The 40,891-nt window shown below is 48.4% G+C and carries 33 protein-coding genes (1 of these 33 running past the window's edge); 15 read left to right on the forward strand and 18 right to left on the reverse strand.

Features of this window, described 5'->3' with window-relative positions:
* Positions 1-1,972: the 3' portion of a filamentous hemagglutinin N-terminal domain-containing protein gene (locus H6F67_RS01710; RefSeq protein WP_190762672.1), read on the forward strand. Its footprint begins 1,136 nt before the window's first position; the window shows 1,972 of its 3,108 coding nt (coding positions 1,137-3,108); the start codon falls outside the window, past its left edge; its stop codon occupies positions 1,970-1,972.
* 14 nt (positions 1,973-1,986) lie between these two features.
* Entirely contained in the window at positions 1,987-4,674 is a 2,688-nt protein-coding gene (locus tag H6F67_RS01715; protein ID WP_190762674.1) for a CHAT domain-containing protein, read from the forward strand.
* Here H6F67_RS01715 and H6F67_RS01720 read toward each other — a convergent pair.
* The 14 genes from H6F67_RS01720 to H6F67_RS01785 all read right to left on the reverse strand — a co-directional run bounded on the left by H6F67_RS01720 (position 4,654) and on the right by H6F67_RS01785 (position 22,750).
* Positions 4,654-5,427 carry a DUF928 domain-containing protein gene (locus H6F67_RS01720; protein ID WP_190762676.1) on the reverse strand — a complete coding sequence of 258 codons (774 nt, stop codon included), beginning with the start codon at positions 5,425-5,427 and terminating at the stop codon, positions 4,654-4,656. The two genes, H6F67_RS01715 and H6F67_RS01720, sit on opposite strands and share 21 nt — an antisense overlap.
* Positions 5,408-7,741 carry a CHASE2 domain-containing protein gene (locus H6F67_RS01725; protein ID WP_199304192.1) on the reverse strand — a complete coding sequence of 778 codons (2,334 nt, stop codon included), beginning with the start codon at positions 7,739-7,741 and terminating at the stop codon, positions 5,408-5,410. The genes H6F67_RS01720 and H6F67_RS01725 overlap by 20 nt, the downstream gene beginning before the upstream one ends.
* A gap of 39 nt (positions 7,742-7,780) precedes the next feature.
* Complete coding sequence (locus tag H6F67_RS01730; RefSeq protein WP_190762678.1) at positions 7,781-8,656, reverse strand: DUF1822 family protein; 876 nt, start codon at positions 8,654-8,656, stop codon at positions 7,781-7,783.
* A gap of 68 nt (positions 8,657-8,724) precedes the next feature.
* Positions 8,725-9,402 carry a sigma-70 region 4 domain-containing protein gene (locus H6F67_RS01735; protein ID WP_190762680.1) on the reverse strand — a complete coding sequence of 226 codons (678 nt, stop codon included), beginning with the start codon at positions 9,400-9,402 and terminating at the stop codon, positions 8,725-8,727.
* A gap of 182 nt (positions 9,403-9,584) precedes the next feature.
* Positions 9,585-11,630, reverse strand: a complete 2,046-nt coding sequence (locus H6F67_RS01740; RefSeq protein ID WP_190762682.1) for an FHA domain-containing protein — start codon at positions 11,628-11,630, stop codon at positions 9,585-9,587.
* A gap of 26 nt (positions 11,631-11,656) precedes the next feature.
* The gene (locus H6F67_RS01745; protein WP_190762684.1) at positions 11,657-13,813 is read right to left on the reverse strand and encodes a serine/threonine-protein kinase; all 2,157 of its coding nucleotides are present in this window, start codon (positions 13,811-13,813) and stop codon (positions 11,657-11,659) included.
* Positions 13,813-15,909: an AAA family ATPase gene (locus H6F67_RS01750; protein ID WP_190762686.1), complete on the reverse strand. Its 2,097-nt coding sequence runs from the start codon at positions 15,907-15,909 to the stop codon at positions 13,813-13,815. The genes H6F67_RS01745 and H6F67_RS01750 overlap by 1 nt, the downstream gene beginning before the upstream one ends.
* 79 nt (positions 15,910-15,988) lie before the next feature.
* Positions 15,989-17,143 (reverse strand): polysaccharide biosynthesis/export family protein, encoded by a 1,155-nt coding sequence (locus tag H6F67_RS01755; RefSeq protein ID WP_190762688.1) that lies wholly within the window; start codon positions 17,141-17,143, stop codon positions 15,989-15,991.
* A 77-nt stretch (positions 17,144-17,220) separates the two neighbouring features.
* The gene (locus H6F67_RS01760) at positions 17,221-18,111 is read right to left on the reverse strand and encodes a hypothetical protein (RefSeq protein ID WP_190762690.1); all 891 of its coding nucleotides are present in this window, start codon (positions 18,109-18,111) and stop codon (positions 17,221-17,223) included.
* A 30-nt stretch (positions 18,112-18,141) separates the two neighbouring features.
* Positions 18,142-19,059 (reverse strand): hypothetical protein, encoded by a 918-nt coding sequence (locus H6F67_RS01765; RefSeq protein WP_190762692.1) that lies wholly within the window; start codon positions 19,057-19,059, stop codon positions 18,142-18,144.
* Between the two features lie 35 nt (positions 19,060-19,094).
* Complete coding sequence (locus tag H6F67_RS01770) at positions 19,095-19,835, reverse strand: hypothetical protein (protein ID WP_190762694.1); 741 nt, start codon at positions 19,833-19,835, stop codon at positions 19,095-19,097.
* Positions 19,836-19,922: 87 nt separating this feature from the next.
* Entirely contained in the window at positions 19,923-20,807 is an 885-nt protein-coding gene (locus H6F67_RS01775) for a cysteine peptidase family C39 domain-containing protein (RefSeq protein ID WP_190762696.1), read from the reverse strand.
* Positions 20,808-20,849: 42 nt separating this feature from the next.
* A complete protein-coding gene (locus H6F67_RS01780) occupies positions 20,850-21,833 on the reverse strand; it encodes a hypothetical protein (protein WP_190762697.1) in 984 nt (327 codons plus the stop codon).
* Positions 21,834-21,862: 29 nt separating this feature from the next.
* Entirely contained in the window at positions 21,863-22,750 is an 888-nt protein-coding gene (locus H6F67_RS01785) for a hypothetical protein (RefSeq protein WP_190762699.1), read from the reverse strand.
* Between H6F67_RS01785 and H6F67_RS01790 the strand changes: the two genes are divergently transcribed.
* The 3 genes from H6F67_RS01790 (at position 22,740) to H6F67_RS01800 (ending at position 24,904) form a co-directional block, all read left to right on the forward strand.
* Positions 22,740-22,910 (forward strand): hypothetical protein, encoded by a 171-nt coding sequence (locus H6F67_RS01790; protein ID WP_190762701.1) that lies wholly within the window; start codon positions 22,740-22,742, stop codon positions 22,908-22,910. The genes H6F67_RS01785 and H6F67_RS01790 overlap by 11 nt on opposite strands.
* Before the next feature lie 259 nt (positions 22,911-23,169).
* Positions 23,170-23,475 (forward strand): hypothetical protein, encoded by a 306-nt coding sequence (locus tag H6F67_RS01795; RefSeq protein WP_190762703.1) that lies wholly within the window; start codon positions 23,170-23,172, stop codon positions 23,473-23,475.
* 64 nt (positions 23,476-23,539) lie between these two features.
* Positions 23,540-24,904, forward strand: a complete 1,365-nt coding sequence (locus H6F67_RS01800; protein WP_190762705.1) for a CHAT domain-containing protein — start codon at positions 23,540-23,542, stop codon at positions 24,902-24,904.
* Between the two features lie 37 nt (positions 24,905-24,941).
* Here the strand turns inward: H6F67_RS01800 and H6F67_RS01805 are convergent, their stop codons facing one another.
* A complete protein-coding gene (locus H6F67_RS01805) occupies positions 24,942-25,934 on the reverse strand; it encodes a hypothetical protein (protein ID WP_190762707.1) in 993 nt (330 codons plus the stop codon).
* Between the two features lie 261 nt (positions 25,935-26,195).
* Between H6F67_RS01805 and H6F67_RS01810 the strand changes: the two genes are divergently transcribed.
* The 6 genes from H6F67_RS01810 to nikC all read left to right on the forward strand — a co-directional run bounded on the left by H6F67_RS01810 (position 26,196) and on the right by nikC (position 36,552).
* Positions 26,196-26,579: a glycosyltransferase gene (locus tag H6F67_RS01810; protein ID WP_190762709.1), complete on the forward strand. Its 384-nt coding sequence runs from the start codon at positions 26,196-26,198 to the stop codon at positions 26,577-26,579.
* A gap of 358 nt (positions 26,580-26,937) precedes the next feature.
* The gene (locus tag H6F67_RS01815) at positions 26,938-28,821 is read left to right on the forward strand and encodes an ABC transporter substrate-binding protein (RefSeq protein WP_190762711.1); all 1,884 of its coding nucleotides are present in this window, start codon (positions 26,938-26,940) and stop codon (positions 28,819-28,821) included.
* Positions 28,822-28,988: 167 nt separating this feature from the next.
* Positions 28,989-32,702, forward strand: coding sequence for a hydantoinase B/oxoprolinase family protein (locus tag H6F67_RS01820; protein WP_190762713.1), 3,714 nt, complete (start codon positions 28,989-28,991; stop codon positions 32,700-32,702).
* A gap of 342 nt (positions 32,703-33,044) precedes the next feature.
* Positions 33,045-34,682, forward strand: coding sequence for an ABC transporter substrate-binding protein (locus H6F67_RS01825; RefSeq protein ID WP_190762715.1), 1,638 nt, complete (start codon positions 33,045-33,047; stop codon positions 34,680-34,682).
* A 62-nt stretch (positions 34,683-34,744) separates the two neighbouring features.
* Positions 34,745-35,668 carry an ABC transporter permease gene (locus H6F67_RS01830; protein ID WP_190762717.1) on the forward strand — a complete coding sequence of 308 codons (924 nt, stop codon included), beginning with the start codon at positions 34,745-34,747 and terminating at the stop codon, positions 35,666-35,668.
* Complete coding sequence (nikC, locus tag H6F67_RS01835) at positions 35,665-36,552, forward strand: nickel transporter permease (protein ID WP_190762719.1); 888 nt, start codon at positions 35,665-35,667, stop codon at positions 36,550-36,552. The genes H6F67_RS01830 and nikC overlap by 4 nt, the downstream gene beginning before the upstream one ends.
* A 46-nt stretch (positions 36,553-36,598) precedes the next feature.
* Here nikC and H6F67_RS01840 read toward each other — a convergent pair whose 3' ends face one another.
* Positions 36,599-36,742 carry a hypothetical protein gene (locus H6F67_RS01840; RefSeq protein WP_190762721.1) on the reverse strand — a complete coding sequence of 48 codons (144 nt, stop codon included), beginning with the start codon at positions 36,740-36,742 and terminating at the stop codon, positions 36,599-36,601.
* Positions 36,743-36,857: 115 nt separating this feature from the next.
* Here H6F67_RS01840 and H6F67_RS01845 point away from each other — a divergent pair, with 115 nt between their 5' ends.
* The 4 genes from H6F67_RS01845 to H6F67_RS01860 all read left to right on the forward strand — a co-directional run bounded on the left by H6F67_RS01845 (position 36,858) and on the right by H6F67_RS01860 (position 40,092).
* Complete coding sequence (locus tag H6F67_RS01845) at positions 36,858-37,046, forward strand: hypothetical protein (protein WP_190762723.1); 189 nt, start codon at positions 36,858-36,860, stop codon at positions 37,044-37,046.
* Positions 37,047-37,667: 621 nt separating this feature from the next.
* On the forward strand, positions 37,668-38,585 hold the full coding sequence (locus H6F67_RS01850; protein WP_206753878.1) for a transglutaminase domain-containing protein: 918 nt from the start codon (positions 37,668-37,670) through the stop codon (positions 38,583-38,585).
* A gap of 98 nt (positions 38,586-38,683) precedes the next feature.
* Positions 38,684-39,715 (forward strand): 4-hydroxythreonine-4-phosphate dehydrogenase PdxA, encoded by a 1,032-nt coding sequence (gene pdxA / locus H6F67_RS01855; RefSeq protein ID WP_190762727.1) that lies wholly within the window; start codon positions 38,684-38,686, stop codon positions 39,713-39,715.
* 107 nt (positions 39,716-39,822) lie between these two features.
* The gene (locus H6F67_RS01860; protein ID WP_190762729.1) at positions 39,823-40,092 is read left to right on the forward strand and encodes a photosystem I reaction center subunit X; all 270 of its coding nucleotides are present in this window, start codon (positions 39,823-39,825) and stop codon (positions 40,090-40,092) included.
* A gap of 140 nt (positions 40,093-40,232) precedes the next feature.
* On the opposite strand, the gene H6F67_RS01865 is transcribed toward H6F67_RS01860, so the two are convergent.
* Both H6F67_RS01865 and H6F67_RS01870 read right to left on the reverse strand, forming a co-directional pair.
* Entirely contained in the window at positions 40,233-40,442 is a 210-nt protein-coding gene (locus H6F67_RS01865) for a BrnA antitoxin family protein (protein WP_190762731.1), read from the reverse strand.
* Between the two features lie 100 nt (positions 40,443-40,542).
* A complete protein-coding gene (locus H6F67_RS01870) occupies positions 40,543-40,758 on the reverse strand; it encodes a BrnT family toxin (RefSeq protein ID WP_313926747.1) in 216 nt (71 codons plus the stop codon).
* Between the last annotated feature and the right edge of the window lie 133 nt (positions 40,759-40,891).

Here is a 40,891-nt window from a genome sequence, read left to right on the forward strand (position 1 = left end):
ATTAATTCCGGTCAGCCAACTTCAAAGGCTCCTTCCTGATGGCTCTCCTGAAAGATTTGCTAGTGCAATCAATACTTCACTGTTTCCGGGCGGTGAAGGTCAAGGCGGCAACATTGAAATTACAGCACCCCAAATTGTAGTTGATGGAGGAGCCGCTTTGGTTGCCAGCACTTTTGGTGAAGGTGGGGCAGGCAACCTCACAATTACTGCTCCCGATCAAGTGCTTTTGGAGGGCGAAGACAGCTTTGGATTTGCGAGTACGGCTTCAAGTCGTGTTGAATCCGGGGCTAGAGGCGACGGTGGCAATATTTTCGTCAATACCGATCGTTTGCGAATGATTGAAGGTGCTGAAATGACGGTGACAACAACTAGCAATGGCAACGCGGGCAGTATCTTCTTGAATGTGCAAGATAGCATTCGACTTAGCGGCATCGGTAGTAATGGATTTCCGACTAGCCTGAATAGTCAGGTTCTCAATAATGGTGTGGGTCGTGGTGGCAGAATTGTAGTTCTCGATCGATCAAACACAAGGCTGGTTGAACTCACAGACGGTGCTGCAATTCAAACAAGGACGCTGGAAAGAGGAGGAGGAAGAGGAGGAGACATTGAAATTAATACTGACCGATTGATTGTGCAGAGTGGTTCAAGAATTACGACTGCAACAAGCGGTCGTTTTCGAGCAGGTAATCTAGTTGTCAATGCGAGCGATCGAGTTGAAGTGAGCGGTCAAAACGGCAGTGAACCAAGCCAGCTCAATTTTAGTACTTCTAATGCAGGCAATGCTGGTGTTTTAAGAGTCAATACACCGCGATTATTGATCAATAGTGGCGGGCAGATTATTGGGAATACAAGTGGAGGTGGAAGAGGTGGATTTATCTTTGTGGATGCCCCGCTTTTTGTGTCCGTGCAAGGAGCTGGAAGTCAGTTAGATTTCAACTCTGACAGTGAAGGGAATGCAAGAGGAGTTGAAATTCAAACTGGGCGATTAATCGTTCAAGATGGAGCCTCTGTTTCTGCAAGTGCTTCTGCAACTGGAGATGGCGGAATTCTACGAGTAGATGCTGATGAATCAGTTACAGTTGCAGGACAAGATAGTCGCTTGGCGTTCGACACCAGCGGCGAAGGCAATGCGAGAGGCATCAACATTGAAACTGGACAGTTGATCGCTCAAGACGGAGGATTGATCACCGTCAGCAGTGGTGACACCGGAAACGGCAATCCCGGAAACTTAGTCGTTACAGCAGACTCAATTTTTCTGCAAAACGCAGGAAGTCTCACTGCTGAAACGCGATCGAATCAGGGCGGCAACATTCGTCTGAATGTTGAAGAATCAGTGCTGATGCGTGATAGCAGCTTGATCTCAGCTTCGGCACGGCAAGACGCAAACGGCGGCAACGTTACGATTGTGACTCCTGATGGCTTCGTGCTAGCGGTGCTGTCGGAGAACAGCGATATTTTGGCGGTGGCGGAGGACGGCGATGGCGGCAGAGCAACTGCCAGAGCAGCAGGGGTATTTGGCTTTCGAGAACTCTTGCGCGGCGATCCGACGCCAGAGAGCGATTTTACGGCTGATTCAGAGTCGGGTAGACCCGGAGTTGTCGTTATCGAGACGCAAGAACAAGACTTGCAGGATGTGCCTGTTGATTTTTTGCGGACTGAAATTGCCCAAGGCTGCGAGGCAAGGGGCGACGAGTCGCAAAGTGAATTTGTCGTGACGGGCAGTGCCGGATTGCCCGCCTCAGATCCATCGGAGAGCGGCGATCTATGGGAAGATTTGCGTCCGCCAGATGCCAATGCCAGCTCGATCGATTCCGCCTCCAATTCCGCGCCTGTGCCTGCCCCTGTGGAGTCGATCGTGGAGTCGCAAGGCTGGGTGATCGGTGAGAATGGCGAAGTGCTGCTCGTGGCTCAAGCGCCCGCACCCACACCACAGTCGCCCGCACCCGTGCCGATCGCCTGCCCAACGCCATAAGTTAGGAGAAAGCGGTGATTCGATTGATGCGCTGGCGATGCGATTTTCGTTGGGTTGTGCTGTTTTTGCTGGGCTTGATCTGGGCGATCGGCCTCAGTTCGATTTCGATTGCTGCATTTGCCTCGACACCAGCCGATCGGCTGACTGAGCAGGGCAGAACTTTTTACAGCGATCGACAGTTTGATCAGGCGGTGAATCGCTGGCAGCAGGCCGAACAAACCTATGAGCAGCAAGGCGATCGCCTCGCCCAAGCGCAGACGTTGGCGTATCTCTCACTCGCCTATCAGCAGCTTGGACAGTGGCCGCAAGCACAAGCGGCGATCGATCACTGTTTTGATCTTCTAGAAAACACTGACAGTCAAGATGAGCGATCGCAAATTCTGGCGCAGGCGCTCAACATTCGCGGACGCTTGGAGTTTTCGTTAGGACAATCAGAGACGGCGCTGGCAACTTGGCAGCAGGCCACCGCAGTTTATCAGCAGCGCAGCGATCGCGTTGGCGTAACGGGCAGCTTGATCAATCAGGCGCAAGCACTAGAGGCAATCGGTTTGTCGCGTCGTGCCTGTGTCACTTTGCTGGAGGCTTTGGAGATTTCCAGCAGTTGCGATCGCGCTGACTTTGCAAACCTCGAATTCATCTTAAATCGGTTGCAAGCTCAGCCTGACTTGCAAGTGCAAGCGTTGGGCTTTCGCAATTTGGGAAATGTGCTGCGACTGGTCGGATATTTCGAGCAGTCCAAGCAGGTTTTAGAGCGCAGTTTGAGCCTGCAAGTAAACGCTGCAACGCTGCTGAGCTTAGGAGAAACCGATCGATCGCTGTACGAGCAGGCCAAAAATGAAGCCGATCGATTTCGATCGAATGAAAATCGCAATGCGGTTAAAGCGCGTGCAGAACAAGCGTTGAGCTACTATCAGCAGGCGATCGATGCTGCTCAAACTGAGCTACAGCAAATTCAGGTGCAACTGCGGCAGCTTAGTTTGCTGCTGGACTTGCAGCAGTGGTATCGATCGATCGATGCGGCCTCGGATGCAGAAACGCTACAGCTTCAAATTCAACCGCTGCTGAATGCTTTGTACGGCGGCGATGCGCTCAATCAGCTTCCCGTCAGTCAAGCGGCGATCGCGGCGCGACTTCAGATAGCTCAACTGCTGCAAGTCCAGCAGCCAACGACTGCGACAGAACAACTGCAACTGCTGAGGACTGCGGTTCAACAAGCGCAAGAACTGGGTGATCCGCGATCGATTTCTGCCGCCTTGGGCAGTTTAGGCCGCTTTTATGAACAGACTGGCGAGGCCGCAAATGTGCAGCAGGCGCAGCAGCAGACCGAGCAGGCCTTGAACATCGCGCAGGCGCAGCAAGCTTGGGATCTAGCCTATCGCTGGCAGTGGCAGCTAGGACGGCTGTATGCCGCGCAGGGAGAACCCGATCGCGCGATCGCCTACTACCAAGCGGCGATCGAAACGCTGGAAGTTGTGCGGAGTAATCTGCTGGCGCTTGATGCCGAGGTGCAGTTGTCGTTTCGATCGGATGTGGAGCCAGTCTATCGTGAGCTAGCGGCACTGCTGTTAGCCAATCCGACTCAGGCGAATCTGAAGCTGACCGTCGAGACGATCGAAGGCTTGCAAGTGAGCGAACTGGAGAATTTCTTGCGCTGCAATCTCAGCCGCACGGTGGCGATCGATCGAGATCAAATCGATTCTGAGACGGCGATCGTCTACACGATTTTGCTGCCCGATCGCTTGAGCGTCATTCTCAATCCGCTGCACTCCGATCAGCTTTACCTTTACACGCAAGCGATCGCAACTCGCGAACTAAATGCAACGGTGCGATCGTTGCGCGAAGCGTTGCAGAATGAAGACGCGATTTTGCCAGAAAGGTTAGCTTTGGCACAGCAGGCGTATGACTGGCTGATTCGCCCGTTTCACGCAGTTTTGCACGATTCTTCGGTGCAGACCTTGGTTTTTGTGTTGGATGGAGCGCTCCGCAACATTCCAATGGCCGCTCTGCATGACGGTCAGCACTATTTGATTGAAGATTATGCGATCGCGCTGACGCCCGGACTGCAACTGCTGCAAGCGCAGCCGCTACAGGCTCGGCTGGATGCGATCGGCTTTGGTTTGTCTGAAGCGCGACTTGGTTTTACGCCACTCGCTTACGTTCCTGCTGAACTTGAAGAAATCAAAGCGGAAATTCCCGCTCAAATTCGGCTCAATCAGCAGTTCACCAGTGCGGCCTTTCGCGATGTGATGCTCACTTCACCCGCTTCGATCGTGCATCTGGCGACGCACGGCAGCTTCAGCTCTGTCTTGCGCGACACGTTCATCTTGACTTGGGATCAGCGGCTCAACATTGACAATCTCAGCAATATTCTTCGCAGCCGCGACGAAGGCACAACAGACCCGATCGAACTTTTAGTTTTAAGCGCCTGCCAAACGGCAACGGGCGACGATCGCGCGGCTTTGGGGCTGGCAGGTGTGGCCGTGCGATCGGGCGCACGCAGCACGATCGCTTCACTCTGGTCGATTAACGACGAGGCGACTGCCGAACTGATGCAGCAGTTTTACCAGTTTTTGGCTGAAGAGCGATCGACCCTCAGTCGTGCCGAAGCGTTGCGTCGATCGCAGCTAGCGCTGCTGTCTGATCCCGATCGCCAATCTCCTTACTATTGGGCGGCTTTTGTGTTAGTCGGCAACTGGTTGTGAGGTGCAGCAGTCGAGAATGGGCGCGTTGGCGATCGATCCGAGATTGACAGAATCGAGCAAGCTTGACCAGTCCGTTTGCAGTTGAGCATGATTCGGCTGAGTTTGCCGCAGTTGAATGAGTGCCGTCAGCGTTTCTTGCCAAATGCCGTTGGCTGCATAAAGGGCAATTTGCTCTTGGGCAGAGGCGGCTTCTAGCTGCGCGGCCAAGGCTGGATCAAGCGAAATTCGGCGCACCGTTCCTCGCACAAACGGATTCATGCTGGCTTCACCGGGAGTTTCGTTGATGCGAAATCGCCAAGTGTAATCTCGATCGACCTCGATCGGCTGCGCTAGGCGAATTCCAACAATTCCCGCCTCGCCGCTCAAAACAATTTGCTGCCGCAGCGGTTGACCTTGCGGATCAAATAAGGTCAGTTCTGCGGAAACCTGTCCTCCTTGATCGGGCACATAAAACCAGAAGGTCGGAAATTCGCTGACGGTTCGCGTTGGAGTCTCTTCACCCGGTAGCGCACAGGCTTCGGGCTGTGCGGCAATTTCAGTTGGCTTGGGAGACACCGCCAGCAACTCCTGCAAGCATCCGCGTGTTGCCAGAGAAGAAGGTGGAGTCGTTGGACTCGTCGGCTGCCCTGTATCGCTAAACGTCAGGCTTTTGGTGTAGCCAGATGAATCCAACGCCAAGCTCGATCGCCCTCCAAGCAGCGCGATCGCCAACACCAACCCCAAGTAGCTGAAACTAACGAACCGTCGATTCATGATGACTCCTATTTGTAGATGACCCAATTGCCAAGCCTGCCGCCGTCACGAGAAAAGCGATCGCAGCCGGAACGATGGGTATCCAGCCGCCGCGCAGCAGCACCAGAGCGCAGCACCCATACAGCGCACCAAGACCCACCACTACGGCCAGCCACAGCCGCCACGATCGAGCCGGAGCCAGCCACTGCCAGCCGAGCGCAACCATGCCACCCGCGATCGCCCAGATGCCAATCCACAGACATTCCGCCCACTCCGGCCACCACCACAAGAGCGGACGGCGATCGAGAACCGCGCTGATGATTTGGCTAATCATTTGCGCGTGGATGATCACGCCCGCTGTCCGTCGAGCGGCAGAAGATCGATAGGGCGTGGCGTGTACATCGTTGTTGTCGGCAGTCACACCGATGAGAATGAGGCGATCGCGCACTCGATCGGCAAGCTGACTGTCTGACGCATCGCCCAGCAAATCGCGCAGGGAGATTTGAGGCGGCGCAGCCGAACGGTAGTTGAGCAAAATCTGGTAGCCGTTGGCTTCAGTAGGCGCAAGCTGGTAGCCGCCAGAATGATGCGCCAGCCGAGGAAATCGCACATCTCCAATCACCACTTCACCTGCCGGATTGCGCTGAGGCGGAGCAATATTCTCTGACGCTAAAAAGCTCAAGGCCATCTGCAAACTGAGCGATAAGCTGGTCGGACAAGCTTCACTCGCCGTCATGCCCAAAAGCTGCCGCCGCATCACGCCGTCAAAGTCGGTTACGGCATCGCTAAACCCGATCGCTGGCGCAATTCCGGGCGGCGGGGCAATGCTGGGATTGTCTTCGCTGGCACTCACTTTGCAAATGGCAACGAATCCGGGCGTTTCCTTGAGTGCCTGTGCCAATTCTGGCTCGAAGGGAAAATCGTGATAAATATCCAGTCCGATCGCCCTTGGTTGATACGGCTGTAATCGCTGAATGACTTGCAGCAAGGCGCGATCGCTCAGTGATCCCCGTCGCGCCATTCCCATCTGGTCTTGATATTGAATATCGGCTTCGCTGACGCTGACAATCAAAATGCGATCGTCTGGCGGTTCAGCCAAACGCCGCTGCACCAGTTGGTCGAACGCCCGTAGCTCAAAGCGTTGCAGCCAGCCGATCGATCGCACTCCCACAATCAAGCTTGTCACCAAGGCGGCGATCAGCAGCAGCACTTTCACCCGCTTCCAGATGTCGCGATCGGACTGACGCCGGAGTGTCGCGCCGCGCAAGCTTTGCCAGGTAGACGGCGACTCAGAAGCGTTCTGACAAATCACGGGAAGCCAACTGGCGCAGGGAAAATTGCCTTCCCAGCCCTGCAAGCGTTCTCGCGATCGCCGCACTGCCAGATACAGCGAATCGCCAGCCGCAAACGCAATCAAAAACTGCTTGAGAAATTCCTGGGCAATTCGATCGGGCACAGGTTCGCGCATTGCGATCGCGCACGGCAAATGGACTTGCTCTAGCTGACTGACCAGCCCCAAGCCATCACAGGAATTGAAAATTGCCAGCCGCAACCCCTGCGCGATCGCCTGCCTCAGCCCATAGCGCAATTCATCGAGCGTCAGGCTTTCGCGATCGTTGATGAAGATGCGCCCCTGTTGCGCGTTCGTTTCGCTGTGTCCGGCAAAGAAAAGAATGTCCCAAGGCTGATTCCACAGGCGATCGTTGATCTCGTGCCGTTGCGGTTCCACCAAAAACTGCACAGCGGCATCTGGCAGGCTGGCGAGTAGCTGGCGATCGGCCTGAATGTCGATGCCTCTGCTGTTGCCCAAAATCGCCAAAATTCGCACTTTTCCTTTTCGTCGATCGTGAACTTCGATCCGCTGAGCGATCGACGCGCAAAATCCGACTTCTGCCTGCGTGTAGCGATCGAGCAGATCCCAAAGATGCCAAGGCAGATGCCGCAGGTTGCGATCTTCGGTGCGAATCAAAATGCGAATTGGTTCATTCAAACTCAACGCTTCGCGCAGGCGTTTGTCGATCGCCGCAAACGCATCGGAAGCGAGCCAGCGCGTCAAACTCTGCCCCAACTCTTGCGCCCAGCGACGACATTCCATCTGCTGAATCGAGCCGCCATAGAAAATTTCTTTCGGCTTAATGCGGCTGGCGACATCCAGCGATCGATAAGACTGCTGCCAATGATGTAGCCGTGTAACCAGTTCAGGATTGGCGGGCAGTGCACCGCTCGCTTCGAGAAAAGGGCGATCGCCTTCCTGACTCACTTCCAGGCTGACGCGAAATCCCTGCTCAAAATCACCCTCAAATTTCAGAATAATTAATTTCCCAAGCATCAGCATTGCAACAGCCTCGGATGCAAAGAGGATTGAGCGATCGCGTCAGACCACAAACGCCTCAGTCACGCTGGCATCATTAAGGGCAATCTTAATGCTAAATTGCTCTCCCCAAACGGCACTAAATTTAAGCTGAATCATTTCGGTGCTGCGAGCTTGTGCCTGCATTACTGAAGCTCCTGCCGCATCTAAAATCGCCAACTCTAGCTCGCTTGGAAGCTGAGCGGTGCTGTCTTCCGAGCAAATCCGCACCCAGACATCAACCTCTGCTTCTGCGATCGCCAAAACGCCAATTACTAGGACAATTTGCGCTCCATTCAATCCGATCGACTTGGCGCGTAACGTCGGGGTAGCCGACTCGACCGAACTTCTAAAGCTCAAAAGCGGCTCTCTCAACAGTTGATCGATCGTAGACCAGCCTGCTTCCACCGCCCCCTGAAGCCACTGCCCAAGCTGAGCGATCGCCGCAGGCTTTGCAGGTTCGATCGTGCCCAGATAATCAACGAGATCATCGAGCGATCGAAGCTGATCGAAAGATAGTTCTTCAGTCGTAACGGTCGAGGCAAATCCTAATAAGATTGCTTCTTGCAAATCAGCATCTAACTGTACCGCAATAAAGCCAATTCGCTCTTTCCAAACTTCTCTTGGAACATAGCAAATCGTTTGATGAGGTAAAACGGGACGACACTCTAACTTACCTTTGTGAGCAATTTGCAAATCAGCAACATCTGCTAGCGTGTGGGCGATCGCATTCCAGCTATCGCTCGCCTCTAGTTCAATTTCAATTCCCAACCATTTCAGATACTGACTAACTGCATAAACAGCTAAGGTATTGAGATAAACCTGCTTGGCTTTCTTCGTATCAGACTGTTGCTGTCGAAACTGCTGCGCCATCTGATGCGCTTTGAGAGGAATCGGCATAGTGAAAGTTGAATGCTCTGTAAAGTAATCTTTGTTCATATCGCTTATATCTCTTCAAATCGCATTGGCTACAGCAGGTATTCCTTAAATTTAGGCGTAAATTTGGTCAAGCTGCGCTGGTAGAAGCTACTCAAAGTTTGAGCGTTCATGTTTAGCTCTGAAGCAATTTCCTGCCAAGAGTAGCCCGCCATGCGTCTAAGTGCTAACACCTGAAAGTTGGCGTTCGGAGAATTTGCAACGCAAGCAGCTTGAAACAGTCCTTCTGGATCGTCTTCTAAACAGGCTGCAACTTCTTGAGACAAAGAAGGAATCAGTTGTGGATTCACTTCACTTGGATTGTTGCGATCGAGGTCATCGATCGTTACTCGTTGAATTCGCCTCGGATCAACTCCTTGATGCACTACAGGTAAAATCTCGCGGCTTGCCTCAATAAAAAACCGCTGATTTAATAGAAAATTCATCCACTGCAATACCTCACCGCGATCGGGTGAATAGGAATCGATCTTCTCGCAAACATAAGCAAATAATCGCTGCACCGCTTCGGCATAAATCTCTTCATAAAACTCCTGAAACTGATTGCGACGGGGACGACTCAGGCGCTTCGATCGCGAAACTGCATTGAGTAGTCGGCTCAGTGCCCGCTGTCGCGCTTGACTTTTGGGGGGATGCTGCTGGGCTTCCATTGCAAGGTGTTTGAGTCGATCGTCGAGTGAGTGCTGGTCAAAACCGTTATCTTGTTGATTCATCGTGCTTAGCAGAACTTGTCTTCTGGTCGCATCGCTGTGGAGATTACCCTCTACACATTATTCTCAGAATAAGGTTGCCGTTTTTACGCATGAGCCGTTATTTTTTATCAAAAAGCTGCGATGTACTACTGTTATGAGTATGAAGCGCTGACGGGGCGATCGAAAGTACTCTCTGCATATTATTATTTTCCTAGCATCCGCTGAACTCGTTCTCGAATGGTGTAAAGGCTTTTCAGCTTGGCTTCTAATTTTTTTGATTGCTCTTTGTACTCCTTATAGCGTTCAGGGTTACAGCGATCGACAGGCGATTGTTTAACCTGACTTTCTGCTGCTTCAAGGTAGAGTCTCAGCTCTCGTTCAAAGCGGTTCATTTCCTCTTTGAAAGTAGCTTTTAAGATTCTTGCTAGCTTCTCAGCAAAACGAGATTTAACTGTTTTTTGATAGTAGGACTTTAGGTCGAGCCTAATTTTATCTGACGTTTTATGTATCTCAGCTTTTTTGTCATTTTGATAGCTTTTATAAAGTTTGCAAAGCAGCCAGAAAATCACCCCTAGCGCTAGAAAAATCAAAAGATTAGAGCTAGTAATCTGCTTGTTCACGCTTCTGATAAAGCTGCCTCTACTTAATCCCAAAAAGCTTAACAAAAATAAAATGCTCATAACTTGGAACACAGAACTGCGAATTTTCTTGATTGAAAAACTCAAAATAGATGTAGGATGATACTCGACTCGATCGAGCACTTTTCTTAGAGACACGCGAAACACCGACTGCATGTCGATCTTTTGACAAATCGATGGAGCAAAATACTGACCGCTAGTTTTAGATGTTGACTCTAGTAAAGTTTGCGATCGAGCAATCAAGCCTTCAACTCCACCGTTGCCATACTGCCAGCAGATCCTTTCCCATTCGGCTTCAGCCCAATCGAGCAATTCTTCCTCACAAAACTGCATCAAATAATCGTTGACATTGCATTCACAGTTTTTTACCGCTAGCTTCAAAAACTTCTTATTCTCATGCTTAATAACTTGTGCTTCCATGTTGTCAATCACATCAGAAAGTCTATGTAGAATACTGCTGACTAAAGAATCGTCCAGCAAATCTTGTTTGGACTGTTCAAGGGCAGCATCTACTATTTCACTTAAGCTCGATCGCTGCTCAAAAATTTGTTTTAGCAAAGCTGATTTATCTTCCGACTTCTCTCTCACTCTGCTTTGCGATCGCTGCTTTTCAGTTTCTTCGATCTGCTGGGCGATCGATGCTTGATGAGCCAACAGCATTTCTTCTACACTTGAGATCCAAGTGATTGTTTGAAGTACAGCATTTTGAATTTTGCGCTCAGTAATTTGCTTTGAATTGAGCAATGTCATCTGCTGACACAAAATCTCTAATTCTACAGGAGTGCTTGACTGCTGCAATTCACTGACTGCTTCGATCGTCTGCTCAGGAAAAGTAACTAGAAAAACATGGGTAGGTGGAGCAGAACAAGCTAGCTCTAAAACCGCTATTTCTTCCGCTGACAATTCTTTAGAATCAGTAACCAGAAAAACAATACATCCCTTGAAGTATTCAAGTGAGAGACTTTCAGATTCAATCTTCTCTAAAGCGATCGAATGCTCAAACAGCAATTCTGGACTTTGAGCACCAGGATATCGATCGCCTAAAACCACTCGATCGCCTGATTTGAGAATGCGAGTCTCGGTTAGACGCTCTCCATTAATGTAGGTTCCATTGCGACAGCAATCACTATTTCTAACGTGCCATTCATGAGCAGAAGTTCGATCGCTTCCCGAACAAAAATGTATTTCCAAATGTTGACCACTGACCCGTATGTAGTGATCAGGAATATGAAAATCGCAGCCTGGTTGCCGCCCAACCGTTAAGATTGGCTTTGTTGAGAGTGCATAGTGTCGCGTTGTCTCTGGTTGCTCTTGCAGGATTAGAAAAGCTGAAGAGGTAGCTTTCAGTTCTCCTACTTCTGATTTCGTTAATTCCTGTACTTGAAGTTGATAAATGCTGTCCAGAGCCGGATAAGAGTTGAAACGCTGCCGAAAAGATTCTGCTAACGCGACATCTGCACTGAGAACGTAGACATTCAGCTTGTCGAATTCTAGGTTGCTTCTAATTTGCTTAAGGTGGTGGATCGCGTTTTGAACTGATTGCAGCGAATTATCAGCAATTAGCTGTTGCAATTCCTGAATATGATTGAGTAGTTTGGATTTGGATAGCATGTCGATCGTCAGAAGTAGAGTTTCCGCTATTTGATAATAGAGAAAATTGTTGTTTTGCCGTCGCGAGTACCTACAGCCAGTCGATTTCCATCAGGGCTAAAGGCTAAAGCCGTAATTTCAGCAGTGGAGTTAGAAAGTACTCCAATTAACTGACCTGTCTGCCAATTCCACAGTTTAACCGCGCCATAAATTCCACCCGCAGCAACGATATTACTATTGGGATGAGGGGCGATCGCCGTCACTCTGCCTAATTCCGCTTGAATGACAGGTCGTTCATATTCTTGAAGCGTATGCAAATTCCAGACGCGAATTGTATCATCATCACTACCCGTTAAAAGTATCGTTTCGCTGGCATTCATCACAGCAGCATTGATTGCTTTGGTATGGGCATGAAAAAGTTGAGTTCGATCGAACTCAAAATGCACTACTTTGAGTTCACCAGTAGCATTGCCCGCTGCTAAAATTGAGCCATCTGTACTAAGCGTTATTGATCGAACAGGTTCAGTTTTCTCAGGAGCAAGTTCAAATGTTTCAGCTAGCTTTAGCTCTGTCGGAAATGCGTTCCACCGCTGTAAAGTATTTAGTCCTCCTGTGACTAAACTTGACCGATCGCCTCCTACTGCTAGCGACCAAACTAATTGTTCGGTTGTGGTTCGTTGAACTCGCTGCTTCGTTTTGGGATTCCAAATTTCAATCGATCGATCGGCAGTTGCAAAAGCTAGTATCTCTTGCTGACTATGGGCAACAGCTAAAACCTCGCTTGAGGTTTTAACTAATTGTTGAGCGGTTTGAGTTTGCAAATCATAGAGTTGTATTAAGCCTAATTCACTTGCAGAGATTAAGCTTTGTCCCTGTGCGGTGAACTTTAAGAATTGGATTAATGACGTGTCGCTTTGTAACTGTGCTACTGCTTGAAATTTCAGTAGAGTTTGAGCTTCCTGAATTGATGCGGTAGAAAGAGGAGTTGCGGATTGAGTTGAGCTAGCCTTAAAGTAAAAAAAGTAAAGCGAAACAGAACCGATCGCAACACAAAAAGTACTCAATAATAAAGCTGCCGAATATTTTACAAGTGTTGCTTTGACAACTGCTGCTGCATCTCGGATTTGAGACTCTGGATTTTTATGATTCAAGCATTGAGTTAGTTCACGCCCTAGCTCTTTTGGGTCAATCTGCAAAAGCTGTGGCTGGACAGATTGACGCCGTGAATTCGCTGCGCTCCGTCCAAGATTTTGTGTTTTGTCTCCTATGGGTTGTTTCAATACTGAGTCGAGGCTCAACTGAGTAGGTGTATACTTCAGATTTGCGGAATCTGCATCAAAACAGCTAATCAGTGTAGGAGTGTACCCGTTCGATCGAACAGACTCGTGATTAATTTTAAGTTGGTTCAGATCGGCTATAGCTGCATTTGCACTTTGATACCGCTGCCGAACATCAACATACACGAGTTGATTCAAAAGCGATCGAAGCTCATCACTGATTGCTAATTCCTCTAGCTTCTGGATTGCCCTCTTACCATCTTCACTGCCTTGAGCAAAGGATACAGGTTTTTCACCTAGCAGCATTTCAATACAGGTCATTCCTAGAGCATAAAGATCGCTGTTCTCTTCAGCATGGCCTGCAAGCTGTTCTGGAGGTGTGTAGCCGTAGCTGTGAATAATGGTAGGTGATGTGTGTGTTTGAGTAGGTTGCGATCGCAATTTCACTGCGCCAAAGTCAATTAAAAATGGTTTTTGATCAGTCGATCGCAAGATAACGTTTTCAGGTTTGATATCTCGATGAATAATTCCTTGCTGATGGATAAATGCTAGAACTGGCAGCATCAAGCGGAGAAACTTAACGATTTGTTGTTCGTTCCACAAACTATGATGTTGAAACTCTCTTAGCGTTTCTCCTTCAATGTATTCTTGTACCAGGTATAGAACTCCATCTGCTTCAAAGTAGTCAAGAATCTGGGGAATCTGGGGATGATGGCCGATTTGCCGAAGCACTTTTGCTTCTCGCTCGAATAGCTCTTTCGCAACTTTGAGCAGCGTAAGATCATCGCTTTGTGGCTTAAATTGCTTCAGAATGCAAGTAGGCTTTTCAGCAAGCGTTAAAGCCTGAGCCAGATAGATTGTACTGAATGATCCGGCATTTAACAAACTGTTAATTTTATATCGATCGAGAAGTAGATCATTCATCATCACAGCGACACCAAAGGAGCGTATTTTGCTGGGTTGGCAACGTCATTCACCACGATTCCTAAAAGCTTGACAGACTTAGATTCTGCTATTTTTTCAATCACAATCTCTAGTTTTTTACGTTCGCTGTAGCCTAGCCGAGTAACGAGAACCAATCCATCTGTAAACGATTCCATTCGCAAAACATCGCTGAAATACAATGTGTTCGCGTCAAGAACGACAAAATCAAAATCCTCGCGTATCTGCTTGAATAAATACTGATCTGCAAACTCTATTTCAGCTGCTGGCTTTGCAGCGCTGAAATTCGGCAAAACAAACAGATTGCTAATTTGAGAGACGGATTGAATCTGTTCAAGTACAGATACTTCATCTGACATGGACACCATTTTGTCTGGATGCGCGTCAATTCCTAATGCATTTGTCTGAGGAGTATGCGAATCGGTTTGAATGAGCAGCGTTTTTTTGCCTGCTCTAGCAGCCGCGATCGCCAAATTGCAAGCGCTCACTGTTTTTCCTTCACCTTGTCGAATACTGGATAGCATCACAACTTTGGGCGATCGATCTTGGTTTTGATTAAAGATGCATCTGTAAAACAACTCGTATGATTCCAAGACGAATGAATTGGCCTCAATCGAAATCGGAACTGAGCTTTTGCGGTTACGAACTGAAGGCAAAATTCCCAGCAGCGGAACGCGCTTTTGCAGAATAGTTTCGACCTCTTCAGGCATGAAAATTCGGTCAAGCGCTAAATCAATCAGCAGCACAGTTGCTCCAGCGACGAGCAGTCCTAGCCCGCCGCCCAACAACAGAATAAATGGACGGCTCCAGAGCCAATTTGTGATGGCTTTGACTTGCGGTGCACCTTCACTGACCCAGTTGCTTTTCGTTTCGGCCTGCTGCAATGTTGCCGCCGCCAAATCCTTTTCTACTTGCTCAAAGGCTTCACGGTTGCGAGCAACGTCGTTCGTCAGCTTTTCCAGTTCCAGCCTCAGCGCTGTGCCGTCGCTGTAGTTTCGTCGCAGTTCCGGTTCCGATCGCCCTAAAATTGTGAGTTCGCGCGTCAGGCGATCGCGCTGAGCTTTCAAGCCGACGAGTCGATTCGCGAGTTCTTGCCGCGCCTGATCGAGGTTGAGCGCCCGCCAATGTTGCATGGTTGATTGACTCATTGGAATGGCGCGGCCATGCCCGACAATTTCTTGAATCCGCTGCTGTAAGCGAGTTTCATAGAGCGATTGCTGGTGCTGCAAGGCAACCATTTCAGGATGGCGCGGCTGCAATTCACGCTCTTGTTCTTGCTGCTGCAACGCTAATTCATCCACTTTGGTCGCGAGCGTCGTGACGGTTGCATCGGCGCTAATTGCTGCTGCCAGATACGCCTGCTCAGGATTCATCTGAAGCTGATTTTGCAAACTTGTCATCTCCGCCTCAGTGCCTTCTAGCGCCCGATCGAGTTCGCGCTGCTGCTGCTGAATCGTCGTGATCGCCGAAACCAAACTGCCATCAACGGCTTGCTGAATCGCAGGTTTTTCGCGGCGGCTAAATTCCCTTAGTTTCTCTTCCGCCACCCGCAAATCGTCCCGCAGTCGATCGCGCCGCTGCTCTAGCAGTTGCACTGCTGACTCCAACTCCTGCCGCTGCTCGGTCAAGTCTTGCTCAGCGATCGCTTCGGTAAACGCCACCACGACCGCCTCCGATCGATTGGCATCGGCATCTTGAAACTGCACCGTCCAGCGATCGCCCGCTTCGGAAACTGGCCGCAGCGTTAAATTTTGCCGAATCGTTTGCGGCGAGAGCGAATAGCGATTCACCTGTAGCCCCGTCGCCATTCGATCGAGCAGCGTATCAGTCAGCTCTGGCGATTCAGGAGTTGGCTCGGGTGTGTCCTCATCCGATGCTTCGGCCTCACGGGTAGCAGGCTCGGCTACCGAGACCGATCGATCGAGCAGCAATTTTTGTGCGACATACAGCGTCTGCACATCCGGTCGTGTTGCTGCAATTCCACCTGCAACGGCCATAATGCAGGCAAACCCTGTTAATCCTGCCCAACCGTAGCGTTTCCAGGCGGCGAGATAGCGTTGAATCGATCGTTTGACTTTCATAATGCACCGTTTCAGAAGGTGGAATACTGCTGATGGGTAGACCAATAACCTTTCATTAAAGGTGAAAGGTTACTGATAACTACTGCTGTTCTTCATCTGCACCTGTTACAGTGTTAATTCCCTCGCGAGCCGTGTCGAAAAACATCAAGAATCCTAATGCATCGCGGAACGGCTGTGTCAGTCGAGTTAAGAAATGATTGAACTGCGCCATTCCATTACGGTTAATCACAATTACATCGTTGTGTTGCAGCGGCGGATTCTGTGAAGTATCGCCGCTTAAAGCATCTCTAGCGTCTAATTCGATCGCCACTGCTCGATTTGTTGCCGGATCAAATCGAATCAAATTCACTCGCCGCAAATTGGTATCGTTTAAGTTTGGTTTAATCGATGTCAGAGCATCAAGAAAATCGCTACCGTTCGGCAACCGCAGTCGGTTCACACCGCTGGAATAGTCCAACACGCGAATCGTCATTTCGCGCTGCGAAACATTCATATCGGCAACCTGAGTGCGATCGTAATTTTGTGCAGTGTTTGGTGCAAGCGCGGCAATGGTAATCACATCACCATCCACCAGTCGCAAATCAGGCAGTTCATTCCCCTCAATTAGCGGCGTGTAAAGATCAAATTGCTGCTGTTGCAAAGTTGAATCGCTGATTCGACGCTGTACCTGAACCGATCGCAAATCTGCCAGATGTGTTGTTCCACCCGCCTCCGTCAGCGCAACAGGAAGTCGCGGATCTTGCAGCGCATAAAATCCCGGTGTAATCACTTCACCTGAAACCATGACGCGCACGGGTCGAGCCGTCGCTAACGTGACGCTCACCTGGGGATTCACCAAATATTCAGCCAATTGCTGCTGCAAGATTTCCTGCGCTTGCGTCAGCGTTAATCCTTTGAATGACACAATTCCTAATAGCGGCACTGTGATATTTCCCTGCCAATCGATCGTTGCGCTGAAGCTAAGATCCCGACTGCGAGGATTGATATTGACCGCGATCGCATCTCCCGCATCGAGTCGATAGGTCGTAAACTCGACAGGCGGTGCAGCGGCATCGATCGACTCTGAAGGAGGACTTAATAAATCCTGCACGCGCAAGTAGGAATCCTCGGTATTCTCTACTTCCTGACTCAGTGCTGCTGCCGCACCAATCCACAGCAATACTATTAATGTTGACACTGAAAAACTGATGAATCGATAATGCGATCGCCACCGATCGATCGTGCCGCTGACCATAGCAAATCTCCTCCGTTTCAATCGACGACGGATAGGAAGCGTGAAAAAGAAATTTAGAGCTTGGAAGCGATCGCCTGCTAAAACTTTGCAAGCGCTTCACCTGCGTCTGAGAGCAATTGCACAGCTGTCCTGCTGCTTTCGGTTGTTAGCTCAGTTCCGTCTACCACAGTGCGGCCTGCTTCAGTCACGCTAGAGCCTGCCGTTTCGATCGCGCTGACGAGTTTTCCCATCACTTCTTCTAGCGTTTGAGCATGAGTTTCTAGCTGAGTGAAGCAGCTTTCTTGCCCCTGCTGCACTTGATCGAGTAAGCCTTGCATCGACTCTCTAATGCCATCTCCCATTGCCTGAATTTGCTCATCAAAGTGGGCAATCATTTCGTCAAAATGCGTTCCAATTCCATCCGTACTATTGGTAATTTCCGGCGCAACTTGCTCTGATAAATAGCCTGCTAGTGATTCAACCTGCTGATTTAATTCGGCCTGAAATCCTTGCAAATCACCGCTCACTGTTTGCAGTTCTTGCATTGTTTGTGTCACAGCCTGCTCTAATTCAGCACCAATTTCTTTTTCTTGCAAATTGCTCAAGATATCCTCAGCCGCCTGCAAATCTGCTTCAAATTCCGGTGTTGACTGAGCTAAGTAATCATCGAGTGCCGCGATCGCTCCCTTCGCTTCTTCCAATTCCTGCACTAATTCCTGCTGAGCCGTGTCAATTTTTTGCTTAAGTTGCGCGATCGCTTGCTCTGCGCCTTCCGCTTCTGCCGTTATTTCACTCTTGCTGCTGTTGATGCTTTCCAAAAGCGATTGTGCCTGCTCATTCAAGCTTGTCCAAGCCCCTTCAATCTGTTGCTGTAAATCATTGACTTCTGTTTTTGCCGTTTGTAGTTGCTCATGTGTTTGATCCACTTCATCGAGCAAAGTTGAAAGCTTGCTTGTTGTTTCTGCCGCTGCACTTTGAAAATCTGCCATTTGTCCTCCTGTAAATTAGTTCAATCTCAGCTATGCCCAGGGAAGCGCAAACTTTTCAGCCGCCTCACGAGCCGCTTCAATGCCTTGGTTGAGCGGTTCAACTAGCTCTTGCAGTTCATCAAATTGACCGTCTAATTCATCTCGTCCTGAAGCCAATTCACCCGATACGTCCGACAAATCATCACTCAATCCTCGAATCGCTTCGACCACTGGCTCGATCGCTGCTTCCAAGGTCGATCGCGTTGTCTCCGTTTCCTGCCGCGCTGTTTCTAATAAACCGTCTAACTGCGTTTGCACCGCTTCATTTTGGATGTCATCAAGCTGCGATTCCAATGCCTCTAAATCCGTGAAAGTATCAATGACTTCTTGAACCTTTCCATCGATTTCTTGCTGTACATCACTCAGCACCGTACTCAGTTCACTGACTTCAGTAGTCACCGTTGTTTTAGCGGTTTCCAATTCTTGCTGAACTGCCTGAACTTCCTGCGCGATCGCATCCACTACCCCATCCAACTGCTCTTGTCCCGCCTCGATGCGACTCTGCGCCTGCTCCAGCATGGCGATCGCTCCTTGCCCCGCCGTATTTAACTCACCCTGCCCCGTCTCCAAACTTTCTCGAAACTCAATCAGTTTGCCTTGCACCTCTTGAAGTTCCGTTTCTAACTCATCCTGTGCTGCCGAAACTTCACTTTTCAATGAGTCAAATTCGCCATCCAATTCACTCACTTCTTCAGCCAAACTCGTTCTACGTTCTGATAGCTCGGTCTGCAATTCTTCCAGGGCTGTTTCAATTTGGCTGAGCAGATCGGTGGCGCGATCGCCCATCTCATCCAAGTACGTTTCCAACCCATCTACCCCTTCTTGAACCGCCGCCAATTCCTGAACCAAAAGATTCAATTTCTCCGGCACTTCAGTTGCCATTTGTTCCAATGAAGCTGTGTCAGTCATAAATTTAGTTTCCTTGTGTAAGGATAGGGCGGTTTTTAGATTTTGATCTCAGCTATAAGAAGCGCTTCTCCCATTTCTCTCGTTAAAGAGATTGATTTGAGATTGGTTAAAGCAACTGAGAAAGGCTCAACAGTAGATTCACAAAGAACTCCTTCAAGCTCAGCAAATTCTTGATACAGGTAAGGTGGCTCACCTGAGCAATAGGTATCTTCTGAAAGTCGATCGTCCAAAGAGCGAGGATCAGTGATCAAGATTGAGTTATGAACATTTTCAAAATCATCTTGATGAGGAGCAATATACGCAGTGTCCGCAGTAGTTACCAGAAAGCCTCTGATTCTGGTTGAGCTACCGATAAGAACCTCTGAGTTTCTTAACACGTCAGAAACCTCCAAGATCGATACTTCAGCACTCTTTTCTAGCTGGCTTGCTGCCTCTCCCTTCTTGAGAGCATGAAATGTTGCTTTCTGTCTCAGAAGAGTAACTGCCTCAATTTCTAATAGTGAAGCAGGAAATTCATCTGATACAGAACCAGATAGTACTCCACGAACTTTGGCAGAATCCGCGTATATAGCTGAACCACCTATCAAACCAGGCGCTATTTCTTCCAGACTTTCCAACAAATTCGTCTGAACAAGTATCGACTTATTAGTGTCTTCGGAGGTATTCTCGTCAGGAGCAATATAGCTAATATTGCTTGTAACAATTAGAAAACCCTCGATCGTTACTGATGAGCCAGCCAAATCTTCAACTTTAGTCAACACTTCATCCACATCCATCACTTCTTCTCCTTGTTTTATAGACACAGCATGGCCATAGGTTTAAAAGCTTTATTTTAACTTTTATGTTTAGCCCTTTAACATCTTTTACCTGGATACAATAGCTCGACCTGTAAATCTTTGGGCAAACTCATCCGCAGGAGTAAAATACTGCCTTCCACCAGCAGGATCTCTAATAGCGACAACTCTCACTCCTTGACGTTCCGTCACACCATCAACGACCACAGCATGATCACCACGATCTAACTTCATATGGGCTATTGCAGGATTTCCCTGAGCTGTCCTCTGCGCCAGCCCATCTACCGATAATCTTTGTTCAAGACGTACATTAGCCCCGTTAGCATTCATAGCGCTCTTTAAATCTTTCATCTGAGTTCCGCGCTGAGTAGTCCCTGCTTGTTGCGCTAGTCGGTTAATATCAACGTGCCGATTAGAGGTAGCAAGCACCATAGCCGCAGAAACAGGTCCGCAGGTTGGGGCACTACCCTGGTCAAAAACAGGACGATCTCCAGATCTCGTCAAACTAGTACTTGCAGGATTTCTAAATTCTAAACCTCCTCGCCGAAAGGCACTGCTAGCATCTCCAACCCTGGCTGCATCCCCAGCCATGTCGCCAACTCTAGCAACATCCATTGCAGCGTTTGCACCCTTAGCTGCTAGCTTGGCTGCCGCAGCAGCATCACCTACTAAAGGAACCGCAGCGGCAGCCGATAAACCAGCCATCGCGTAGTTTCCTTCGGCAGCGTACAAAGCGGCATTGGCTAAATCTGCCACTACACCAACACCGGGAATGAAGCCTGCGAAATCGAGGGCAGTGTGAGCGATCGCACTGATGTCGATACCCTCGTCGGGAGGTGGGGGAGGAGGTTCAGGGGGTTCATACCTGTCACGAGCTTCTGCTAGTAGGTCGCTAGCTCTTTGGTGATCGCCCCTTGCTGCATCAATTCGAGCAATTAAATCTGCTGCGCTCATGAGATGTACCTTTCAGGTGTTAGATGAAAATGAACGATCGCGCTAAGCCATCAGTTCTTGAACGGATTGATCGAGGGCGATCGCCACATTGCCAGCAATCACAACATCCTGCACCAGCGGTTCAAGCTCTTGCACAATCTTTTCGCCCGTTTCAAACAGCGATTTGGTTTCATTCACTTCGTCCATCAGCGTCTCTGCTGCCTCGCTTTCAACGTCATTGACTGCATCCTCGATTTTGCTTGCGAGTTCGTTTTCGCAGTCTTCCGTCAAATCAGAAATGACTTCCGAAACATCTCGTTCATATTCATCCGCTAAGCCTTCAACCTCCCCGCTAAATGTTTCAAAATAGTCTCGCAAACTGCCTTCTGCCTGATCAGCCGTCGTTTGAATTTCACCGACCTGTGTTTCTCGAAGATCTTCGCTGAACTCGGTGAACTCAGTTTCGATCGTTTCACGATGCTCATCCGTCAAGTCAGTAATCAACTCATCCACACCGCTGTCAAGTTCAGAAAGCGGCTCAACCTGCTGCTGAAATTCTGCAAAGGCTTGATCGATCGCTTCAAACGCCTGCTGTGTGCCTTCGATCGACTGCGACATTCCTTCATCAAGCTGACTAACAGTATCGGTAAGCTGATTGAGAACTTGCTGTACTGCTTCCACTTCGCCTTCAAATTCAGGAATCGCGCTTTCTACGGCTTGAAACTCAGTTTGAATCTCTTCGATCGCACTCGTTGCTTCATCTAAGCTTCCATTCGCTTCTTCGATCGCCTGCTGCAATTCTTCCAATTCTTGCGTAATTTCTGATTCAGCTCCTTCGAGCTTATCTTCAGCTTCCTCCAAGTTTTGCTCTAACGTCTCCAAATGCGCGTCAATTTCATTGCCTTGGCTCAATGCATCGGCTTGAGATTCCAGTTGCGAACAAGCATCGTGGAGCTGGGTATTTGCTTGCTCTAGCACACCCGATAGCTGCTGCAAACTCTCAACGCTTTGCTCAGTATTCTGACTAAGTTCTGCCACTTCTGCCATGACTCATTCTCTCTATTTTGTGTAATTTATTAAGCCAACTGTTCTTCCACAGCGTCTAAAATTGGCATGACTTCCTGAAGAATTGCGATCGCATCTCCAGCCTGATCGATCGCCTCACCAAACTTGTCGTTCATGCGCTCGCAATCATCCGTTCCCGTTTCACCTACCGACGCGATCGCAGTTGCCAAATTCTCAGCCGCCGTCGTAATTTCACCACCAATTTCATTAAATTTCTGCTGAACAGCAGTGGCGGCTTCGTTGGCTGCTGTTGTTAGCGCCGTGTCAATCTGGCTAAGCTGCGTACTGCTTTCTTGCACTAGATAATCAAAATCTTGCTGTAAGGTTTGCAGCTTTTCGCCGACCAATTGAGAGAGCGAGGTAAATTCTTCCATCAAGGTTGTTCTGCGGCTGTCAAATTCAGTTTTGGCAGTTTCGATCGAGGTTCCCAACTCCTCAACACCCTGAACTGACTCATCTTCTAAACCATCAACAGCAGACTCAAATTCCTGTACTTGTTGTGTTAAGCCTTCAAGTTCAGGCTGAACCTCTCCAACTTGAGATTCAATTTCAGTTAGCGCTTCTTCTGCACGAGTTTTCAACTCTCCAATTTGAGTATGTATCTGACTCACAAACTGGTCGAGTTGCCCTTCTAACTCTTCAACTTTTTGCCGTAGCTCACCCAAACTTTGCAAGCCTGTTTGCAGTTCTGTATCTATCTTTTGGTTCAGTTCGGTAAACTGCCCACCTAGCGACTCAAATTTTGATAGAACGCTTTGTTCTTTCTCGGCTACATTTTCAATCAAATCAGTAGCAAGCTGCTCTAACTGATTGACCTCGCTCAATGCTTGTTCGCTTTCTTGAGAGAGGGACTGCATCCGTTCGATGTTTTCGTCTAGTAAGGCATTAATGTCTGACATTAAATTCACCCAAGCAAAATTGAGCTTTCCACAAAGGTCTCTCAGCGGCGCGATCGATTCTACGCAGCCAAACGATAATCTTTACAGAACTTTACAGAATTACTTTGGAGCGGCGATCGATGTGGTTTTAAGCGAACACGGTTGGCGATCGCTAACCTAGAGCGTCTGAACTAAAAGCCGTTTCACTACCCCAAAGGTAAATTTATTTAACAGGATTAGGCGGCTTGCGTAGAAAGGCTGGCTCTAATTGGAGACATGGATAGAAGCTCAAGGAAGCGGCTTTAACTTCTGTCGAGCTGGAGTACTTAATTTACTTTAAGCAGTACATAGCAAAGCTTTTGATATTTCTGGAGGTGATTCCTGAAGCGGAAAACAGCACTGTATAGAAAGTAACTAATTCATTTTCGCTAAACCTTTTTATGGTTGCAGCAAAGCAGGTTTCTTTGCTGCAACTGCCTCTACCAAACCTGTTGAAGCATGAATATTACGCACTCGGTGAAGTTCGCGCTCGTACTGCTATTAGCAAAATTAGGAGATGTAAAATGCACATTCAACCGATCGGACTTCTAGGCTATCAGCTTTATCGTCTCGGCTGGCAAAATAGTTTACATCAACATTTGCCAAAGTCTCAGCACTGGCTTCTCAGCATTTTTCTTTATTATCGTCGAGGTTTTGCAGAGGCTTCTTTATGGATAGAAGAATACAAGTTTGAGCGAAAGCTGTAGAGCAATAGCGTATGCTAAAAGATAAAATTCATTTCAACTACTTCTACCTTTAACTCAGCAGCGAATGAAATATTTCTTTCGATCGAATCTGCTTTTTGCCCTCGCAATTGTTTTTGTCGTTTTGCTTTCGCTGCCGTTGAGCGGGCAAACGCAAACGATTCCGCGCCCACTTTCTAGTTTGAGAGTGAATCCCGAACAGCTAGAAGCTGCGATCGATCGAGGCGATCTTGCAGATGCGGTGCTACAGCTTGAACAAGGTTGGAAAGTGCAGCTTGACGAGTACTACTTGAGAGTGGTGAATACGCAACTGCTGTCCACTGATCAAATTGCTCAGAGCTTAAGGCAAAGTGATGAGCTAAGCGGAAAGCGATCGGCATTGGTGTACGCAATTTCCCTTGCTGAGCAGCTAGAAGTGATTCTACTTTTGCCAGATGGACAACTAATTCATCATCGAGAGCAGGCCGCAACGCTAGAAGCTATTGTCGAAACAACAAATGAATTGTGGGCAGGTTTTGCGGATAGAAGATCAGCACCTCAAGAATATCTGCCTGCCGCGCAGCAGCTTTATCGGTGGATGATTGCCCCTCTAGAATCAGAACTTCAAAATCAACAAATTGACAACTTAATTTTTTGCTTGGGTGCAGGGCTGCGGAGTGTACCAATGGCGGCTCTTCATGACGGAAATCAGTTTTTAATTGAAAAATATAGCACCAGCCTGATTCCTGCCTTCAATTTGCTCGATCGCCGTCCAACTCGCTTATCTGAATTGCGAGTTTTAGCAATGGGAGCTTCAGAATTTGAGCGTGAAACTCCGCTGCCTGCCGTTCCGCTGGAGCTTGCAGCGATCGCTCGACTTTGGCAGGCTGAAGTGTTTTTAAATGAGCAGTTTACAGTCGCAAAACTAAGAGAGCAGCGATCGACTTATCCATTCGGAATTGTTCATCTTGCTACTCACGCCGCCTTCAATTCTCGATCGATCATTAACTCTTACATCCAGTTTTGGGATCGCCCGTTACTGTTGACTCATCTGCGAGAATTACAGCTACTGCAACCCGTCGTGCAACTCCTGGTCTTAAGCGCCTGTCGCACTGCCTTGGGAGATGCCAGTGCTGAATTAGGCTTTGCTGGGCTTGCTGTACAGTCTGGTGCCAAGGCAGCTTTAGCAAGCTTATGGTCAGTTTCAGATGCATCGAGCGCTATTCTAATGATTGATTTCTACCAAAACTTGAAAACAGTTTCATCGAAAGCAGAAGCGTTGCGACAAACACAAATAGCAATGCTGCAAGGTCAGCTCAATCTTGACAATTCATTCATTCAACAAACTATTCGGGATTTGCCAACACCACCTAACTTTATGAACCTGGAGAATGAGAACTTGTTGCACCCCTTTTACTGGGCAGGCTTCACGATGATTGGCAATCCTTGGTAGCAAAGCTCTTGAGAAAAAGCTGAAGCCCATTAACTGCTTATTCTGGAAAGACTTGGGATGAAAACATTCCCCATAAAGCATCGTAGTAAGGAGTAAAGTAGGCTGCTTGTTGCGAATCAAGACGTTTGCAGATCTCAACTTCTAAAAGGTGAATGAGTTGTCGCACAAGTTCCCAACGCACGTTTAAGCGAGGATAAAGCATCACACAAAGCGGAAATAGCTCTTGCTGAATCGCGCTGATGTTGTTTTCCAACACGCACACCCACAGATAAACTTGAAACATTTCAACATCTCGGATGCTAGAGATTTGAACATGCTCGTCATTCAAGTATCCGCTGTGCGATCGATAGCTCGGATTTAGGTTCAGCACTCGTGCAACGATATTGGCAGCAATTTCACTGCATAAGGGCACAAGGTGGCGAACCGCCTGCAACTGTGGGGCATGATAGTCCTGTTGGGCAGCAGCTTGATAGGCTCGTTGCAGCGGCATATACAGATGATCATCAATGACTTTGAAATACTGGCCGAGCAGCGATCGCTCAGTCGGCGGAGTCAAGTCAAGCAGCATTTGTTCGCTGTAGTGAAACTGCATGCTGACAAACCCGATCATCCTGGGATCGTCTGCCGTGTATTTGTGGCGAATCTGTCCAAGTTCTGAAGCAATCAGCGTGGAAAGTTTCGGTGGAGCAGTTTGCTGAGCATAAGCAGTGAGCGCAATCTCGTAAATCTGATGAGCGTCTTTCGCGATCGCCCAAGGATCAATCAGGCGGCCATCGATTTGATGCCGAACCATTTCTTGAGCAAGCAGCGTTTCTGTCTTTGCCCACGCCTGAGCGCTCGTCGATCGCAACGATTGCATGAGTGTTTTGGCAATTTCAGCAGCAATTTGACTGTGGCTGAGGGCAGCCGCGATGTCGTCTTGCTCAGCCAACTTCTGTAAATACTTTTTTGCCCAAGCTTCTGAGAACGTTTGGCTGGCAGCCTCCGTTTGTGCTTCTGCTCTCAGCGGTGAGGGGTTCGCGGCTTCCATACACCCGTTCCATGCTCGATGAATGAGCAATTCGCAGCATTTCCGGTAATTGCTCGTATGTATTTTTGACAATAGAGAAAAGTATGATCTTGCTGAAACCGTGAAATCACTGAGCACTTTTGTGATCAGTGTACTGGCAGTCTTGCCAGAGCTATGATTTTGTTGACTTTGCTTCTTGCCTAATTGAGATGACTCGATCGAAGATTGCAATCTTATCGATTGGTTCAACGGGAGACCTCTATCCGTTGTGTGCTTTGGCTTATGATTGCAGCAAGTCGGGCATCAAGTCCGAGTCGCAACCAATCCTATCCTCATGATTGGCTGTTTTCTAAAGTAAAAGCGGTTGTGCATCATGGTGGGTCAGGCACAACAACGGCAGTTTGTCGAGCGGGTCTACCTTCTGTAGTCGTTCCCTATTTTGCGGATCAGTTAGGCTGGGGTAAACGCTTGCATCAGTTAGGCGTTAGCCCGAAACCCATTCCCAGAAAGCAGTCAACCGCTGAGTCTTTTGGGGCTGCAATTGCGATCACGACCAGCAACTCAGTGATGCAGCAGCAAGCTGCTCAGCTTGGTGTAAAAATTAGAGGCGAAAACGGTGTAGAGCAAGCAGTTGCGATCGTTGAGCAATATTTACAGAGTAATTGAAGTCATCATTGGTGCTGAAGTTTAACTATGTGTGCAAAGCCCAAAAAGATGGTGATGAAATGAGTCATTACTCACATAGTAAAAGGCTCAAATCTTTTTTCTTTGTAAGAATAACTAATATATCAAGTTAGTGTTAGCCAGATAAAGCTCCACGAAGCACCACAAGTTCTGGAATGCAAAAGATGGATGTCTTTGACGATGCTTGTAAGTTCTTTCTCTTACAGCTATAAGTACAAAACAAGCGTTTATTAGGATATTGTTTTACATGGGAGGTACGTAAACCAAGCATTAACCATTGGCGAAATGTATGTACATAACGATGGAACGTTAAACACGATATTTGGTGTTCAAACAACAAATGACGATTCAGAGTTATCAGCAAATCGGTTATCAGCAGATTGTTGAACATTTAGGCGTTGATATTGAGCTTTTCTTTCAACACCTAGAAACAGGTTCAACTCGCCAACTTCTATCAGAGCGCGACAAAGAAATGATTTGTCGGTTTTTGCGAGGATATCGTCGTAGGCAAATTGCGGGTGCAATTAACTTGTGCGATGCAGAGGTCGGAAATCGGCTTTCTAACATTGTTTATCCTAGAATTGCTCAATTGATGCAAGTTGAACAAGCTGAGATCGCGAACAATTGGACGCTAGTTCTAAATTTTTTGCTAAATCCTACAAATGGTTACAGGCTTCACCCTGCTCCTCAATTAAATAGCGATAATTTTCAGGGCAGTTTTGGACGGCAGGTTTTTCTATATCCTTCTCATCAAGGAATTGTCCAAGGCCAGATTAAAGCAATTCAACGGTATCAGCAAGGTTGTTATTATCAAGCCCTACTGTTCTTTGTAAAAGCGTGGAACGAAGAGAAACAGCTTTATGGAAAAGGCAATCCGGAAATTTGCATTTATATCAACAACTGCTTAATTGAATTTCAAACAGCGTTTTTACAACGACGAGGTGTTCAAATCTACACCCTAGCTGTCGTTGTACCATTTCATCACAATCAAGGTGCGATCGCCACAGAAATCCTGCGGGGAGTTGCCCAAATTCAGTCGCTGGTGAATTTCCAACACTTTGATACTGCTGAGTTAGAGGCAGAGTTTTTTCCGTCGAGTCAGAGCAACAAACAAAGCCAATCTTTGTTTTCTATTTTGGGTCAGAGCGATCGCATCAGTTCTGAAAAGGTTGCGCTCCGCATCATGGTAGTGAATGATCCAAATAATGTTTATGCTCCGTATAATCAAACGGCTGAAAAGTTAGCGAACTTAGCCAAGGAGATTAATCTCGCTGCTGTGATTGGACATTACTCCAGTGAAATGACTCAAACGGCATTGAACTTTTACACGGAGAAAGGAATTATTTTAGTAAACGCATCCAGTACTTCTGATCAACTCTCGAATTTAGACGATAGTATTGGATTTTTTAGAATTACGACTCAAGATCAAGTTAACGCCGCTCAGCTTGTTGAATACTTAGCTCAAACGCTGGTAGAACATCAGTCTAGAACAGTTGCGATTGTCTGCAACGAAAACAGTAGTTATAGTTGTTCATATCGCGATGCTGTTAAAGAGAGTTTGATGCGCTATTGCGATCGATTCAAAATTCATTCTGAATATGGACAGCTTGGCGGCGATGTCCGGAATTTTCAGATTTACTTAAATACAATTCAAGGCAATGTAGACATTATCATCCTGGTTCCTGATGGTGGGATTGAGCCAAATTCTCTTAGCAATACGGGTCTGATCAGTCGATTAAATCTCGATCGGTGTGTTGTTGCTGGCTCTGCAACGTTCTATCAGGAAAATGTATTGCACTGGATGCAGGAACGCTGCCAACAGAAGTTAACAGATTCTAACCAGAGCCAGCTTATTGCTTGTATTCCTTGGCATTGGGATAGTGAGCAGAACGGAGCGAAAAGTTCTAACACTCTATCTCAAGTATTCTGCAAAATCGGCGCTTTACTGTGGGGAGAAGAGCAGTTAACCTGGCGCAGTGCAACTGCCTTTGATGCCGTCTTGGTGATTCTCAAGGCCTTAGAAAGGCATTCAGACAAGGAAGAATTGATTGTTGAAATGCGAAGATTCTTCAAAGTTAAAAGAAAAGCTGTAGAAGGCGTGACGGGTAAGATTCAATTTTCTGAAAATGGCGATCGCCTCTTTCCACCAGCAGAAATTGTCCAAGTTGCTCAAAATGACGCATCGGCAACTTGGAAGTGGAAACATCTAAAATCGATGACCTAGCGATCGAGGCAAGACAATTCTACAGACAAGAACAGTGCTACAGAATTGAATCACTGATAAATGTCTAAAATTTGCTTATATCTATCAGTGGAATTAGACCGAGTTCTACTGCTTAATAGAAACAAGAAGTTATCGATCGCATTTGTATTTTATTTGCTGAGGAAATCATGTTAAAAGTGTTTGCAGATCGAGGCGGAACATTTACTGATTTAGTGGTTGTTACCGATGATGCAGCGATCGTCGATCGACTGTCTCAAATGCCTGAGCGGTTCCAAATTACGGCAGTGGCTGATCAGCAGTGGGTGATCATCTACAAGTTACTTTCAGAGCAGCCCGAACAATATCAAGATGCCGTAATCCAAGGCATTCGAGACATTTTGGGGCTAACGAGCGATCAACCAATTCCCGTCGGAGCGGTTGAAGTGGTGAAAATGGGAACGACCGTTGCGACCAATGCGCTGCTAGAGCGCAAAGGCGATCGCACCGTTTTACTCATCACGCAAGGCTTTCGCGATGCGCTCTCGATCGGCTATCAAAACCGTCCAAATATCTTTGCCCGCCACATCGTTTTACCAGAGCGGGTGTATGAACAAGTCATCGAAGTTGAAGAACGTTATACCGCGCAAGGCGAAGAAATTCTGCCGATTTCGCCACAGGAAGAAATGCGGCTTGCTACAGCCTTGCAGGAGGCATATCGCCAAGGAATTCGAGCTTGTGCGATCGCATTTCTGCATGGCTATCGCTACCCCCAACACGAACAGCAAGTCGCTGAGATTGCTCGCAAGGTTGGCTTTACACAAGTTTCGGTATCTCACGAAGTTAGCCCGTTGATGAAGCTGATCCGTCGCGGCGAAACAACGGTCGTTGATGCCTATCTTTCTCCGATTTTGAGGCGCTATGTGGATCAAGTTGGAGCCGCCTTAAAGCAACAGGAAACGACGACCAAGCTGGAGTTCATGAAATCTGATGGTGGTTTGACTCAGGCCGATCGATTTCAAGGCAAAGACAGCATTCTTTCAGGTCCCGCAGGCGGCATTGTCGGAGCGGTTAAAACCAGTGTTGCAGCCGGATTCGATCGCATCATCGGCTTTGATATGGGCGGCACTTCAACCGATGTGTCTCACTTCAACGGCGAGTATGAGCGCACGTTTGAAACGCAAGTTGCCGGCGTGCGGCTGTGTGCGCCGATGATGTCGATTCATACGGTTGCGGCGGGCGGTGGATCGATTCTCAGATTTGACGGGTCGCGCTATCGAGTCGGGCCTGAATCTGCCGGAGCGCATCCGGGACCTGCTTGCTACCGCAAAGGCGGACCGTTAACCGTGACCGATTGCAATGTGCGCTTGGGCAAGATTCAGCCGGATTTTTTTCCGCAGGTGTTTGGAGTTGAAGGCAATCTGCCGATCGATCGCACGATCGTCGATCAAAAATTCGCCGCACTCACCGCAGAAATTCGAGCGAAAACCGCAGATACTCGCACTCAGGAGCAAGTAGCAGCGGGATTTCTCGACATTGCGATCGACACGATGGCGAATGCGATCAAAAAGATTTCCGTACAGCGCGGCTATGACGTGACTGAATACACGCTCTGCTGCTTTGGTGGCGCGGGCGGACAACATGCCTGTTTGATCGCTGAAGCGTTGGGCATGACCCAGATTTTGATTCACCCATTTGCCAGCGTGTTATCGGCCTACGGCATTGGCTTGGCGGATGTCCGGACGCTGAAAGAAAAAGCGATCGAAGCACCACTGACGGCAGGAGAAATTCCGGCACTGAAGCAAACCCTCGCTCAATTAAGCCGAGAAAGTCGAGCAGAAATTGCCGCTCAAGACATTCCAGACGATCGCATCGAAGTTCTGCTTAAAGCACGTCTGCGTTATGCGGGAACAGATTCGGCTTTGACGGTTGCTTTTGATCATGCAGAAGCAATGCGGCTTCAGTTCGAGGAGATTTATCAGCAGCGCTACGGATTTTCAATGCCCGATAAAGGCTTAATCGTGGAGGCGGTTTCAGTTGAAGCAATCGCCCCCGCAACGCCAATCATAGAACCTCGCCTTTCGCTTGAAAGAACTGAATCAATTCGATCGATTGCAACCGTTCAAATCTACACCAAAGGCGATTGGCACGAAACGCCGATCTATCGCCGCCAAGATCTAAAACCTGGCGATCGCATCCTGGGAGCCGCCTTGATTCTAGAACCCACTGGAACCAATGTGATCGAACCCGGATGGTGTGCCGAACTCACCGAACAAAACGATTTGATTTTGAGCAAAACGGATGATGTGACCGAGGCATCAACCACAGCGTTACCGACTGTCACGACTCCAGATCCGGTGCTATTGGAGATTTTTAATAATCTGGTGCGGGCGATCGCTGAGGAAATGGGAATCACCCTGCAAAACACTAGCTACTCGGTCAACATCAAAGAACGGCTGGATTTCTCCTGTGCCATCTTTGATTCATCCGGGCAATTAGTCGCGAATGCGCCACATATTCCCGTTCATTTAGGCTCGATGAGCGAAAGCGTGAACAGCTTGATTCGAGCCAGAGGCACAACGCTCAAACCCGGAGATGCTTTTGCCTCGAACAATCCCTACAACGGCGGTACACATTTACCGGATATTACCGTGATCACTCCGGTTTTTGTGTCTGGTGATGCTCCGATGTTTTATGTCGCGTCACGCGGACATCATGCGGATATCGGGGGGATCACACCGGGTTCAATGCCGCCACACAGCACCTCGATCGATCAAGAAGGCATTTTGCTCGACAATGTGCAAATCGTGGATCAAGGACGCTTTCAAGAAGCAGAACTACTAGAACTGTTGGCCGCAGGAAAGTACCCGGTTCGCAATCCGGTGCAGAATTTAGCCGATCTGCAAGCGCAAATTGCAGCCAATGAACGCGGTGTGCAAGAACTGCACCGCATGGTTGAACACTATGGACTCGGCACTGTGCAGGCTTACATGCAGCACGTTCAAAACAATGCCGAAGAATCGGTACGACGAGTCATTGATGTGCTAAAACCGGGCAGCTTCAACTATGCAATGGACGACAGCAGCGAGATTTGCGTCAGTGTTTCGATCGATCGCCACGCCCGTTCTGCCTGCATCGATTTTTCAGGCACTTCTCCTCAGCAACCCACGAACTTTAATGCGCCTTTAGCCATCTGCAAAGCGGTTGTTCTCTACGTCTTTCGGACGCTAGTTGACGATGATATTCCGCTAAATGCAGGCTGTCTCAAACCCTTAGAAATTATTGTTCCTGAAGGCTGTTTGCTCAATCCGCGTTTTCCTGCTGCTGTGGTTGCGGGCAATGTGGAAACCTCGCAAGCGATCGCGAATGCCCTCTACGGTGCGCTCGGCGTGATGGCAGCTTCTCAAGGCACAATGAACAATTTCACCTTCGGCAACAAGCAACATCAGTATTACGAAACAATTTGCGGCGGATCGGGCGCAGGTGCAACTTTTGATGGTACTGATGCCGTGCAAACGCACATGACCAACTCCCGGCTAACCGATCCGGAAGTGTTGGAGTGGCGATTTCCGGTTTTTGTGCAAGAATTCGCCATTCGATCGAACAGTGGCGGCACAGGAAAGCATCAAGGCGGCAATGGTGCAATTCGCCGCATCCAGTTTCGCGAACCGATGACTGCCGCAATTTTGTCGGGTCATCGCATCGTGCCGCCGTTTGGCTTAGCAGGTGGTGAACCAGGCGCAACCGGACAAAATTCGATCGAGCGGCAAGATGGCAGCGTCGATCGGCTCGATGGTAAAGCAGAAGTTTCCATGCAGCCAGGGGATGTGTTTGTGATTGAAACGCCCGGAGGCGGCGGATTTGGCGCGGCTTTGCTATCAAGTGACAGTCAACTTGGCGGGTGACGATCGCCCCCAGCCCTTCTACACCAAGCAATCCTAGCTGTCGCCACAGCTAGGATTGCTGTCATCTAACAGTTGATAAACGACAGATTTGAAACTTTGCTTGAAAATTATTCAACTTTGCTGTACAAATTGATTTTCGTCTATACGTTGCAGCCTAATGCGTTTTGCAATTATTGAGCTTTCAACTTGTGTAAAAACGCTAAATGTCCTGGATTTCACTGCTTACTTCGATTTGTAAAAAAGATCGATTTCGCAGTTGATGATAGTGAAGTTTTGTTGCAGATAGATTGTTGGAATCAATGAGAAATATCAATTTATTCACCGTTGAGGACGAGAGCACTTATGATTTGGAAACTGTTTGAACGTCGAGTGGGAAAAAGAACGCTACAGTTGCTTAGCTGTGCGATCGCAACCGCGCTGCTAGTGATTGCCTGTACAGGTCAATCGCCGAATACATCAACCTCCTCTGAGGCAACTTCTCCTGCCGCTCAAGATGGCGGAACGCTGGTTTGGGCACGCTATGGTGATGCGGATTCGCTTGATCCACACCGCACCACGACAACGCTTTCATGGCAGATGTTTGACCAGATTTACGATACGCTACTGGCGTTTGATAGCAGCGGGAAAATTGTACCGAACTTGGCGAAAGAATGGCGCATTAGCGAAGACGGTAAACAGGCGACGTTTGTGTTGAATTCAAACATTAAATGTCACGATGGGTCGGTGTTTGATGCAAATGATGTTAAGTACACGGCAGAGCGGGCGATCGATCCGCAAAACCCTAGCGTCACCAAGGGAGCATGGGGGCCAATTTCCTCAGTTGAGGTGACGGATCCACAAACCGTGCAGTTTAATTTTTCCGCTCCATTTGGCGCGTTTTCTTCGTTCATGGCCGATCCGTTTGCCAGCATGATTTGCGATAGCAATAAGGATTTAGGCACTCAGTTTGGTGTTTCAAAAGCGATTGGAACTGGCCCTTGGAAACTTGTCAGTTGGACTAAGGGCGATCAAATCGAATTAGAAAGAAATGCCGACTATCAGCGGTTTGGTCGCCCCGTCGAGAATACGGGTGCGCCCTATCTTGAAAAACTGGTTGTGCGGCAGATTCCCGAAGCACAGGCGCGGCTTGCAGGTCTGCAAACAGGCGAACTTCAGCTCATTGTCAATCCGCCTCTAGATGATTTGGATTCAGTCCGCAACGACAACAGTTTAGAACTGCATGTTGCTGAAAATACTGGACAAAACTTCTTTCTAGAGTTCACAATTTCTCGTCCGCCATTCAACGATATTCGTGCCCGTCAAGCGGTTGCTCATGCGATCGATGTCGATAGCGCCCTCCAAACGGCCTTTGGTGATGGCTTAGTACAGCGCGAGAAATGTCCGATTAGTCGCGGCGTCTTTGGTAACGATCAAGAGTTTTGTAACAAATTCAGCTACGAACACAATCCCGATAAAGCGCGGCAGTTGCTATCTGAACTTGGCTATAGTTCAGACAAGCCAATGGAGGTCACTTTGATGACTTCAACGGGCGATAATCGTGAAAAGATGGTGCAGATTTTCCAAAGTCAACTGGCTCAAGTTGGCATTAACGCCAAGCTCGAAACAATGGATATTGGTTCACTCAATGCGCGAGTGAAGCAGGAGAACGAAAAAACAACGGGCACGAGTACATTTGACATGATGGATTGGGCTTGGTTTGACCCGGATATTCTCTATCAGCTTTGGCATTCTCCCGGTGCATACAGTGGCTATCAAAGCAAAGAACTCGATGCGCTGCTCGAAAAAACGCGGACAACGGTGAATCCAGAACAGCGCAAGCAGGCTGTGAATGCAGCAATGGAATATCTGCTGAAAAATGCAGTTCACGTGCCGCTCTACACGCCCGGTTCACTTTGGGTTTATGCCACGCGCAAAGAGGTGCAGGGCTACAAGATTGGCCCGTTCAATCGGCCTGTATTCAATGATGTGAAGCTCCAATAATCGATCGACTGGGGGTTATCGATTAGATAGCCCCTAATTTGCTCAGCATTTCCTCCAACATCATGGCACGCTATTTAATCAAGCGGATTTTAGGCGGGATCTTTACGATTTGGATTACGACGATCGCCGTCACGCTTTTAATTCATCTGGTTCCGGGTGATCCAGTTCAAATCATGTATGCTCAGTCACAATCAACGACGCCAGAGCAGCTTGAACAGATTCGCCATAATCTTGGCCTCGATCGCCCTATCTACGAACAGTATTTTCTCTACATGAGTCGAATTTTGCGTGGCGATTTTGGAACGACAATTCGCGGCAACCAGCCTGTTTTAGAATTGCTTTTAGTTCGATTGCCAAACACGCTGCTACTGGCAATTAGCAGCCTAATCGTAACAGTAGTAGTTGGTATTACAGCCGGATTTTTTGCTGCTTATAAACGGGGAAGCTGGCTCGATACAATTTTGATGACTGGAGCGATCGTAGGAATCTCGATTCCAAGTTTTTGGCTAGGTTTGATGTTCATTTACATCTTTTCGATCCGGTTAGGCTGGCTACCCGTTTCTGGAACGAACTTGCAGAATTTGATTTTGCCTGCGCTGACTTTAGGGCTTGCAAATGCCGCTGCGGTTTCGCGGTTGACCCGCTCATCGATGCTCGATGTGCTGTCGCAAGACTATATGCGAACGGCACGAGCGAAAGGTTTGAAGGAGCAAGTTGTTTTGTCACGTCACGCGCTCCGAAACGGGCTAATTAACGTGGTGAATATGTTGGGTTTACAGTTCACATACATGATGGGTGGAGCGATCGTGGTTGAGAACGTGTTTGCCTGGAACGGTATCGGTCGCTTAGCGATTCAATCGATTTTTCAACGAGATTATCCAACTATTCAAGGCTTTATTTTGATCTTTGCCACTGTCGTTGTCATCGTTTCCATTATTTTAGATTTGCTTTACGTCTGGATTGACCCTCGCATTTCTTACTCATGACGCCACAAATTGACACGCCATCGATCGCACCCCTGCCAACCAAATCCAGCGATTTCAAGCGGTTCGTGCGAACTTTATTTCGCTCTCCAGGAGCGAAAATTGGTGGAATTATTCTCTTAATTTTGCTGCTGGTTGCAATCTTTGCTCCATCGATCGCACCTTTTGATCCGCTGCAAATGGGCGTCGGACCAAATCTAAAACCGCCAAGCGCTCAGCACTGGTTTGGAACCGATGAATTTGGCCGCGATTTGTTTAGCCGCATCGTCTACGGAAGCCGTTTAACGATTCGGATTGGCGTGATTGCCGTTGGCATTTCCATGACGGCAGGCGTGCTGATTGGCACGATTGCAGGCTATGCAGGTGGCTGGATTGAAACGATTCTAATGCGAGCGATGGATGTGCTGTTTTCGTTTACCGAAACGCTAATTGCGCTGGCCGCTGTAGCCGTCCTTGGCCCCAGTCTTACAAATGCAATGATTGCTGTTGGCATTAGCTCAATTCCGTTTTACGCTCGCGTTACTTACGGCGCAATTCTAGTTGAGAAAAACAAGGAATATTTCAAAGCGGCGCAAGCGGTTGGCGCAAGACACTATGGCTTAATTTTTCGGCATCTGCTGCCGAATGTTTTGTCGCCCATTATTGTAGTGGCAACGGTCGGTGTGTCGGTTGCGGTTCTGTCGGCTTCTGCCCTATCGTTTTTGGGCTTGGGCGCACAGCCACCTTCACCAGAGTGGGGTGCAATCTTGGCAGCAGGTCGTGACTACTTTAAACGTGCCCCTTGGGTAACAACCTTTCCAGGCTTGTCGATCGCCATTACCGTTCTTGGCTTCAATTTGCTAGGCGACGGACTGCGCGAAGCCCTCGATCCCAGGCAGCACAACTGAGATTTGCATGACCTCCTCGCTGCCTGAAATTAGGTGGCAGGCATGATCAGAGTCGCCGTTTTGACCAAACATCCGGCAGCGGGGCACTCGTTCCCTTGGCGCAAACGGGCACTGGCTCGATCGCCCAACTGCAACGGCTCTGTATTGCTTGCTGAGCTTGAATCTGTTGCCGCATCGATTGACCAATCACAAATTTGCTCAATTAACGGACGCACTGGTCGTGCATATTGGGTTAGCGTACAGCTTTACAGCAAAAGTGCGATCGCAAACAGGGTGAAGGCATTTTGGAACCTTGAACGTGGTTCATGCTCAGTCGGCAGCGATCGCGATCGTGCCGCTTCTGCCTTGTTGATCTAGACGAACTCTGGCTAGCAAGCTTGCCCAAAATCGATGAGCCAACCTGTTTGAAAGGTTTGACCGAGTTCTTTAGCCGAATTAATCGCGTTCAGCAGTTGCCTGGAGGTGAAATGATGCCTGCTCAAGTATGCCTATAATCTTTTATAAGCTTTCGTTGTTTACCAGCTAGATATTAAGTGGACTAGCGGTAGGACAAAGCAGACAGTTTAGATCAAATCTTGAAAATTCGATCTCAGTTACTGTTGAAGGATGTCATCATGCCTCGGAATCTAGAGAGCGAGTTTGCAAAAGCAGTCCGCAAGCTAAATCGAAGAAAGCAGCTAGTTTGGTTAAGAAGTGGAGCGCTTTTTTTACTGCTGAGTGCAGTTGCAGGATTAATTTGGCTGCTGCTTAAAAACGGTTTTTCTATTCAAGTTGAAAATTTTACTATTAGTTCGATCGCGCTTTTTCTGTGTGTAGTTGGCCTACTTAGCATCGCTGTATTCATCTACAGAAGCAAGCGTCAATCCGAAAGCCGATCGCCAGATTCTACCTTTTCTAATTCGTTTCGATCGAAAGAGCGCAGACCTATCAAGCGCAAATATCTAATCGGCTACTCGATATTGATTGCAGTATTTATTTTTCAGGCAAATCCAGCTTTTCTAGTTGACCCAGTCAATCACTTTGTTACTCGTTTAGTCCACAGTCCTGCACCTCCAAATGCAAAATCTCCTTGGTATTGGGCAAACGCTCAAACACTCCATCCAGCCGTTGCGAACATGCCGCCCGAAGCTGAGAAAAGCATTCAGTCTGTTGCTCGCTATATTGCCGATCGCGAACCTGATCCTTATTTGCGGATCAAAGCACTGCATGACTACGTGGTTAGCCGAGTTGAATATGATTTAGATGTGCTGAAAACCGGAAATCGACCTTTACAAGATGCTCAAACGGTCTTTGCAACTCACAAGGCAGTTTGCGAAGGATATGCAAATTTGTTCGTGTCGTTGGGGCAAGCGATCGATATCGAAGCGGTGTATCTCGAAGGACGAATTCGCCGAGATTTAGCACCTCTTGATTTGATTCCCGCTTCGCTAAGAGCGTTGAACTCCGGTTATGACTGGACGCTTCATGCTTGGAATGCAGTTAAAGTTGCAGGTAGCTGGCAGCTCGTAGATACCACTTGGGATGATGGAGCTAATTCGTATAGCACAAACTACCTTCTACCGCTTCCTCAAGTGATGATCGTTAGTCATTTGCCAAACAATCCAGACTGGCAGCTTTTGAACGATCCTAAGAGCCAAGATGCTTTTGAAGATCAACCTATCTTGACGCCTGAAGCTTTTATTGATGGGTTAACGATTGCTTCGCCAACTAAGTATGAAACAGCCGTTCAAGACGTTGCTGTAATCAACGTTCAGCACCCATCAAACTATTCAAAGAAGATTGCGGCTCTTTTCATTCAAACAGCAGAAACAGAGTTTTCGCTCGAAAGTTTGCTGCCAACAGACACGCAGACAGACAAATTTGAGCCGCAGCAATGCCAAAGTCAGCAAGCTTTAAGCGAAACTGAGATTTCCTGTCGATTTCCAGCATCGGGAGATTATCAAGTGCTCATGTTCAGCTTAGAAGAAGCAAGCTCGCCTGAACCTCGCGCTACTCCGATCGCTCAACTTCGATTTCAGGCGTCGGTAAACTAAAAGAAATCGCCCAATTGAGTTTTGAAGTTCACTCAGCGCGATCGCCTTTACAGCAGTTTCTCTGACGTTTTTCTAATCATTGTTTTTCTAATCACTGTATGTCTGCCTCAAACCCTACGCCTCAGCTTGCGATCGCCCTCGGCGACCCTGCCGGAATCGGAACTGAAGTTGTCCTCAAAGCGTTGGCCGATGAATCGATCGCCAATGCTGCTGATTTCACGCTGATTGGTAGTTCAACTCAGCTTCAGCGCACATTCGATCGCCTCCCTGGTTTAGCCAATCTTGATCGCTTTCCTGTGCTCGATTTGCCGTGTGGCGCGATCGAGTGGGGCGTTGAAAGTGCGGCAAGTGGCGAAGTCAGCTTTCGGGCATTGGAGACGGCGATCGATCGCACCTTGGCTGGAGAATTTCAGGGCATTGTGACCGCTCCGATCGCCAAATCTGCCTGGAAAGCAGCAGGCCACATCTATCCCGGACAAACGGAACTGCTAGCGGAAAAAGCAAAGGTCGATCGATTTGGAATGATGTTCGTGGCGCGATCGCCCTTGACGGGATGGACGCTGCGGGCACTTCTGGCAACCACGCATATCCCGCTGCGACGAGTCGCTGAGGCGCTCACGCCTGAATTGCTGACAGCCAAACTCGACCTGTTAATTACCAGCCTTCAGCAAGATTTTGGGATCGCTGCGCCGCGCATTGCGATCGCTGGCCTCAATCCACACAGCGGCGAACAAGGTCAGCTTGGCCGCGAGGAAGTCGATTGGGTGTTCGATTGGCTGGATCAGATGCGCGATCGCTTTCCCCACGCTCAGCTTGACGGCTTGATTCCGCCCGATACGCTCTGGGTGCGTCCGGGTCAGGCGTGGTTCGGCTCCGCTTCGGTGCAAGCGCATGATGCGTATCTAGCGCTGTATCACGATCAGGGATTGATTCCCGTCAAGCTGATGGCGTTCGATCGTGCGGTGAATACTTCGATCGGTCTGCCGTTTGTGCGAACCTCACCGGATCACGGCACGGCGTTTGACATTGCGGGACAGGGAAAAGCGGACGCGAACAGCATGAAGGCGGCAATCGAACTGGCGATCGAACTGGCGGCACGGCAGCCACAGGCAAATTTGGCGATCGTTTAGTCAGAAATCATTCGTGGGAAAGATTTGCGATCGTGTCGTTTCCTTGGAGGATTGGGGTCTAGCTGTGTTGGACAGCCTGCCGTTCTCATATCGAACTAAGGAGAATCATGCTACAGACACTTTTACTCGCTGCCGCCTCAGAGCCGCCCACCAAACTGTGGAACTGGGAAGGAACCTATCTAATTGTCGGTGCTTGCCTGCTGGTTTTGTTTATTGCCAGCCGCACGATCGAAGAACCGCACGTTGGCCCCAGAATGCCGCTGCCGTTTCCAGAACTGTTTAACAACATCAGTGTTGCTGGATTTTTGGGCGCAATGAGCTTCGGCCACATGATCGGCGTCTTTTTGACGATTACGCTTGCCCCGCTGCTGAAGTAAGCGTTTGATAATTTCAACAAAAAGCGATCGCCCCATCGAGCGATCGCTTTTTGTTGAGGTGAAATAGAATTCACTCGATCGCTTCTCGCCTATTTTGTTCAATTTCTTTGCAAAAAGTACAGCGATCGAAACCTCAAGCCTCACGCCCACTCAAGCGAAGGTCTACGCTTCGATTTGGCACAATCTTGTAGGTAGAGATTAATCAAAGTTTGATAGGGAATGCCTGTTTCTTCAGAGAGACTTTTGAAATAGTCAAGAACATCTTCTTCAAGTCGAATTGTAATTTGTTTCTTCAGCTTCTTAATATAGGGATTGCGAACTGATTGAGAAAAATCATACTCATTTTTCATGGCGAAAATTCCTCGTATTGCTGACGTTCGCGCTTGGTTGCTGGGCGAGCAGAAATAATTCGGATCAGGCGATCGTTTTCCTTATACAGGTAACAGACAACTATTCCTTATACAGGTGACAGACAACTAATAGACGTGCCTCATCACTGACACCCAAGAGAATGTAGCGGTCTTCCTCTGCTGAATGCTCTGGGTCATAAGCTAAACGGGCATTTTCGTCATAGAAGACGCTTTGAGCCTCTTCAAACGAGACACCATGCTTCCGCTCATTGCTTTCAGCTTTTTGAAGATCCCATTCAGACTCTAGCTCGTCCATACTCTAGCTCGTTCATACAATAGACCTCTTGCATGAATCAATTAGCCATAGCTGACTCAAAGTTAACGATACCCGCCAGTAGGTGGACTCGGCGCGTGAAATGCCGCCGCCGATTGCGATAGCGCTCCGCCAG

The organism is Microcoleus sp. FACHB-1515, assembly GCF_014696105.1.
Lineage (GTDB): Bacteria > Cyanobacteriota > Cyanobacteriia > Elainellales > Elainellaceae > JAAUTJ01.

Excerpts from the sequence above, each read along its gene's own strand:
- H6F67_RS01775 (WP_190762696.1), bottom strand. The coding sequence starts at position 20,807 with ATGAGCGCAGCAGATTTAATTGCTCGAATTGATGCAGCAAGGGGCGAT.
- H6F67_RS01770 (WP_190762694.1), bottom strand. The coding sequence starts at position 19,835 with ATGGATGTGGATGAAGTGTTGACTAAAGTTGAAGATTTGGCTGGCTCA.
- H6F67_RS01785 (WP_190762699.1), bottom strand. The coding sequence starts at position 22,750 with ATGTCAGACATTAATGCCTTACTAGACGAAAACATCGAACGGATGCAG.
- H6F67_RS01720 (WP_190762676.1), bottom strand. The coding sequence starts at position 5,427 with ATGAATCGACGGTTCGTTAGTTTCAGCTACTTGGGGTTGGTGTTGGCG.
- H6F67_RS01740 (WP_190762682.1), bottom strand. The coding sequence starts at position 11,630 with ATGCTATCCAAATCCAAACTACTCAATCATATTCAGGAATTGCAACAG.
- H6F67_RS01745 (WP_190762684.1), bottom strand. The coding sequence starts at position 13,813 with ATGATGAATGATCTACTTCTCGATCGATATAAAATTAACAGTTTGTTA.
- H6F67_RS01790 (WP_190762701.1), top strand. The coding sequence starts at position 22,740 with ATGTCTGACATTAAATTCACCCAAGCAAAATTGAGCTTTCCACAAAGG.
- H6F67_RS01865 (WP_190762731.1), bottom strand. The coding sequence starts at position 40,442 with ATGAAAAATGAGTATGATTTTTCTCAATCAGTTCGCAATCCCTATATT.
- H6F67_RS01760 (WP_190762690.1), bottom strand. The coding sequence starts at position 18,111 with ATGGCAGATTTTCAAAGTGCAGCGGCAGAAACAACAAGCAAGCTTTCA.
- H6F67_RS01795 (WP_190762703.1), top strand. The coding sequence starts at position 23,170 with ATGGTTGCAGCAAAGCAGGTTTCTTTGCTGCAACTGCCTCTACCAAAC.
- H6F67_RS01765 (WP_190762692.1), bottom strand. The coding sequence starts at position 19,059 with ATGACTGACACAGCTTCATTGGAACAAATGGCAACTGAAGTGCCGGAG.
- H6F67_RS01825 (WP_190762715.1), top strand. The coding sequence starts at position 33,045 with ATGATTTGGAAACTGTTTGAACGTCGAGTGGGAAAAAGAACGCTACAG.
- H6F67_RS01810 (WP_190762709.1), top strand. The coding sequence starts at position 26,196 with ATGATTGCAGCAAGTCGGGCATCAAGTCCGAGTCGCAACCAATCCTAT.
- H6F67_RS01820 (WP_190762713.1), top strand. The coding sequence starts at position 28,989 with ATGTTAAAAGTGTTTGCAGATCGAGGCGGAACATTTACTGATTTAGTG.
- H6F67_RS01805 (WP_190762707.1), bottom strand. The coding sequence starts at position 25,934 with ATGGAAGCCGCGAACCCCTCACCGCTGAGAGCAGAAGCACAAACGGAG.
- H6F67_RS01780 (WP_190762697.1), bottom strand. The coding sequence starts at position 21,833 with ATGGCAGAAGTGGCAGAACTTAGTCAGAATACTGAGCAAAGCGTTGAG.
- H6F67_RS01735 (WP_190762680.1), bottom strand. The coding sequence starts at position 9,402 with ATGAATCAACAAGATAACGGTTTTGACCAGCACTCACTCGACGATCGA.
- H6F67_RS01850 (WP_206753878.1), top strand. The coding sequence starts at position 37,668 with ATGCCGCCCGAAGCTGAGAAAAGCATTCAGTCTGTTGCTCGCTATATT.
- H6F67_RS01730 (WP_190762678.1), bottom strand. The coding sequence starts at position 8,656 with ATGCCGATTCCTCTCAAAGCGCATCAGATGGCGCAGCAGTTTCGACAG.
- H6F67_RS01845 (WP_190762723.1), top strand. The coding sequence starts at position 36,858 with ATGCTCAGTCGGCAGCGATCGCGATCGTGCCGCTTCTGCCTTGTTGAT.
- H6F67_RS01755 (WP_190762688.1), bottom strand. The coding sequence starts at position 17,143 with ATGGTCAGCGGCACGATCGATCGGTGGCGATCGCATTATCGATTCATC.
- nikC (WP_190762719.1), top strand. The coding sequence starts at position 35,665 with ATGACGCCACAAATTGACACGCCATCGATCGCACCCCTGCCAACCAAA.
- H6F67_RS01870 (WP_313926747.1), bottom strand. The coding sequence starts at position 40,758 with ATGGACGAGCTAGAGTCTGAATGGGATCTTCAAAAAGCTGAAAGCAAT.
- H6F67_RS01725 (WP_199304192.1), bottom strand. The coding sequence starts at position 7,741 with ATGCTGATGCTTGGGAAATTAATTATTCTGAAATTTGAGGGTGATTTT.
- H6F67_RS01815 (WP_190762711.1), top strand. The coding sequence starts at position 26,938 with ATGACGATTCAGAGTTATCAGCAAATCGGTTATCAGCAGATTGTTGAA.
- pdxA (WP_190762727.1), top strand. The coding sequence starts at position 38,684 with ATGTCTGCCTCAAACCCTACGCCTCAGCTTGCGATCGCCCTCGGCGAC.
- H6F67_RS01860 (WP_190762729.1), top strand. The coding sequence starts at position 39,823 with ATGCTACAGACACTTTTACTCGCTGCCGCCTCAGAGCCGCCCACCAAA.
- H6F67_RS01750 (WP_190762686.1), bottom strand. The coding sequence starts at position 15,909 with ATGAAAGTCAAACGATCGATTCAACGCTATCTCGCCGCCTGGAAACGC.
- H6F67_RS01800 (WP_190762705.1), top strand. The coding sequence starts at position 23,540 with ATGAAATATTTCTTTCGATCGAATCTGCTTTTTGCCCTCGCAATTGTT.
- H6F67_RS01830 (WP_190762717.1), top strand. The coding sequence starts at position 34,745 with ATGGCACGCTATTTAATCAAGCGGATTTTAGGCGGGATCTTTACGATT.